This is a genomic window from Paenibacillus sp. TCA20 (assembly GCF_000732325.1).
In the GTDB taxonomy this organism is placed as follows: Bacteria; Bacillota; Bacilli; order Paenibacillales; family Paenibacillaceae; genus Paenibacillus; species Paenibacillus urinalis.
Window position 1 is genome coordinate 1 of sequence record NZ_BBIW01000002.1, and the last position, 57,671, is coordinate 57,671.

Consider the following 57,671-nt stretch of genomic DNA (forward strand, 5'->3'; position numbering starts at 1 on the left):
GTCCGNGCTTTTTTTGGGTCATACATTACTCACAACATCATCCTTCATCGGATTGGTCTTTAAGCGAAGTGTAAAAATGACACAGGATAAGGTGATTCCGGCGGCCAGGAAGTAGGTACCCATAAGATCTAAATGATTCACAATAAATCCAGAGGATGCACTTCCGAGCAGCATACCTCCCATCATGAGCGGAATCATAATGCCATTCGTTCTTCCAATATACTCTTCCTTGATTTCTTGGATCATCATCGCACTGAAGGTGACCTGAAAGAAAGCGGTCGCCACACCGGAGAGTATTCTCGCGCTTGCTGTAACCAGCGGCCATACAGAGAGGACTTCAACCACGGTAATGAAAGCCCATATAGCCATTGTGACGGATATAATGACTCTGCGGTGACGGCTGATTTTCGCTGCTAATACAGCTGCGATGGCTCCCCCGACCAGCATGCCCACACCTTCCGATGCTGCAAACCACTGGACGTTCTCTTTAGGCAGTCCCAAGCGCTCCATGGTTACGAACACATCCAGCGGCTGCGTTATCCCCCACCCAAGACCCGATATGAGGAACATAATTGCAATGAGCTTCAAATTTGTGTTGCTCATTACATACGCAAAACCTTCTTTGATATCTTTTAGCGGTGAGGTCTTACTCACTCGTTCGGTTCGGCTCGATGACGGCAGGAATAGTTGAATAATGGCCGCTATTGTAAAGATAATAATCAATGCAGTAATGGAAGACGTAATTCCCAGCTGCGTATACACAAACGTTCCAAGCATCGGTCCGAAAATGGTGAACATAGCCATAAGACTCTGATTAAATCCAACAGCTGTACCCACCAATTCATTCGGAATGTGCTTTTTAAATAATACGGCAGATGAAGGCTGTGAGAACTGACTGACAATCGCCGAGACAACGGTAGCTGCAAATACCGCCTGCCATACCCCGATGGAAACCAGATATAGGATGGCTAACATGGATAAAGCACTTAACGTGTCGCCTAATATTACTGTTTTCTTGGGATTCCAGCGATCTGCAAAGGTACCACCAATCAGGGAGAAAATGAAGATCGGTAAGTACTCTAAGGCAGTTAGCAGTGAAACCGCGGTCGGATTATTGTTCGTTTGGTCCATGATGTAAAAAAGTAGTGCCATATTGCGAATCCATATCCCCATCTGCTGTAGCAGATCCGCTGACAGCACGATAAGAAATACTCTGTTTTTCATTAAAGAATTCATACTCCACCTCTAACTACCTTCTCTTCTAAGTTGTGAAATCATCACACTATACTAAACCATAAACTATCGGGTAACCCTATAGTCAAGTGCCCTGCTGATCTTTATAATTAGAGATGAATAATTGTAAATCCAAAGGAGTTGCCCCGTTGTCAAAAATTCAGAATAAATATTTTACCACTAGTGAGATTGCTAAAATCTGCGGCGTCACCAAGCATACCTTGTTTCACTATGATGAAATTGGACTGTTGAAGCCTGAATACGTTCATACGAACGGGTACCGTTATTACTCCATTCTGCAATGCTATACCCTTGATATTATTGATGTATTAAAGAAGACAGGGAGTTCTCTGAAGGAGATCAAGACATTCTTGCACAATCAAAGTACAGATCAGTTCGTTCATCTTATACAGCAAAAACAGAAGGATCTCAAGATCGAGCTCCAAAGGATGCTGCAAATGGAAAATTTGTTGGAAGATGCTCTGCATATGACGGAAAAAGCGAAAAAGGGACTTAGAAACATACCGGTTGAAGAGTATTGTGAGGAAGAATATTATATTGCCACTAGTATAGAGGAAAATAGTGATACAGACTTCGCCTTAAAATTAAGCGAGCATCGTAAATATTGTGAAGATCATTATATTATTCATTCATTTTCAGCCTGGACCATTATGCAGAGAGAGACATTTATATCAGGGAACTATTATCCGAATTATGTTGCGAACAAGATCCAGGAGCCGATTCCAGGAGAGAAGACCATCATTAAACCGAAAGGCTTATATGCCGTTATGGATCATGTTGGGTCTTATGAAACCATGAATACGACATATTCGAGGTTAAAAGAGTTTATAACGAGTCAAAACAGGAGGATAACGGGACAGGTATATGAGGAGGATCTGTTAAACTATGTTACCGAAAAGGATCATAACAACTTCATCATTCGAATTTCAGTCGGTATTTCTTAATAAAATCGGGCAATTTAACAGTGGAACAGGTGAACCAGTACGAATCCTGGTTCACCTGTTCTTGTGAAATCAATTTGCGGCCTCTGCGGTTTGATGTTCGTGATCTTTTTGTACTTTCACTGCTCTTACTGCTGTAGCAAGTATCACTAGCATGCTTACGATTCCAATCCACACAAGGACCGATAGATCAGAATTCCAGCTGAGCCCTTGACCAAAGAATAGTATTGGTCGAAGTCCTTCTACCATAAAGCGCATCGGCAGCCAGGAGTAAATGTAATCGTGATAGAACGGAGACAGCATTTCAGGTGCGAGTGACAATAAAGGTGCCCCGAAGAACAGTAATAAGGCAAATATGGCAATTCCCTTAAACCCGACTAAAGACATGACAGCCAATATCATTAACAAGTAACTTAGGGCAGTAATGGATAAAAATATGGCGGTATCATAGAAATCTGGAATATTTAATCCAACCATACCATCAACAATCCAAGTTAGACCGAACCCAATCACCAGCGCTGCAACAACTCCAATTAAGATCTGTCCGATTTTTAGCATGAGACTTTCTTTCTTCGTACGCAGCAGCATTTTGCTAGAAGCCATAAAAATAATGGCAGCCGTAGCTAAACTTCCTATCCACAAGGGCTGAAAAAGAGATACGGGAGCATTACCATTCGCGCTGTATTGACCAACCTCATTTACATTGATCACATTCTTGACAATTGGCATTGCTAGTAGTGATGCCTGTTCTGGTGTCAATGTCTGACCTTGTGCTTCAAACCCTTCAAGTATTTGATTGCGAACATTTACGTTCATGTTGTCAATGATTCCATTCAATATTTGACTCGCTGCTGAGGATGCCGCCATATGCATTCCTTGATTGATATAAATCTGCACCTCAGGAGATGAAGGCTCGGGTGACTGTAAAGATACTTGTTTGGCACTAAAGTCCTGAGGAATGACTAAGGCTGCATAATATTGCTGCTGATCTAATCCCTGCTGAACCGCGTCTGCATCCGTTACTTCTATCCATTGAACTGGAGCATCCTCTTCTGTACTTGTCGATTTCTGAACATTGTCAACGATGGTTTGCCCCATATTCATCTGAGGTTGACCTGGAGCCTCCACTCCTTCGTCCTCATTAACAATGGCAATAGGTAAGTTTTTGGCTTGTGGCTGAACCGTCGGAAATAATGTCAGTGAAAAAATAAACACAACAACCAACGCAATGACTGGCGCCATGATAAGAAGTTTGTTCTTGAACATAGGATTGAAATCCTCTCACTTTCCGTATAATATAGCTTGAAATGAACAACATGTTGTTTATCTGGAGCTTATTATAGCTGGAGAATGATCTGAATCCAATAATCAGAATTAGAAGATGCGTCGCTTAAAGTACACATGATAGCAAAGTGTTGGGTAGGAGGAAGGAACTTGAGTAATCAGAACATGGATCTGCGTGTTATTCGTACAAAAGAATCTATTCGAGAAGCATTAATTGAGTTAATGGAGGATAAAGGCTTTGAATCCATTACTGTAAAAGATATAACCACAAAGGCAAGAATCAACCGAGGAACCTTCTATGCTCATTATCAGGATAAGTTTGACTTAATGAGAAAATGTCAGGAAGAGCTTATGCATGAATTGGGACATTTGGCGGAAGAGAAATTCCCGGATATCGTTACCGAAATGAAGACCACTCCACAATTGCCTCTTACGATCGCTGTTTCCATTTTTAAATGTTTGCATAGAAACAAGCGGTTTATGAGAGCTGTTTTAAGTCCAAAAGGAGATCTGACCTTCCAAACCACACTGAAGCAGTTTATGTGGAACAAAATATTCGGAAACCGTTCACACCCTCTAATCAAAGAAGAGAATCTACTTGTTCCAGCTCCCTATTTAGCTTCATACATCGCCTCTGCCCACATTGGAGTGATCCAGCAATGGCTGAATAGTGAAGGAGAAGAAACTCCTGAACAAATGGCTCAAATTATATCCACAATTACCATTAATGGGCCGTTTTATGCAGCCGGTTTAAAAAATAACGGTGTCGATTCAACATCAGCGCATAAATATTAGGCGCTTGAATCTTCGAACAAAAAAAGGAAAGTACACTAATAAAATAGGTACTTTCCTAATTGATGATATATGATATCTTATTACTACTTCTTCATTCTCTACATTACGCCAATGGCAACAAGGATCCAGGCGACGATAAAGGAAAGCCCGCCCAGTGGTGTAATGGGACCGAGAATTCGGATCTTTTTCAGACTGAGTATGTATAAGCTTCCGGAGAACAACAGAATTCCAACCGCCATCAACCACCCTGCTGTTATGAGCAGTCCTGCTTCCGGATACTGACCCGCCAGAATTCCCACTATGATGATCGCTAACGCATGAATTAAATGATACTGGACACCGGTTTCGTATACTTTCTGTTTCCCTTCTTCGAATTTACTCTTAAGTAGATGCGCACCAAATGCGCCCAGAGCTACGGCTATAACCATCAGTATACTTCCAAGTACAATCAATATTTGCACTTAAGTTCATCTCCTCTAATGATTTCAACAACAATGACCTGATTGTATCACACATGAGGCCAATTTAAGAAGGCTAGCGCAGGAGGAGGATGTCCTTCGTATCTCTCAACCGGATCACTTTCTCATCGTATCGCTGGAGCTTAGACTCAAAATGCTCCCGGTTCTGCTCGAATTCGCTCGTCCATATGTACATCCTTCTAAGCATCGACAAATCCGGCTTGTAGTGACATCGTTCGATCCCAAGCTTTTGTTTAACAAATCGCGTCATGATCCGAATTTTTCGCTTCCATAGGGGAGGATCCAGGAATATAATCTTGTCCGCGATCGCATATAGACTTTGATAAGAATCCCGGTCGGTTCCTTCAAATATCCATGTTCCTTTCGCGTCAATTTCCCGGATCACTTCCATTTGTTCTGCTGCCGTGCGTTTAGATCTGCCTGCAGGAGTCAGGTGATGGACAATAGAGTCGAGCTCATACCAAGGTATACCGAGTTGCTTGGCTAAGTTTTGGGCCAAGGTAGTCTTGCCACTCGCGACAATGCCGATAATAAGAATCTTACTTCCAACGATTTCGGCATTGGCAGGATTTGAAGCCTTACTGTTCATTGAACCATTCCTTTATATCCAATCGGATAGCATACTTATGAGGCACTTCATTTATTAGTATGGTCCTCGAATGTAATCAACGACGTTCTCCTGGTAAAACTGCTGTATTTTTTGATGCTCTTCTTCTGAAAATGACTGGGTCTCCCGTGCCGTGAGATTATCCTTCACCTGCTGGACATTTTTAAATCCAGGGATAATAGAAGTGATCTCCTTATGATCCAGAATCCAGCGCAGCGCAGCACTAGCCATAGATGGACGGCCTTCTCCAATCCACCGTAACTGATCTGCAAGCTCCACCCCTTTCTTGAATCCAAGTCCGGCAAAGGTCTCCCCTACATTAAAGGCTTCTCCGTTCTCATTGAATCGGCGGTGATCATCCGCTTCAAACGTATAGTCTGCAGTAAACTTACCTGTCAGCAGTCCACTGGCGAGAGGCAGCCTGACGAGAAGTCCGACGCCGTTCTGATAAGCTTCAGGAATCAGTTGTTCTAATGGCTTCTGCCGGAACATGTTAAATATAATTTGCAGACTCTTCATGTTAGGATACTTCAAGCATATGAGCCCTTCTTCTACCGATTCCACACTTACGCCATAGTGCCGGATCTTCCCTTGTTCCTTGAGACGATCGAGCACTTCAAATACATGTCCATCCTTCAGGATTTCTGTTGCCGGGCAGTGAATTTGAAATAAGTCGATCGCCTCTCTGTCTAGCCTGCGCAGACTATCTTCACAATACGCAGATACTTGCTCGTAGCTGTAATTCGCTGGATCTGCAATATCTCCTTGGCGGCAGAATTTGGTCGCAATATATATTTGATCCTCTTTGCCCTTAGTTGCCTTAGCTAATAACTGTTCGCTGTGACCATCTCCGTATACATCAGCTGTATCGAAGAAATTCACCCCTTGTTCCATTGCATATTCCAGAGATCTTAACGCTTCCGTATCACTTGTCTTTCCCCATGAGCCTCCAATTGCCCATGTTCCAAAGCTTACTTCACTGATCTTCATGCCGGTATTTCCTAATTCGCGATAAATCATATTATAACAATCCCCTCTCACAAAAAAATCATCTACATGAACTCGGTTTCACCTATTCATAACCGCTCTAAACCAGAATAATATAACGCTTACATTTATGACAAGTCATATCCTTCCAACAACCCTATTCTAGTCTGCAATAAAATACTGGTTGACCACATCCAATCTATATTGAACTGTCTCCGCCTTAGCTTCGGATGTACCAGCCGACGTTCCTGGAGTGACGATTAAATATCCATTCTTATTGAATGGAAAATGTTCCATGGCGTAGTTTAAAGTATCGGTTGTTGCTCCATGATTAACAAACTTAAGAGGTGCAGCCTCTCCATTATCCTTATTAACCACAAATGCATAAGCAGATAAACCGTGACCGCCTGTATACTGAGGGGTCAGGAAATAAACATCCGCCTCTTCAAAGTTCACTTTTTCAAAGCTAATAGATTCTTTGGATGTCTGAATAAAAGACAGTTCTTTTAGTTCAGTTACCACTTGGTCTTTCCCATTAATTTTGTTGATCAGCTTGTAATTCCCCTGAAAAGTGTAATCTCCTTCTACACCTGCCGTACTCGGTGTATTTAGATGTCCTTCCTCTTCCTGTCCACTTGCTATGACGACTAGTTCTCCTAATGCAGTACTGCTTCGTGCTCTAATGGTGCCCTCTGGGTTCACTGTGTCTACCGTAATGATATTGGCATACTCCGAATTCGGAAAGATCGTTTTAACCCCTCGCCCCTCGCTATCCGAATAACGATCAGACGGCACCTTAATGGGGTCGGATGGGTCATCCTTGTTACAAGCCATAAGAACACTTAATATTAGCAATGAAGTCAAGATCTTAGCTGCTTTATTCATTTTACTCACCACTCTCTAAGTTAATCAATGTCAGCAACTCGGTTAAACCGTTAGGATATAGGAACCTTTCTCCATTTATAAATTCCGATATGGATATCCACTTTGCGATAGTTATCTTATCTTGCTCAGTTACTTGAAATTGCTCCACCTCATACAGATCCGGATCAACAAATTGAACGGCGTATACTTGTGTAATCTCATGTCCGATATTCTCATCAATTGAGAAGATATTCTCTATGCATTTTAAATACTGCTTCACTTTGATCTCTGCACCGATTTCTTCAAGGAACTCTCTTACAACGGTATCTTGAGAATATTCGCCGAATTCAGTGGTTCCACCAATGGGACGATAGTAAGTACCTGTTCCTTGGGAATGCTTACCCCATTGCTCCTCAACAAGGATCTGTGTATTCCGAATTACAATACCAAGCGCATTAGCACGTGGATTCAAGGCCCTTCACCCCTTCGTTCTATCTTTTCATTTGTTGATAGCTCCAGCCAGTATAGGCTCCATATTTCTTACCATACATGCTCATAAGATGGGTTTGATAGTCAATAAGAGTGATCATTTCAACTTTGCTTACTTCAAACTTAGTCCTTTTATTCTCTTCAGAAATCTGACGAACTGTAAAACCAGTTAAAGAAACTTCTTCTGCAAACTTAGTTGCATGAGCCGTAGGAATCTCAAAATGATGAGATACATTTGAAGTGTTATCTATAGTAAGATCCATTTTGGAGTCAGCTACTTTCTCGTCATTCAGTTTCTGTCGAAGCTCTCTCTCTTCCTTTGTCTCAGTAATACCCGTTAGCCCTTCATTAAAAAGCTGATCGATGTCGTATCGGTCGTAATCCAAGATCCATTTTCGATGCAGGTGATAGAGCGGTAACAAGACATTTTGATCCAAACTGCAAACATCACATCCACGATCACCATACATATGAAACAGTATGCCGTTTCTCTTATTATAAAGATAGATTTGACCATCGGAAGTTGGTTTTCGCGCAAAATCTGAGTTGTAGATACATTCAATGACATAGGCAATACGGATATCTTTCATTTTGACATCCACAGCCCATTGTCGTATATACATTTGATCATCTGGTTCTTCATACCAGTGAGACGTGGTGTAAGACCGCAGCTGTTTTATTTGCGTTCTGAAGAATCGCTTTAAGCGAATCTTATCTGTTGGCTTGTCCTTTACATCATGGAATGTGCGATGTATGAAGGTCACATCATCCTCCGGGTTAAAAATCGAACACAATATCGTATGTGCACGATGAAGACACTCTGTACGATATTCCTCATCCTTTAAAGACTCCACTCCAAGTTCATATCGAATACTTGCACCCTTGGTAATCATCTCTTCAACAATATTCACTCGGTGTATTTCCCTTCATTTCTATCTATTTATTAATATGATTCAGCCTAGCTATTTCAAGTGTCTGCTCTGTCATGTATTGTGCGGAATACTTATAATTTGACTTTATCCAATAGGATAACAGCCCTAATAGCGTAAATGCATTCTGATTAATTACAATCTCACGATTGATATGGTCAGGTACGCCGGGAAATAGGAAATCGAATTCTTCATTATAAATAATCGATATGGCATCCATTAATTTCTCTTGGAAACCCATATTCTCTTTCTTATAAAACAAACTAAAGGCTTCTGTATTTTCGCTCACATAATTAAAAATCTTAACTGTTGAGTAGGTCAAGAAGCGTATGTCATACTGCTCTCTCTTCCCTTCATAAGGCTCTTTAAATGCGACTACAAAGCCATTGATCGTATCCATTATGATCTCATCTAACAGATCTTCTTTGTATTGATAATGCGCATAGAAAGTCCCTCTCGTATAACCAGCAGTCAATACAATCTCCTTAATGGTGATCTCTCTAAGCTGCTTCTCGTTGAGTAAGGATATTAACGCAAGCTTGAGCGCCTTTTTGGTCCGGATTACGCCATTATTGTCTTTCACAATTAATTCTCCTTGTTATGTACATTTTGATTATTATTCTGAACAAATTATAAACAAATGTCTAACTTCGAACAAATGCAGGTTTGTTGTCAATTGAAGAAAGCGTTATCTCAGCAGTAAAATAGGTTGTGTCCAAAATTTGAACATATACGATTTAATAAGGAGAGTAATATAAATGAAACTTCAAGACAAAGTAGCCATCGTCACAGGTGCCGGTTCTGGTATGGGAAAAGCAATAGCAAGTTTATATGCACAAGAAGGCGCTAAAGTTATTGTTGCTGATATTAACCAAGACAGTGTAAATGCAGTAGTTGCCGAGATTAAAGCAAACGGCGGGGAAGCATTAGGTGAAGTGGTAAACGTGGCTAAGAAAGAAGATGTTGAGAAAATGATCAACGCAGCGACTTCAGCATTCGGTTCTTTGGACATTCTCGTTAACAATGCCGGAATTATGGACAACTTCACGCCTGTTGGTGATGTATCCGACGAGCTGTGGGATCGACTTCTTGATATTAACCTGAAGGGTCCATTTATGGCATGCCGCGCAGCCATTAACATTATGAAGGATCAGCCAAACGGTGGAGTTATCGTCAATAACGCATCTGTCGGCGGCTTGTTTGGGACAAGAGGTGGAGCAGCTTATATCGCTTCCAAGCATGGTCTGGTCGGATTAACAAAGAATATTGCAGCCACTTACGGCCGTGAAGGTGGTAATATCCGAGCGAACTGCATTGCACCAGGCGGTGTAAAAACAAATATTCAATCCACAATTACTGCTCCACATCCGCTGGGCTCCGCTGCACTTGCTGATGCAGGTTCTGGTAAACTGGCTGACCCCATTGAGATTGCACGTGTAGCCCTATTCCTTGGTTCGGATGATTCTAGCTTTGTAAACGGAGATGTTATTAAAGCCGATGGTGGATGGACTGCAAGATAATTGTAAGAATAACTATAATAGTCAACACATAATATTATCAAAGTTAGGAGAATGATTATAGTGGGAAGATTATCTAACAAGGTCGCCATTATAACAGGCGCAGCAAGTGGTCAAGGCGCTGTGGAAGCACGATTATTTGCCCAAGAAGGAGCAAAAGTGGTTGCTACGGATATGCAGGAAGAATTACTGCAGAAGGTAGTCGACGAGATTAACCGTGAATATGGTGATGCCGCCATCGCGGTTAAACATAATGTTGCGGAAGAAAGCGACTGGATTCATGTGGTCCAAGCTGCAATTCAAAAATTTGGCAAGGTTAATATACTCATCAATAATGCCGGTATTACGGGTAAATCTTTAGAGCTTCAGGATATTACGATTGAAGAATGGAATAAAGTGATGAATGTAAATGCGCTCGGAAACCTTTGGGGCATTAAACACGTTGTTCCAGAAATGCAGAAGCTCGGACAAGGCTCCATTGTAAATATATCTTCCCTTGCCGGCATAAATGGACTGGGTGGTATTGGTGCATATGGGGCTTCCAAAGGTGCGACGCGTACTTTAACAAAAGGTGCTGCAAGAGATCTCGGACCAAGTCATATCCGTGTCAATTCGGTCCATCCAGGCTTTATCGAAACAGCGATGATTACTCAATTTACATCTAATGAAGAGGTGAAGAACCACCTTCTGTCCCAGATTCCATTAGGATACTTGGGGAATCCCATCGATGTTGCTCATGCAGCTCTCTTCTTAGCTTCAGATGAATCAAGATTCATCACAGGTGAAGAACTGATTATCGATGGAGGTCAATCGATTAAAGAATAACAATGTAACTTAGCTCAAACGAATATACTATTGTAAAAAAGGTGGAGCAGCTACTAATTTGGTAGTCTGCCCCACCTTTTTTAATAAATTCTTGTAACAGCTTCTAATCTTTACTTTCCTGTGGAATGAATAAATCTTTCTAAGACAGAAGGATCTGTAATGTTATGGTTACATGCTTCCCCATCCATACAAACGTACTGGCCTATCGATGAGAAATTGTCTTGCGATCCGCCTTTTTTTGTCTTGACATTGAAGAATCCAAGCTCATGCTGCCTGTTACAGAACACACAGTACCCCTTCTTGTTTATCGGTGTGATTGAACCTTCGAGACCGACTAATTGCCCTTTATAAGGATACACGATAAACAAGCGGTTCGTAGCGATATCAATCCATCTCAAGTACGTGATATGGTTGTAATCGATCATTTCCAGATCCGGTACTTTGAGCTTCTTCACTTTGGGGAACAACTTCTGTATCTGTTTCTGTGTCACATGTGGAAATGGCACAATATAGGCTTCCAGGCTATCCAAATAATTCTGCAGCTCATGTGGCACCTCGTGGTTAGACAATTGCTCCAAAAGATGACGCTCTTCAACGTTCAATTCGTTAAAAGCCGCAATTGCGTTGCTCACTGTCGTACTTCTGACCGTATCCAGCACCTTCCGATCGGCAATCGTACGTAACGTTTTCAACAGGAAGTTTGCTTGTTTCTTAATTTCATTATATTGATGATTCTGAATAAATGGTGTTTGCATCGTCTTGAGCCCCTTATTATAAAGTAGTAAATGAATAAGGTGCAAAGCCGAATGCGGGCAAGGCATATCGATAACAAGGGCGGTCTAGCTACGATTATGATTGCGCCCTACACAAAGCTCGCCCCATTCAGGCTTTGCGTAAGGCGTTCTAGCGAACGAGCAATCCAGCACTGCTGCCAACATTGCCACGGTATAACCCCCAATTCAAATAATGTAACAAAATTATAACCGGATAAACGCATGGGAGCAACAATTATGGTCAAGACAAGTATTAGTAGGAGCTATGCCGTACGATACTGGACTTAAGTCGAGCATACGAACCTGCTATGGTCTGTTTACGCTGCAGCGGATTATCCATTAAAATATAGGCAAGACTTTTAGAGGAGCGATCATGAATGAATTATGAGCTTAAACTTCAGAAAGAAGTGGAAGATTGGGAACGCCAGCTCTTTAAACCACCGGGATGGCTCGAAAAAACATCGAAAACGATCGGCACTCGAATTAACCACATCATCCCCCCGAAGGTGCACACCGTTATAACGACTACCATCAAATCCATTGTTCGTACAGCATTATTTGGTGCAGAATATACTCCGAGACGCTCGGTTCAGCATGGTTTGGATCTAGAGACTGCAGATGAGGAAGCCAAGGAGCTGTTTACGCTCTACCAAAAAATCGCGGTAGCTGAAGGTGCTGGAACCGGTGCAGGCGGAATCATGTTCAGTATGATGGATTTTCCAGCTCTTATCGGCATCAAAATGAAGTATTTGTTCGAAACCGCGCATGTGTACGGTTATGACACCAAGCAGTTCTCCGAGAGAATATTTATTCTCAAGGTATTTCAGATGACTTATTCGGGTGCTGAGAACCGTGCCAATCTGCTCGATTCCATCAAGCATTGGCATATCGAGAAGGAACAATGGGTCTCTGACGCTGACTATTCCAAGAACATGGACTGGGAGTCCTTTCAGAAGGAATACCGAGATGCGATTGATTTTCGAAAAATGCTGCAGATGGTGCCTGGAATCGGTGCTATTGCAGGGGCATGGGCGAACTATACGATCCTTGAGGAGCTGCGTGAATTCGCTATGAATGCTTACCGACTGCGCAGATTACATGATGATGCTGAGGATAAGGGTACTAGCTATTGAATGGACCCCATATAAAAAATGAGAAACAGCTCAAATCCGTTTAACTGCTTGAACCGCAGTGAACTGGAATTGAGCTGTTTTACGAATCTTTTTCTACGAATGGTTCTAATCGTTTACTCTAGGCAGAAATCTTGCAGCTGTGCTCGCAGCTCTGCTGTCATACCAAATTCTTGTTCCAGGAATGCCTCAATGGTGCCATAGCTATTCTTGATCGTTACAAATACAGCCTCCATAAATTCCCGGCGAAGCTCAAGATTGGCAATGACTTCATCGACTTCTTCTGGCGATAGGACGAAGGCAAGCTGTTCTCTCATCTTATTATTCATAGGAATAAGCGTGGTATTAGAGATCAGGTAGTCCTCGATAATCGTTTCTTCAGGGACACCTAGTGCCAGCAGGATGAGTGCTCCGCCCACACCGGTTCTGTCACGTCCACCTGCGCAGTGATGAAGAATACCCAGATTGTCTGTGTTCATGATCGTCGTCATCAGATTTCGGTAGGATTCATTCTTGATTGCCATCTGTATATACATCGCTTCCAGAGCTTCCGGTGTCATACTCTTTAGATAGCTTGCATGATACGTTTCTTTATCATCTACAGGAACCTCTTGTTCCAATACCGTAAACCGCAGATTAGATACTCCTGGAAACAAGGGATCGGGCTTCTGCTCTGCTTCCTTATCTGTTCGATAATCAAAAATCGTCTTGATACCAAGTGATGTAAACAGCTCTACATCCTTAGCAGTCATTCCGGTAAGCTCCGCCGATCTGAAAAACAGACCATATTTCACCTTCCTGCCGTCCATGCTCTCATATCCACCCATATCACGGAAGTTCAATACCCCTTCAAACGGAAGTACACGGTTATTCGGATAATGCTCTAATATCATCGACATGATCATACACCTCTTAAGTTTAATTTTGTATGCAACTTGTATGTAAGTGCTATGAATTCATCATAACGATGATTTGTATGTAGAATGTTTTATTAAACTACACTTATTGTAAAATCATTAAACACCTATCAAATCCAAAATAAAAAGAAACAGCCCAGACCCAATTGCCTGCAAGCAAGCAGACTTTGAGCTGAGCTGAGCTTATGTTGTACCTTACATATTCTCTATCTCATATTGTCCCTTGATGACAAAGAATGATCCGCGAATCGTGCCGGCTAGTTTCGATTTTTGCCTCGCGAACTTGAACTTCCCTTCCAGCTCCTCTGGCACTTCAATTCCTTCCGACAGCTTGAATCCAACCGCACGCTTCTTGGGATCATCGACTGCATACATTACATTGACCGAAAGACCGTTGTCGTAAAATACATAAGCAAACTTCATATTTTCCACCTGGAATCGCGAGGTTTCCAAAGGCTTAGCTGCAAAGCGAATGTCACGTTCTTCACGCAATATACGGTTCACATAATCCAGTGTTTCTTGGCTCTCGCTGGCAGGGATCACCGTAAACACGTGCTTATACTTGTTCATAAAATATCGAGCTTCATTGGCGCGCAGCCCGGCAAGCGCTTCAGCTGCGGTTGAAGACTCCAAGCCAGCTTTGGACACACGGGTATAGTCTACAATATAGGACATTTATTCTACCTCACTTTATCTATTTTCTAACGACAGGAATCCACATCTCTCCATAAACATGGCCATCTCGTTCTCCCATTTCAACCGTAGCATTAGGGCCTCCGACATAAGCAACTTCGTTCACTTCCGGCAATACTTGACCGAAGGCAATGCCTGTGAGCATGCTGCTGAGTTCTCCGGGTGTGTTCGCTTCTCCTCTGACAACCAGATATTCACCTTCAGGAAATTGGATGATTCGGGTCTGTTCTGGCAGCGTTGCCTCTGTCATTACGCCTGCATAGTACATCATTTTGTTATTTACGGCTTCGTTCACAGCGAATACATACTCATTCTCGGCCACTGATTTTAAACGTTCAAATCTGCCATCCTGCTCAATCGTGCTCCAGAATTCTGTCTTCTCTTTATGAATACCAGCATAATCCGTATAGTCACTCTTTAGCTCAGTGCCAATTCCCAATACGATAAAGCTTTCTTTTTCCTCGATTACATAGTTGCTCATGTTAAGCACCTTCCTCTTCTTTTTTTGTTATAATTTGAGTTTTCACTTGATGGGTTTATAATAAACTTTAATCATGTCAAAAAATGATACTGTTTAGAGGTGCCGGATGAAAAAAGTAGAAAGAATAAACATCATCATGCGATATATCAACAACCGAGCCCAATTTACGATTTCGGAAATCATGCGAGAATTTAATATTTCTCGTTCAACCGCGATTCGGGACATTAGAGAGATTGAAGCCATGGGCATGCCGCTTGTGGCGGAGGTTGGAAGAGACGGGGGTTATTTTGTAATGAATAACTCCGTGCTTCCTACGGTTCGCTTTACTGATAATGAGATCAAAGCTCTATTTATTGCATTTATGGCTACAAGAAACCAACAGCTTCCTTATCTAAAGAGCCGCCACTCTTTAACTGAAAAATTACTCGGACTCCTCTCTCAGAACCTGCAGGAGGATCTTGTTGTTCTGAATCAAATACTACGATTTGAAGGTACGAATCCGCACAATCCTGACCTGCTTGATCTGTCAGATCTGCCGCATCCTGTATTAGAGAAGCTGATTCAAATATTGCTGGCCGATTGTTATTTGCTGGTTACCGTTAAGGAAGCGACGGAAATAAGATCCTACCCTATTTATCTCTTGCATTTGTACCGTGAGAAAAGTGTGTGGCTAATCGAAGGGTTTAATTTAGAAGAAGAAAAAAGGCAGATCATCCCTGTCGATCATCTGCTCGACGTGGTCACCTACCCTGTGAAGAGAAGAGAAAGTAAGAAAAAAATCCTTGGAAAATTAAATAAGCAGGAGGAAGTCAATAATCTTGTTGTTGAGCTTGGTCCTAAGGCAATTACGCAGTATAAAAAATATCATCCGCTCCATGTCTCCATATCCTACACGAATCCATATCAAACCACGGCCTTGCTTAAGATGTTCGTAAATACTCATCATCCGGAAGAGCTCACTGAGATAACAGATTGGCTGCTCTTCTTAGGTAAGGATATTAAGCTGCGAGAAGTGCCTGCTGCAATTTCAATTGAGATAGAGAAAAGGCTAGGAATATACCGCATATAGATCATGTTCATTAATGCACAGCTTTCAAGCTAAGCTATAGTTATTGGGCCATCACCTATGTATATGAGTCATATATTCATATGCGGTTAAGCCATACACACTTTTGAAATGCCTGTTCAAATGGGTGAGATCAACGAATCCGCAGGCAGCTACGGCGAGATAAATATCTCTGCTCGCTTCAATGATCTGCTTCGCACGTTCTACTTTACAGTTCAGAAAATATTGATACGGTGAAATGCCAGTATGGGCTTTGAACATCCGAATAAACTGAAATTTGGAGCACTCCAGTTCCCTGCATATATCATCCAGCATGAGAACCTGATCTAGATTGGCACGAAGCATATCCTTTGCAATGGAGATGAACCTGTTGTCTTGTTTGGCATCAGCGATAGCGATAGAATCGACTTGAAATAGACGATCTGTAAGGGAGAGAAACAATTCAATACACAGTGCCTCATCCTTCTCATTTAACACGTGATAAGACAGGCTTAATATTTGCTGCTTTAGCATGCGATCATACACAATAGGCTGTGAGAACTGTACAACATCTTTTTGATGAGCGGCCTCCAAAAATAATTGGGGCTCCACATAGAGCATCACATATTCCAGTCCCGAATGATCATGAGCCATCCCGTCATGAGCCATCCCGTCATGAGCCTGTTCCGGATTAAATATCATGACCCCGTTCGGATAAGATAATTGTAAGCCTCCATCCAAAGTATAATGCTGTATACCTCGCAACGTAACACCAATGGCATACTCCTCATGTGCATGTTTTTTATATTTAAACTCGGTCATATTCGCTGATAACACTGTAATGCCTGCTGATTTTTTATATATAAACTGTTCCATTCGTCATACCTCCTCACTTGCTTATATCCATATCATGAATGCTGCATACATGAGGCAGATCCCCATGATCAAGTTAACGAGCCTCTGATGTTTCTGCAGAAATGCTTTAAACAAAGTTCCGAATATAACCCATGTCATAAATGCCGCAAATCCGACGAGTGTAATAACCATAATACCAAACATCATTACCGCTGCCGAGTTATTATAGGGCATGATAAAAGTCGGTATAACTGTCAGTGTGAACAGCACTACCTTAGGATTGAGAAATTGCATAAGTAAGCCGGACCAAAACGTAGCCAGTTGCCTGGGACCTGCGTCAGATGACTTCTTCATACAGATCAGATAAGCAAGATACACCATATACAAGCTTCCAATGATTTGCATGACAATCAATATTTTAGGCAGTATTGTTGTCAGCACTGAATTTAATATAGCAGATAAGAGCAGTAATAAGGCAAAACCTATCGTCGCTCCATACGTATATTGGATTGCTCTTTTGGTTCCGTATTGCTGTACCGTCGACATAATGACGATATTGGTAGGTCCCGGAGTAAATGTCGCGATGATGCAATAGATCAGAAAAGATGTCATATTCATAAGAACCTCTCTCCATATGTGGTCCTCATATCATACATCTTGGATTACTGAGCCTATAGTACATTATTGCAGCTTCGTGAGTAGACACATAGTAAATATTATGTAAACTTACGTACTTCGATGCAAAATTACAGTTGCATTTTATCTAGACCTTGTGCAATCCCTTTTTCAATTAATGGACGTAGATTCGTTGTCAGTGTGGTAACGTGCAAATGTTATAAATATATTAGATTTTATTGTTTTGAATTTTTCATATGTTGAAATAATTATATGTTGATTCGGTTTCTAGCCCTTCAAGCCCTAATAGATACAAAAATTAAGCGACCCAAGAACGGGCCGCTTCTAGATCAATATCTGAAATCGGGTCAGCTGACTAGCTTTAATCCAACTGCTGATCCCAGTACCATGGCAATGAACACAATTCTTAAAATATTCCTTGGCTCACCGTAAAAAATCATACCCAAAATGGCTCCACCCGATGCCCCTATTCCTGTCCATACCGCATATGCTGTTCCCATCGGCAGAGTTTTCATAGCAAGAGATAAGAACAAGAAGCTCAGTCCAAATCCAGCGACCAGCAGTAGAAATGAGACGACATTCCGATCTTTGTTCAGCTTGTTAATCATAAGAACACCGAACATTTCGAAGAGACCCGCTAATATAAGATAAAACCAATCCATGATTTACGCTGCCTCCTTCTTTTCTTTACTCAGCATTTTAAGTCCAATGACACCTAGCAGCAGCAATACAATCAGCGCCATCTTCTCCAGTTGCACAGGAGAGCCGAACAGTATAATTTCAGCCAGCACTGTACCTGCGGTGCCCAATCCAACGAATACGGCGTATACCGTACCTACTGGCAGGAAGCGGGAAGCTCTGATCATCAAGGTAAAACTTACGATGATGGCAATCACGGTAGCCCCCCATTCGAGGATCCCACTCGCATGCTTTAGACCAATAACCCAACCTACTTCGAACACTGCGGCGATAATAACAGACAACCACGTTTTGTTCATGTGTATCACACTCCTTTTTAAAATTACACTGCATGTATTATTTTTCAAATGCAGCTAAAATATGAAAAAGCCTGGGAAACAAACTGTCATTCAGACAGTTTATCTCCCAGGCTTTTATCCCTCCGTGACACAGCCTTACGGCTGTGAGTTATCTCTCGGACCAGCCGATACATCATCGCGGAACCCTAGATAACATTTCGTTATTAACGTATGGTTAGAATTATACACACTTTCTCATTAATTTCAATAAATATATATTTACAATTTATAACAATGAAGACGCATCAGTCGTAATAATCAATATGAAAATGGCCCATACTCATGAAAGAATCAGGAGTATGGACCATTATTATCAATACATCAGGTTAGTTATGAACGACAGCATTTCTCCAGCCACCGGAAGCCGTTATATTCAGTGCATGTTGAACTGCTGCTGATTCACATATGAATCCAGATACCCACCTCCCATCCTCGAGTTCAATCTTACTGATCCCAAGGGGTGAGGGAATAGAAGCTGTAAACCGACCGAACGAGGCCACAGGCATTTTCCACAGCTCAAGCTGAATTGCCGCTCCGTTATGATTCACTCGAACCAGACCCGGTTTCGGAGGTAATGTATCCAGCTTATACAGCTGATAATGTGAAGAGGTATAGGTCTCTTCAATAAACTCGGCACGAAGTGCGGTCATTTGTTTCTCTAGGGGCATACCTTTCATATGAAGTCCACACACGGCAATCGTAACGTGATCCTCTTGCTGCTGATACCATTTCGCTGCCTCGACCATGCTTGATTCCTCTTCGGGCAGTGAGAACAACGTAATTCCAAACGGTAAATCCTCCTCTGCCTTCCCTGCTGGAATAGCAACTGCACTCAGATCCAATAGGTTGCAATGATTCGTATAGAGTCCCATTTGACTATTGGTATGAATCGGATCGATACGAACCTGCTCACGTGTCCAGGTGCCTCCGCATGTAGGAAGAATCAAGACAGCATTTGTCATCAATCCTCTAATTATTTCTTTCATTTCAGCCAATCTATGCTGTGCACGGAACAAGGCGGCAGCAGTAAAATCTTCTCTGGCTCCAGACCTAAGAATTTGCTCTGTTACGGGGAAGGCGGAGTCTGGATTGGCTTCAATAAATGACTGAAGATCAGACCATCTCTCAGCGACCAATGGTCCTTCATAGAGCAGTGCTGCTGCTTCCTGCAAGATGGAAATATCGACTTCCTCCACTAGGTGCCCGGATGAAGTGATGCTGTGTCTTACTTCCTCCCATGCTTTCTTGTATGCAGCAGCAAAAGGGCCATAGAAGGTAAGCTCTCCTCGGGGAAGCAGCCATTTCTCAGGGAGCACAGCATTTCCCAGCGGAAGATCTCTGGAATACGCATCACCTTGTTTTTTTCCGCGAACCAAATGATCGATCTTCTCAGCATCTTCAACGCTATGCGCAAACACGGTAATGCAATCAATACTGCGGCAAGCCGGAATCAAGCCTGCAGACGGCCATGCACCTACAGCCGGTTTATAGCCTACCAATCCATTTAAAGCTGCTGGAACTCTACCCGATCCAGCCGTATCTGTTCCAAGTGAAAAGGCACATTGCCCCCGTGCAGCAGCTACAGCCGATCCTGAGCTGGAGCCGCCGCTAATCAATTCCATCCTCAGTGCGTTATGTGTTTCTCCATAGGGACTTCTTGTACCGACCAGACCGGTCGCAAATTGGTCTAGATTCGTCTTGCCGACGGGAACAGCCCCGGCTGCAATCAATCTCGCTACGACTTCGCTATGCTCAGCTGGAGTATAGGAGTAGTCCGGACACCCTGCCGTCACAGGCCAGCCGGCAACCTCGATATTGTCCTTTATGGCAAAGGGGATTCCCCATAAAGGGTACTCCGCCACATCTAAATCCTCCAGCTGCTGTATATATGAAGATATCCGTTCAATGGAAGGCGGCAATATCCATATATTTTTGTCTTTGTCTACTTCCGCTCTTTGAATAATGACCTCAATAACCTCAAGCGGTGTAAACTGCTGTTTCAAATACCCTGAACGTAAGGATTCCAAGGTCATGTTAAACGGTACGGCATTCCATGTCATGATGCTGTCGCCTCCTGTTCAACCGGTGTAATCGCAGCAATACAGTCGCCGGAGCGAACCTGATCACCGGAGGTTACGTAAATAGATGAGATGATACCGTCAAATGGAGCCGTCTGTGGGAACTCCATTTTCATACTTTCTTCTATTATAATGGTATCGCCTTTCTTAACCTGCTGCCCTTCTTCCACTAATACCTTCCATACACTTCCCGACATCGAGCTGTTAACTCCGAGACTCCCTTCTGGCAGATCCTCCTCTCCAAATGAGGCATGGACCTCAGGCTCAGCTAAATACTCAGCAATACCAAGCTCCTTCCAATAAGCTCTCTCTGCCTGGAAGGCCGATTGCTGCTGATGACGGAATTCACTTGATTCGTTCTCGATGCTCTCGAGCCAGTGCAAATATTCACCAAGCTTAAAGGTTGTTTCCTCGACCTCCACTTTGAACTCACCTCTCGGGAAATCCTCTCTCATCTGTAAGAGCTCGTCCTCGGATACGGGATAGAAGCGAAGCTGGTCAAAGAAACGAAGCAGCCAGGGCTTACCTTGTTCAAAATTGTCTGTTTCCCTGAACTTATTCCACATTTGAACAGTTCGTCCGACAAATTGATATCCTCCAGGGCCCTCCATACCGTATACACATAGGTAAGCTCCACCGATTCCTACCGCATTCTCCGGTGTCCATGTTCTCGCCGGATTATATTTGGTCGTGACTAGCCGGTGTCTTGGATCTAGCGGTACGGCAACAGGGGCTCCTAAGTAAACATCGCCAAGTCCCATCACCAGATAAGAAGCATTAAATACAATCTCCGCAACCTCCTCCAGGGAACCAAGTCCATTCATTCTACGAATGAATTCAAGATTGCTCGGACACCATGGTGCATCCGGTCTAACATTTTGCTGATAACGTTCAATGGCCAGCCTCGTAGCCGGATCATCCCAGGATAGAGGAAGCTTCACGATCCGAGAAGGCACTTCAATTGACTCTAATTCTGGAAGCTGCAGATCAATCTCCATGATTCGAGCTGCTGCTTCTTTGACCGTCATTCTTGAAGCATCCAGATGAACCTGCAAGGAACGAATGCCAGGTGTCATTTCAATATAAGGAATATCTCCGCTATCTTGCAGTGTTTGCATGAGCACATACACCTGGAAGCGGTAGAGAAGATTTAACTCACGCTCTCCATATTCAATCAAAATGTTCTCATCCCCGGAACAACGGACCGTAATGGGAAACCGTCTATGCTCCTCATCAAATGCCAGTACAGGCATGTATTCTCCCGTAGAATGCTCTGGCAGCAATGGCAATACGGAGTCTCGTGATAGAGAATTCAAGTACTGCTCCTGCTCATATCTTAGCTGCTCTGCTTCTTCTATCGTAATCAGCTGGAATCGCACCTTATCCCCTGGACTTAATTGGCCGATCTTCCACAGCTCAGCTGATGCCGTTGTTACCGGGCAGACGAATCCACCTAGACTTGGGCCATCCGGTCCGAGTAATATAGGCATATCACCCGTTAGATCCAGTGCACCAACCGCATAAGCATTGTCATGGATATTCGAAGGATGCAGACCTGCATCTCCCCCGTCCTCTCTCGCCCACAGCGGCGCAGGGCCTATCAATCTCACACCTGTTCTTGAGCTGTTAAAATGAACCTCCCACTCTGTTTCAGTGAGCTGGTCCAAATATGCAGGAAGCAGATACTCTGACGTACAATGCGGTCCCGGTATAACTCCAATGGTCCATTCTCTTGTGTATATCGGACGCGAACCTTCAGCAAGTGGCTGCAGCGTTCCTCCATCGGTCTGGCTGGATACACGAATAACAGCGCCGGCTCTCAGAGCGCTCCCCGTATGTCCTCCGAAGCCGCCTAGTGTAAAGGTCGATGCACTACCTAATGTGAGAGGCATATCAAGACCGCCTGCTACGAGCAGATAAGCTCGCATCCCCTGCTTAGCTTCACCAAACTTAAGGATGGCACCTGCAGGTGCTACCGTCGGTGTATACAATTCTATAGGCACACCATTTAGTTCTGCCCCCATATCTGCACCCGTGATACAGAATGTAATCTTCTCTCTGAACAGATATTCTCCACCTCGAAGGGTCAGTTCAAGACCTGGCGCTTCCTCCTTGTTACCAAGGAGCTTGTTGCCGATCCGAAAAGCAAGACGGTCCATCGGTCCTGAAGGCGGAACGCCGATATCCCAATATCCCGTTCTTCCCGGAACATCCTGTACCGTCGTCTGCACACCGCCGCCCAGCACTTCGATCGCACGTTCTTCAGGCATGAAACCTCCAAGCATACGGGTGTATACTTCACCTTTTTGAAAGAGCTCGGTTTGGAGGAATGCCTCAATATAAGATTGATTTGTAGTGATTCCATAAATACGAAGACGTTGTAAAGCCTCTATCATTCTCGCAATGGCTTCAGATCTGGTATCCGCATGGACGATCAACTTGGCCAGCATCGGATCATATAGGGTCGTGATCTCCACCCCTTTTTGAATCCAGGATTCCACACGTACACCCTCCGGCCAGTGAATCGCATCAATTCGGCCATCACTTGGACGAAAATCATGGACACAATCCTCGGCATATAAACGAACCTGAAGGCTGTGGCCCTTGGACTGAGGCATATCTGTATTTAATATATCAAGTTCATTCGCCGCCTCTTTTACCATCCATTCCACCAGATCTATACCCAGCACTTCTTCCGTGACGCCGTGTTCTACCTGAAGACGTGTGTTCACTTCGAGAAAATAATATTGTTCATGCTCTGGATCGTACAAAAATTCAACCGTACCCGCATTCCGATAACCTGCCGTCATAGCAAGCCTCCGTGAACTGTTCAGCATCGCTGACCGCACATGATCTGGAAGCTGAGGTGCCGGTGTTTCCTCAATAATTTTTTGATTCCGTCTCTGTACAGAGCAATCTCGTTCGCCAAGGGCAGCAGCTTCACCGTTCGAGCTGCCGAAGATCTGTACCTCCACATGACGTGCTCTTGCAATATACTTCTCGAGAAAAACGCCGCCATCATTAAAGTTGCTTATCGCGAGGCGAGTTACCGAATCAAAGGCCGCTCGGAGCACAGTCTCATCCTCACAGATCCGCATTCCGATTCCTCCACCGCCTGCAGTTGATTTCAGCATGACAGGATATCCGATCGCTGCTGCCTGCTGTATAGCTGCTTCAACGGTATCGATCAGCCCGGTTCCCGGAAGAAGCGGAACACCCGCTTTCTCTGCCATGGCACGTGCAGTATGCTTTAGACCAAAGAGCTCAATATGCTCTGCAGATGGCCCGATAAAGACAATTCCATGATCCGCACAGGCTTGCGCAAAGGACGCATTCTCACTCAGGAACCCATATCCCGGATGAATAGCATCCGCGCCTGACTCCAGAGCCGTTTTTAATATGAGCTCTGCATTCACATAACTCTCCTTAGCGGGTCCATCCCCGATAAGAACCGCTTCATCCGCGTGCTCGACATGAAGACTGTCTCGATCGGCCTTCGTATACACAGCCACAGATGAAATCCCCATCTTTTTCAATGTGCGAATAATTCGAACCGCGATAGCACCGCGATTGGCAACAAGTACTTTTTTAAACATCGAATTGCTCCCCTTTCGCTTCCCAGATCAGAACCTCTGCCGGAGTAGGATTATAGCCATTGCAAGGATTGTTCAGCTGCGGACAATTGCTGATCAGCACAGTCACCGGCACAAGAGCAATGAGCTCTACATATCGCCCTGGACCAGAGATTCCATCTGCAAAAGTCAGCTCACCTTCCGGTGTAACAGGTACGTTCATAAAGAAGTTTACGTTAGGAGCCAGATCCCGCTTGGTGTACTCATTACGCTCAGATAACATCAGCATGAAGGTGTCTCTGCAGTTATGCATCGGAAGCTTGTCGTGTGCGTAACGTACGGTATTGCTCTGCGCCGAACAAGCTCCTCCGATCGTATCATGTCTGCCGCAAGTATCAGCCGTAATGCGAAGCAGCTCCAGTCCGGATTCTGCCAGTAATGTGGAGCCTGTTGTTAGATAGATATTGCCCTGATTTGATATGGTGCGTACAGCACTATAATGATCGGTTGGATTCTCGCTTGAATAAAAAAGAGTGTCCACTGCCTGATTGCCTTCCACATCTACGATTCGCAGCACCTGCCCCTGCTTCAGATCATAGAGCCAGCCTTCGCCTGCCGGAATGATCTGTTTATACACAGCATCTTCTGCCTTGAGACCGCTTGTTACAGAATTCATTGTACTCATCATTCGTTCGCTCCCTTCATCAATGCGTAAGCATTCCAGGTATTCTCAAACGCTCGTCTGTTCTCATCACAATGCGTTACACATGGATCGGTTTCAGTAACAGGCGCCGCATCCGCGACATCCACTTGAACACTCGATGCAGGATACTCTGTCGTAGGATCTAATGGATTAGGCGTGTTAGACAAGACCAGCAGCACATCCATTTCCGTTCGAAGGGTCACCGATCTACCTGCCGTGGATTGAGAGACATACTTCATCGTTCCATCCAGCTCACAGATAACTTTCGAGAAGAAGTTGATGGGTGTACTCAAGTCCCGCGGAGACAGATGATGTCTGTACATTTCCACAATTAAATTCTCTTCCCCATTTCTCAGCCGCTGGTTCCAATCCTTCTGATAATTTGTGACACCATACTTGTCATCCGTCATTTGCTTTGTTGTATATCCGGAGAGCGGATCATGCCAACCAACCGAATCCGCAGTAATCGAGGCCAGTACTCTGCCCTGATCACTCATTAACACATGTCCTTGTGTCAAAAATGCAGTATGCTGAGCTTTCAGTGTATCTGGCATATTGTATCTTTCCGATGGATAAGGTGCGTGAAACAATAATGTAGTCAGATTGGCCCTGTCACTTTGCGCTGTAAAGGTAATGGATTTACCTCTGCCCACATAAGCTGACCATTTGCCGCCCGGCTCTACTGTAATTGAGAATAATGCTGTCATGATCTCATTCCTCCAATGTGCAAATAAATATAAAAAAGCCCGGGAGAAACATCAAAGAACACTTTGATGGATTCTCCCGGGCTTTTTTTCCCGCCGTGTACATCAGTGGATAACCACTGATGCGTTTTCTCTCGGACCAGCCAGCCGTGTATACGACCCGGAACCCTAGAAAACTTTGGTATGTAATTGTTGATGTCATAAATACTAACTCTAATTATCCGATAATGCAATATGTATTTCCAAATTATCACGGAATTCCACTAATTTATTTGCATTAAAGTACTTTTATTCATGTGTTTTTCAACAAAACAGAACTCATGATCCCATATGTATCAAAAATAATGCTTGATTTTTGAAAAAAACCCTGAAACAATGTGAGAAGAAATGACATGAACGAATCAACAGAGAAATGAGCAATTGGAGGAGGATGTATATGTCAGAAACCATAACACTTAAAAGAGATCTATCACTCGCTCATGTTGTGACCATGGGACTTGCCTGGATGTCCCCCATGATTTTCTTTACAAGCTTCGGCGTGCTTCATGAAGGTTCAGGAGGGATGCTTCTGGCAGCCTATGTTCTGGCCTTTGCAGCGATTTTATTTACAGCAGCAAGCTATGGTCAGATGGCAAGAGCATTTCCTGTATCCGGTTCTGCCTATACCTATGTAAGTAAAGCAATGAACCCTTTTATGGGCTTCATCGTCGGCTGGGTCATATTGCTGGATTACTTGTTCTCCTGTATTGTCGCCGTTCTCATGTTCGGCATTAATCTTCATGCCCAGTTCCCGACTGTACCCTCTTATGCATGGATCATCCTGCTGACGATTGTCGTCATGACCATTAATATAATCGGGATAAAGACCTCTGCCAACATAAACAAGATTTTTGTCATGATGCAAATTTTGTTTATCGCCAGCTTTTGCGCATTTCTTGCCTACAAAGCAGTAACTGAAGGATTTACTGCCGGATTAAATCCTTTGAGCAGCACGAGTGGAGTTTCTTTCTCCTCTATTTTGGCCGGTGCTTCCCTTGTCTGCTTTTCATTTCTTGGCTTCGATTCGATTACAACAATGGCGGAAGAAACCAAAGACCCCAAGAAGACCATTCCTCGTGCCATCATGATTATTGTGATCGCTGCAGGAATCATGTATTTTGTGACAGCATACCTCATTCAGCAGCTATATCCCTCCCTCACATTTAGTCATATCGACGCTGCCGGATTCGAACTCATGCAGATGATTGGCGGGGGTTTACTTGCATCGATTTTCACTTTTGTTATTATCTTTTCCATACTTGCGCAAGGAATGGCCTCCATGACTACGGTGTCACGTCTTCTCTTGGTCATGGGCAGATCCTCCCTGCTTCCGAGCAAATTCAGCTCCATTCATCCCAAATTCCGGACTCCGGTGTTTAACATCGTACTCGTCAGCACCATTTCCTTGTTCGCTATATTTATCCGTCTTGAAACTGCCATCATGTTTGTCAGCTTCGGAGCACTGACCGCATTTCTGTTCGTAAACTTATCTGTCATATTTCATTACATAATCCGGAATAAGCAGCGAGAACCTAAAGACCTCGTATTCCGCCTTGCATTCCCGCTTATTGGTGCTGGATTTGTATTCTATCTGATCACCTTGCTTGAGCTTTCGTCTCTCCTGCTCGGGACCAGCTGGATTGTGTTAGGACTCATATTGTATACCATCAACAGAGCGAGATCGGCAAAAGATGGCGTGGTCTTAGGTGAGATTGAAAAGGCAGTTTAACACATAGATCCAGATAGAAAGTAAAAACAGCAGCCAAAAAGCTGCTGTTTTGTTGCATTGCTCAATACAATAATCAACCCACTAGATATTCTTTAAAATGGGCTGTCGATCCATGTGCTTTAAATGATATAACACTTCTCAGCTACAGGTTATTTCTCTTAACCTCACTCTTGAATCTCTCCAACCTTCTCTGCGCTCGTCGGTACATTAAATAATCCATTACATTCGCCATACAAATGATGCCGAGCACAATCAGCAGGGTCGGGGTAAACTCTCCTCTGCTCTCTAGTTCGTCTCTGCTTAACACGTAAAAAGTAATCATTATGCATGCCGTCACCAGCAGTGCTATCAGATTGTTTATAAAGAAATAAGTTCGGGGGTTTGCAATTTGGATCGGAAGAAGAGCTGTAACCCATTCCGTAATGAACCCGATAATGAACCCAATACTTCCGCTTGCCAATACGATCATCGCTCTATAGGTGAACGCTGTATCTGATGTGTCTAGAAACTGGAGGATCACACCCATGAAGAGGCCTAGAAAAAATGACTTTATAATGTTTGCATAATGAATCTTTTCCATCGGGATTCTCCTATATTTTAAGTGTGTTCCTAAGCTTCTTCGAGAACATCTTTGATACTTCTAGTTCTGTATTATTGTCCATACGAATGACATATCTGGAGTTAAACCAAGGAATAATCTCTTTGACATGCAGCAGATTCACGAGCTGGGATTTATTAATTCGCACAAATCCTTTTACAGCCCAGAGGTTCTCATAATACTGCAAGGTCTCTTTGATACTATAATGATTTGTGCTCGTATGGGCCATAATCCCCTCCGATCCTGCTTCTACATAGAGGATATTTGTTGGATCGATGACCGCAAATTTATTGTCCATAAAACCGGTTAGTGTATTCCTGATCTGATGATCTTCACGAATACCGGACACTAGCAGTTTGATTACATCCATATAATCCAGCGCATCGAAGACAATACTAAGCTTCTCCTTGGGCAGATCATGACCTTGTTCTACGAGCGCAATGCTGCTATCCTGCGACACTTCGATCTGATACTTGATCAATTCTTGCCTTAATTTATCACGAACCTTATCTGAACATATCAATTGAACCATCCGAAGTCTCCTATTGACAGCATACAAAATTCGTTATTCTACAACCATCCTATCATAGATCATCCTGATTTTTACTAACTCCTCAATTCCTTTTTTCCTGTACTTCAGAGAACCGAAATTCGCAATAAAATACGTATCCTTTTGTTTATCATAGAGCATATAAGTCCCAGTAGCGCCGACACCGCCATACAGATCCGTCATTGAGCCCAGCAGAAAGGACAGCTCACTAAAGTCAAATAACATCATGCCTATACTGTAATGAATTCCTTTCTCATATTGCTGATCAAAGCTCGTCATCTGACGATACACCTCATCCGACAACCATTCTCCTCCTTCTAGTGCTCGCATGAACGTTAATAAATCATTCATCGTCGTGACCACTCCCCCGCCTGCCCAGTCAACCGATAGTGCATCTCTTCTGCTAAAGTCAATATCATTGATGTAGATTCCAAGTAATTCAGCCGCCGCCGGTCGCTCGGTAGTGAACAAATAGCTATGATCCATCCCTAATGGCTTGAATACTTTTTCCTCTAGAATCGTCGAGTAAGATTGACCTTCCACTGCTTCGAGGATAAGTCCGAGCAAAATATACCCCGTATCCGAATAATAAAATTGTTGTCCTGGAATTCCAATGGGTTCCTGATGATCTCTCGTAAACGAGATTAGCTCTTGGGGAGTGAAGGCAAGATCTGAATTGGATGAGATTCTAGCCAGCATTGTTCTCCGTGCAATACAGGTCCTTCAAAATAATCTGCAGCTCCTGACGTATGAGTCAAGAGATGTCTAATCGTTACTTGATCACTATAATCTATGCCGTCTATCACAAATAATCTCTCAAGTATATCCTGATCAAGCCAATTAATGATCTTGTCGTCATATTCAAGCTTGCCTTCATCGACCAGCAAACCAAAAATAGCAGCACACATCGTTTTACCGATACTGGCAGAATGATACGGATTGTCAGCATGAACAGCTTTTTCTGAAGAATGATTTACTTTTCCTACAGCAAATTGTTCATTGTATCCCGTTTGGTTGGAGTAAATCGTTAGTAAGACACTGGATAAATCAGGGTTGTTATTGACCGTTTTGGTTAAATGGCTGCGGATCTGTTCGCTGGCTTCTTCTTCTGACAACGGCCTGTTCATCACAGCTAATGTGACCCATCCTAAAACAATAATGATAACGATGCCTGCCAAAATGCTAATGACAATTCTCAATTGTGTGACCACCTTTCGATTCATGTATTTATATACATAATCTAATCCGTAGATTGGAAAATAGATGCCGTTCTACGGTAAGTGGTCATTTTTTAAGGCTAAGTCATCTTTTTTAAAGGCTCAACGCAGCTTCGGAGAGGAGCTGTTAATACTGTGTCGTTACATACAAATCTCCATCCAGTGATTGGATAAACGGCGTCCATTCTCCTGCTGAATAGATCAACAGCCGATGCATCGCACGTGTGCAGGCCGTATAGAAGAGCTTACGCTCGCTCTCCTGATGATACGTATCTGCAGACGCATCATAGATTAGGACAGCATCAAATTCCACACCCTTCGCTAAGTAGACAGGGATAATCGACACACCTGCTTCAAAAGTGAGCGTACGCTTTGTGATCAGCTTCACATCATGGCAGCCTTCTGCTGTAAGCAGCTCATATGCCTCTTTACTCTCGGCTGCCGTCTTTGTGATGATGCCAATTGAGGTGAGTCCTTCTTCCCTAAGAGAAGTGAGGTGCTCGGCCATACGAATGATCCGATTCTCTCCATTTTCAACGCTATACAGGTCAGGCTTCCTGCCACTTCGATCAAAAGGGATAACCTCTTTGGCTTCGGGCAGCAATGCTTTGGTAAATGTAACAATCTCTCTCGTCGAACGATAACTGCGTATCAGGTGAAATAAACTTGTGTCCGCTTCGCCATATAGCCGAATGAGCGGGGAGTCCACACCATAGAGCTCCGTTGCCTGCGTGTAAATAGCCTGGCTGAAATCTCCCAGAACTGTCATTCGAGCACGAGGAAACATTTTTTTGAGGTACTCATATTGAAACATCGAATAATCCTGCCCCTCGTCCACGAACACATGCCGCACCCCGGTATTTGTCCGAACGCCTTCAATGAGCTCTTTTAAGTACAAATAGGGGGTGGCATCTTCGTAGAACAGTTCTAGCCGGCAGAGCTTATCCTTCGTCTGCTGACAAATTTGCGCCCATAACGAGGGGACATCGGCTTGATTCGTCTTCAGCATAAACACACGTTCTTCCTCAAATAAACTTGAGTATACCTTCACCATATCAATGAAAGACAACCGCTTTACACTTTGTTTTACAGGTGAGAATTGTTCTTTCACAACCATTGCTCTTAGCAGCTCTTCCTCCCGATCGGCGAAGTCAAAATCCCCTTCATCCGCCCTGCGCCGGTTATTTAATCTCTCTCTGACCTCTTCATATTGCTCGGCAAAGTCAAAGACTGCCCTCTCGTTATGCAATTCATGATATACTTGGGCATATGCATCCTGATCAAGATAATCAAGCTCATCTCGTACCCAAGAAGCTTCCCGTTCTTTTTTCTCAAGAATACGAAGTTCACTTAACAACCACTCCTTCAGCAGTGCAATCCGATTGGCTAGACGAATGGAAGCATCATAGCTGTAGAATTTAGATTTTATTTGCTCTGCTGTGATTAGATCATGTCCACGAAACCGAATGGAACTAAATTGCATCCCCTCCCGCATAAGCCCATCTGCGTAGTTTTGTATAGCCATCAGGAATGCCTCAGAAGCTTTGTATTTTATACCGCTTAACCTTGCTGCGTACTCTTCTTCATTGGATGGTTGTGCTGTCAATATATATTCCATCTGATCAAACGGATCCTCGAGATGAAATGTGTCGCTAAGCGAATATTCAAGATATTCCTGAAAGGTCACCTGCTGCATATTCTCTTCGCCGAGCTCAGGCAGTACAGTCGACACGTAGCTATTGAACATCGGATTTGGTGAGAATAGAACGACTTGATCTGCAGTTAATCTATCCCGATGCTTGTAGAGAAGATATGCAACACGCTGAAGCGCTGCTGAAGTTTTGCCGCTGCCTGCTGCACCCTGAACGATCAGCATTCGACTGGTATCGTCTCGGATAATGGCGTTCTGTTCCTTCTGTATTGTAGCTACAATACTCTTCATCTGATGGTCAGCACCTTGACCAAGCACCTGTTGCAGTAATTCGTCTCCGATCGTCAGACTCGTGTCAAACACATTGTGCAGCTTGCCTTGCCGAATCTGGTACTGTCTCTTCAGCGTCATCGTACCTGTGATATGTCCACTTGGTGTATCATAGCCTGCCACTCCCGGCTCATCATCGTAATACATGCTTGCTATCGGGGTGCGCCAGTCATAAACTAAGAAATCCACACCTTCCGAATCTACAAAGGAAGAAACTCCGATATAGACCTTTTCCGTGAAGTTCATCCCTTTTTCCACAAAATCAATTCTGCCGAAATAAGGCGAGCCCAGCAATCGCTTCATATTCTTTAACTGCTGCAAACGAAGCTTGTGGCTTCTTTCCCGTTCAGATAATAGCACCTCCTGCTGCCTTATGCTGTAAAACGTTTCTTCAAAGTCCTCATGCGTATTGGTATTGACCGTCACTTCTTCCCAGAAACGACGGCGAATCCCTGTTACCTGATCATGTAGTCCTGTAACCTCCGGTTCCAAATTAATGATTCTCGCTTCCAGCTCACGTACAACCTGATCTAGCCGTTCCTGTTCTTGGGTCCATTCCTTCGCATTCATCACTTGTAGATCCGCTCCTTTATTCGAAATTTGACAATCCACTAAGCATATGATACGATTATAGTGTAAGATAAAAAATAGGATCATTATGCCTTGTGATAAAGCATTGAGACATTCGTTTCAACATAGTATCACATTGCTTTTTTGTGTGCAAATCATTTTTTATTCATAAACAGACTCAGCAGCCTGTCGGGGCTGTTTTTTTTGTATACTCCCATCTTCTGCCGTGTTTAACACGCTCCCTTTATAAAACATAAAGCCACCTTGTAAGGTGGCTCTAATTGATAGTATCTGTTTATTCATTCTTGATCCCTAAACGTAAACTTCATTAACCTTCCACAATATCTGCACGTAGATCTGACGCGACCTCCATCATCATAGGTACTACCTCTTCTTGAGAAATGGCTACATAAATATCCCCATCATAATGCCGGAACGGAATCCGCATCTCTCCCAGCTCCCACATGAAGAAATCACCCTTAATAGACATCGTACTCTCAGGTCCCTTTACAGTCAGTACGGTCTCATAAGTAAAATCAGTCTTCCCTGCAAAATATGCCTTGCACTCATCTAAAGAAATATCTTGAGCTGCTCCAGCATCTTGCATCGATCTTGTAATTCGAAATCGTTGATTCATGATATATCCTCCAGAAGTAAATTAAGCTGTTATTCTAACATACATCGTTCAATAACCGAAGAAAGCATCCTTTTTAATATTCTGCTTAGTAATCGCATTTTTTTGCAAGTGAGAAGATACTGATTCTACCAGAGATTTGGGCCCGGCAGCATAGTATTTGCCACGATTGTTATATTCATTTACGAATCGGCTGATTGCTTGATCTAGCTGCTCTCTTGAATCCAGATAAATAACCTGGATCCAAGGGCGGCGCCCAGCCATCTCATCGAGCTCGTCTTTAAATAAATAGGAGCTATGGCTGTCCAGATAGAGCACCTGAATAGGTCTCTCCACTACATCTTTCGCTGTCTCAAGCTCTGTCAGAATTGACCGGATTGGCGTTATCCCAATACCCCCTGCAACTAGCAGAGAAGGGCTGCTGTTATCAAGGTAAAATGCCCCAACCGGACCGCTTACCTTCATCTTCATCCCCTGCTTCAGCTCTAACATTGCCTGTTTATAGTCACTGGGTGTATTCCCGATCCGTGTCGTTATCTTGACAACCTTCTCGGACGGAGTAGAGGCGATGCTGAACGGTTTGGTCCCATTCTTTACTGCTCGATGTGTAATACTGAATAACCCGTATTGACCCGCTCTCCATATAAAATCTTGATCCTTCTCAAATACGAAAGTATACACATCATTCGTTTCTTTATAGCTTTCCAATAATGTAAGCTCTCTTTTCTTAAATATAGAGAACATATCTTTAAGAAAACTCATACCTCTACCACCCTTTACCTCAGGTATTTTCCGGTAATCGATGCTTCTGCTTGAAGGATCTGTGCAGGGGGACCTTCATACACGATTTGACCGCCCTTGCTTCCTCCATCAGGCCCCAGATCAATAATCCAATCCGCTTGGCTGATCACTTCAAGATTATGCTCAATGACAATGACCGTATTTCCGGTATCTACGAGACGATTCATGATAGCAAGCAAATGCCCAATATCAGACATATGGAGACCTGTTGTCGGCTCGTCCATTACATAGATGCTGCCCTTCTTGTGCAGCTCGCTTGCCAGCTTGATACGCTGACATTCTCCGCCAGACAACGTGCTGAGGGGCTGACCGAGTGTCACATAGGTTAATCCTACATCACTCATCGCCTGCAGCTTACGGACAACTTCCTTAAGCTCAAAGAATTCCAGGGCCTGCTCAACCGTCATTGCAAGTACATCTGCAATCGATTTGCCGTTCAGCTTGTACTCCAGCACCTCTTCCTTAAAGCGTTTGCCTCCACACACATCACACGGCAGCTTCACGCTATCTAGAAATGCCAGGTCCGTATATACAACCCCCAGCCCCTGGCAATTCTCACAAGCCCCTTTGGAGTTAAAGCTGAATAAGCCTTGGTTTACTTTGTTTGCGGAAGCAAACGCTTTGCGCACATCATCCATAATCCCCGTATAGGTAGCCGGATTCGAACGTGTTGAGACACCTACTGCAGATTGATCGATGACGATTGCATCGGGATGCTCGCTGAGAAATATATCATTAATCAGCGTACTTTTGCCCGAACCAGCAACTCCTGTAACAACGGTCAAAATGCCTGCTGGAATATCAACACTCACGTTCTTCAAATTATGCAGCGATGCATCCTTGATCGAGAGCTGCCCTGATGGGCGTCTCGATTCCTGTTTCAATTGAAGGGGAAGCTTCATATGGTTGCCCGTCAGCGTATTCGACTCAAGCAGACCTTGATAGCTGCCTTCATATACGATATTTCCGCCGCGACTTCCGGCATAAGGACCTACATCCACAATATGATCCGCGACCTTGATGACATCAGGATCATGCTCAACTACGATCACCGTATTGCCCTTATCGCGCAGCTTCTGTAGTAATTCATTCAGTCTATGTACGTCTCGTGGATGCAGACCTACGCTGGGCTCATCAAAAATATAAGTTACATCAACCAGACTTCCACTTAAATGCTTGACCATCTTGACCCGCTGAGACTCGCCCCCAGACAAGGTATCTGTCTCACGATCCAGCGTCAAATAGTCAAGTCCAATGTCGACGAGATGCTGAAGCCGCTCAGACAGCGATTTAATAATGGGAGCTGCAATCGGCTCGTCAATATTCTGAATTACATCAAGAAGCTCCCCTACTTCCATTGAGGACATATCCGCAATATTAAGCCCATTAATCTTGCAGCTTAAAGTGGCTTGGCTGAGTCTCGCACCGTGACAACTGGAGCAAGGACCTTCGGAGATATAAGGAGCGACTGCTTTTTGTGTCCGCTCGGATTTGGTCTTTACATCCTGCTTGATGTATTTGTTGGTAAACTTCTCAATGACACCTTCTACTGTCACATTCGTTGCTTTTCCGGCAAAATCCATCTTTACTTTCCGCGCTTTGGAATAGAGCAGCTGCTCCAGCTCTTCCTCCGAATAATCACTTAGCTTCTTATCTGGATCATAGTCTCCAGACTGCATCAGCATGTTCCATTCCCAGCCGTTCACCGAATAGTCAGGCAGCATAATGGCTCCTTCGGAGAGAGACTTGGATCTATCGATAGCCTTGTTCATGTTAACACCCAGCTTCCGTCCCAAGCCGCTGCACTCCGGGCACATCCCTTGTGGATCGTTAAAAGAGAACATATGAGCTGCTCCAACATGCGGCTGACCGACTCGAGAGAACAACAGGCGCAGGATCGGCGAAATATCGGTAATCGTACCCATCGTGGAATGCGACCCTCCACCTAGTCTTTTCTGATCCACAATAACGGCCATGCTTAAATTCTCAATCGCATCCGTATCCGGCTGCGGTACACGCGGGAGAAAATTACGCACAAACATACTGAAATTTTCATTCAGCAAGCGAGTAGATTCTGCTGCAATCGTGTCAAATACAATGGAGGACTTGCCCGAGCCCGACACGCCGGTGAAGATGGTAATCTTTCGCTTCGGGATGCGCAGGGACACATCATTCAAATTATTCTCCCTTGCCCCGGAGAGTACAATGTACTCTTGATTCCATTCTGTCATGCTTACACTCCTTTATAATCATTTGATATTTTCTTCTTCACTAAGCTGCACACTGACGAAACGATTATAAGACTCCAATCAGGTCATGTCAACGCGAAGCACCGATAACCAATTTACACGAAAAAAGCCGCCAGATCAGGCGACTTTCCGATTTCAAACTATAGACTTCATATCTATCACATGCTGTTACACACTTACCGTAACAATCGAGCCAACTCTTAATAGCAGCAACAATCCATTCTCTATACTTTGAATGAAATATTTCTGATCATTAAAGACAACGACGTCATTTTCTTTCAATTGAACGTCGCTCTTGAAATAGATCAAATTATCAACTCCTGGAAGGGCACCTTTATAATACATGTAAATACGATCCTTTCTACAAAGCGTATTACCTCATTATATTACTTGCTTACGTTTTGATAAATATATATAGAGAAAGATGCCTGTAATTGCACACAAAGCGGCACATAATCCGATGAATCCATAACCCGCCTGCAGCCCGCGGAATAGTCCAAGCTGAGTATCTGCGCCAAAAAAATTCTTCGTCCACTCCGTTATAGCTCCAATAAGATAATTCCCGATCACACTTCCTACCCCCATCAGGGTGACGGTAAACGTAATTGCGGTGTCACTTCCGTTCGGATAACGTCTAGCGATGAAGGCCATCACCGTCGGATAGATCATCGCAATGCCGATCCCGGATGCTGCAAATAGAAAAGCAAGCTGCTCTCCACCAAATATAGCAATAAATGTACAGATCGCAGATATGGCTGAGAAGATAATCAAAGACAGGGTAAATCCGATTCTGTCTGTAACAGGCCCCAAGATCAATCTCGCCAGGGCGAAGCATAGGAAGAAGGTTGATAACATACCTGAGGCCGACACGGTGTCCCAGCCGTAAGCCTTCTCAAGGAAGTTAACGAGCCACCCTCCGACAGCCAATTCAGATACAACTCCAAATGACAACACCAGAACCATAAGCCATAGCACGGGGTCCTTCAAGAGAACTTTTAGCGGCAAACGATCCTCCTGGGCGACATCATCACCAGGAAATGAACTGAATAGTGCAAAAATGATAGGAATCACGGATAGAAGCAGCATGACAAGGTACATTCCTCGCCAATCCAGCGTATAGCCGTTAATTGTAACCTCCATAAGTCCTGTTGCAATTAGAGGAGCAACTGTCGAGCTAAGACCATAGAATCCATGGGTCAAATTCATCATCGTCCCCGTGTTCTTCACAAATATACGAGCACCAAGGATGGCGAGCCCAATCTCCAGCATACCGTTACCGATATACATCAAGAAATAGGAGGCTGAGAATAAGGCATAATGCTGGGATAGGAAGATGAATATTCCCGAGATCGCCATAGCGGCAAAGGATAATACCGTTATGACCTTGATCCCCCATATTCTAGTTAAATAAGCCGTGAATGAGCAGGCAATTAAATAGCCAAGTGCATTTAGCGATAACAATGTACCGAGCTGAGATTCATCCAGCATGAAGTCATATTGAATGCGGGGAATGGCAGGACCTTTAATATTTTCAGATAAACCGAATATGATGAAGCCAATAAATATCGTTGCCAGCTGCATCGCATAAATTTTGTTGAATGTTCCTGTACGTTTATTCACTCTAAGAAGTCTCCTTATGTATTCACTTTGCGAATTTACACGAATTAGACAATACCCTTCGCTGCTATATATTAGCCCGAACCGCTCATGTTTTAAATATAAGATTAATACGGTTGCATATAAAAATAGGGAACTTATGATATCACACCAGCCCAAAAAGGAGCGTCCACACAAACGGCAGCTGCTCCTTTTTCAACCCATGCTATTAAAGTCTATAAATGAATAGATTACAGCATACCGGGTTGCTGCTGCTTCGTCCAGGTACTCATGGCAGGAATTTTTGAATGATCGGCACGCTTGCCATATTTCCTCGCGATCTCCGTGATTTCCGATAACAGACCCTCATTGAGCGTAATCGGAACCAGTCCCTTGGATAGAAAAAGACCGTTCTCGACATGGAGATCATTCTCAGCCGCCTCTTGTCTTGGATTCGGAACATAAGCAATTCTACTTCCGGTCAACCGACTCACCATCTGGGCCAGATCAATAACTCGATGTGTCTCCGTCATTTGGTTCATGATGAGTACTCGATCACCTGTTGCAGGAGGATGTTCTACAGCAAGCTGTATACATCGCACAGTATCTTGAATATGAATGAATGCCCTTGTTTGACCTCCGGTCCCATGCACGGTAATCGGATGTCCGATCGCAGCCTGCATAAGGAACCGATTGAGGACCGTACCATAATCTCCGTCATAATCGAATCGATTGATCAGTCTTTCGTCTAATTGAGTCTCTTGAGTATGCGTTCCCCATACAATTCCCTGGTGAAGGTCGGTAATGCGAAGCCTGTCATTCTTACTGTAAAATGCAAACAACAGCTGATCTTGAGATTTGGTCATATGGTAGATGGAACCCGGATTCGTAGGATACAGAATTTGCTGCTGCACTCGATCGCCAGCTTCAGTAACCACCTCAATATCGAGATACCCCTCAGGAATTGCAATCCCTGCCGTACCATATCCGTAGACACCCATCGTTCCTAAATGAATCAAGTGAATATCTAAGCCGCTCTCCACAATTGCACTGAGTATGTTATGCGTAGCATTAATATTGTTATTCACCGTATAGCGCTTCAAACGAGAGGATTTCATAGAATACGGCGCAGATCGCTGCTCAGCAAAATGGATCATTACATCCGGTTTTTCCTCCATAATAACATTTAGCAGATCATCATAATCCTCGGCAACATTTAGAAGGTAATGCTGGATGCGCTTGCCTGATACTTCCTTCCAGGCTTTAAGACGATCTTCCATGGACTGAATTGGTGTGAGAGAATTGGTCTGGCACTCTTCATCAATTCTTCTTCTGGATAGGTTATCAATAATAATCACTTCATGTCCTAAGCTGGACAAATGAAGGCTGGTCGGCCAACCACAGAAGCCATCGCCGCCAAATACGATAATTTTTTTATGTACATCCATGTTTGTCATCTTTAACCCATCCTTTACGCATTCAATCTGTTCTTATTTTGTGAATTAAACAAAAATCGAAAAAGCGCATCCTTCTGCTGCTCTGTTTCACGGTAGCCCTGCCAATATAGCTGCATAAGCACACGCTTATTACGCTCCGCTCTCCCTGCAATTAAAGGCTGTTCAGGCTGAATGATAAATACCTCGTCATCCCTTTCCATTCCGATCAAGCGCTTCGTGGTTTGATTATAATAGTGATGCCTTTCCTTCAGCTGATGCTGGAGATGCGGGAATTGCCTGAATAGTCCATAATACATCCAGCCGTATGGCTCGGGCTTTTTGATATACCCCTTATTTCGGGTTAGAACGACCAGATGACGTTTGTAACCTCGGTCAATGGAAGGCTGAATCGGGATTGGATCTGCTACGCCGCCGTCAAGAAGACGTCTGCCCTGGAATAATACACTTGGAGAGAGCACAGGTAGACTGCTTGAAGCACGAACCAGGGTGAACAGATTTTCCACAGTATCATAATGATCATGATATAATGCAGAACCGGATGCCATATCCGTCGTGGTGATCAGAAACAATGCATTGGACTCAGAAAAGCGATTAAAATCAAAAGGTGCCAGCTGTGTCGGCAGAATACTGAACATCAGATCCATATGAAACAGCTCCTGATGGGTCAGCATACGCTTCAGCGATACAAGACTTCGACCATCGAGCAGTTGGTTAAAGGCCTCGTAAATCTTCCCTTTCTGTTTCGAAATATAATAGCTTCCAATCAGTGCGCTGGAGGATGAAGATACAACAATCGGAAAGTGGATGCCCCAATCGCTTAAGCAATCCAACACGCCTGCTGTGTATAACCCCCTCATTCCCCCGCCTTCCAGAATAAGTCCGACATCATTCACCGCTGAATTCAAGCCGACATCTCTCCTTCTAATTGGAATTCAAGATTTCTTCGTTATGCTTGAGCTTCCTTTCTAAGATCGTCTGTTTGTAATAGCCAAGCACCTGCTCTGCTGCCTCTGACCAACCTTCGCCTATACTTTCTTGATATGCAGCCTCAGCCATCCTATGTCTTACAGCTTCATCTTCAAACCGACAGACAGCAGAGATAAAATCGCTGTGATCATCAGCATCATACAATAATCCCGAATGCCCGTGTCTGATCTGTTCGCTTGTCGGACCGCTTCTTGCGGCAACGACGGGAAGACCGGAAGCCATGGCTTCAAGGAGGACAAGACCCAGCGTTTCTGTGGTTGATGGAAAAATAAAAACATCGGAGGAAGCAAAGGCCTGTGCCAGCTCTTGACCATATAGGAAGCCCGTAAAGAGTGTAGGAGTACCCTTAAAATGAGCCTCCAGCGCCTGTCGATGCGGTCCATCTCCGATAATGGCCAGAACAAATTGATCAGAAGCATCAAACAGATCTCGAAGCTTCTCTATTTCTTTCTCTACTGCCAATCTGCCTACATAGAGCAATACCTTCTTACCCTCTTGTCCTTGAGACAGCCGCTCACGCATGACTAAACTGTATTGCTTCGGGCTGAACAATTCGGTATCAACACCTCGTTTCCAGAGCATGACATTCCGAAACTGCCTAGAGGTTAATTCTTCCTTCACAGTAAGAGAAGTACACAGATTGACAGCTGCCCGGTTGTGAAGTGATCGAATATAGGACCACATCAAACCTTTTAAATAAGAAAGCTTATAATAATCAAGATACTGTGACAGGTTGGTATGATACGATGCCAGCAACGGGTACCCATACTTTCGCGAATAGTAGATTCCTGCAGCTCCAAGCAAAGCCGGATTGACGACATGTACGACATCAGGGTCATACTCTTTCAGCAGCTTTCCAACTCTGGGACTTGGCATTGCAAATTTCTTCGTTCGATATAACGGAAGTGGACGTGCTGGAATTCCATATACCCTGGCCTCACCATAGCTTGTGATTCCCAAATCCGGCGCGATAATGATCACCTCGTGACCCTCGGCTAAAAAATGGCGAATTGAAGCTGTTAAACGGGTAACGATTCCGTCAGTTGAGGGAAGGAATGTTTCTGTAATGATCGCAATTTTCATAGTACACTTCCTCCATAGTTAATCCAATTCTAATGATACTTAATTTCTATTAAGGCTGAGTTAATTTCACAATACTGAAGAAAGAAATAAATGAACGGAATCATAGAGTAACCTATTTACTATGTATATTATCAAATCACCCACACATATGGTAAGAATTCGCAGATATAAAATACAAAAAGAGCCGCGTCATGCGCAGCTCCTGAAATTCCATACTCAAATTGTCAACGACAAGTTATATTTCGCTGCTCACAGCAGCTTGATCTTATACAATATCTTCTGCTGTCTGCTTCTTGTTTGATGGAGCAAACCAGCCCCACAGCGCAATGGCAACCAGCACACCATAGAATACAAGCGTCCAGCCTGTGCTGTGTGGAAAGTGATGATCCAGCACTCCAATGTCCTCGTGAGCGAGGGTAATTACTGCCAGCTTCACACCAACCCATGCAACGATCGCATAGGCTGTTGTTTCCAGTGCCGGGCGGTCAACAAGCAGCTTAACAAACCATGTGGCAGCAAACTTAATGAGTACCAGTCCAGCAATTCCACCGAGCACTACAACGATAAACTGACCTCCGTCCATCCCTCCGAAATTGCCAAGCGGTGAATCCGGAAGTCCAAGTGCAAGGGCGACTGCAGCCAGTATAGAGTCGATCGCAAAGGCGATATCGGCAAGCGCGATTTTACCAACTGTGACCCAGTAGCTTTTTCCCGCCGCTTTTTCCTTGACGTCCTCACGAATTTTCTCGTTTTTCTTCCCGAATTTTGCTTTAATGACATGCTTTAATCCGAGGTATAGAAGATACGCTGCACCAATGGCTTGTATTTGCCAAACGTTTGCTATAAACGAGATGGCGAATAAAGCACCAAAACGAAACACAAAGGCCATAATAATTCCATAATTGATCGCTTTCTTCTTCTGTTCTTCCGGCAAGTGCTTCGCAATTACCGCCAGAACAAGGGCATTATCCGCGGATAATAATCCTTCCAATCCAATAAGAATCAGCAGTGCCCATGCATACTCCAGCCAAATAGACTCCAATCGTGTTACCCTCTCTCCTGTTAGAATGTCCTTGCAACAGTCTCTGTTTCACAGCTCATGACCTTCACCATGATCGGAAATGAAAGCTTACATAGTTTTACCTTATTTCCTTTTTTTAATTACGACATCAGGCTCAATCTCGTTTCGTTAGCAGAAGAAATTTTACAAACTTCGTTATATTGAGACTGCCTAGCTTGATATATACGAATGAAATTTGCCGTGCAATGACACCCTATAGAAGTAGTATACATCTCATTTTACCTAAGGAGGATTACTGTTATGGCCGACCAGAAAAGAAGGAAAGAAGCTGCCTGGAAGTCACGTAAGCAAGATCAGCATCCGCATGGTAAAGTAAAATCGCTAAAGGAATTATCAAGCGAGTAAGAGATGGATTTACTGCGAGGATTAAAGATGACTGCTGGCATATATAGCCCGCAGTCTTTTTTTAGCTGCAGGCGCTACCGTATCAGCTTATTTAACCGCTCCTGAAGCAAGGATCCGAAGATTCACATCTACATCAAATTGAGCTCGAGATAGCTCCTCACCCCAGTCATTTTGTACTTCTTTAAAGAATGGATATTGATATGCTCTCGAATAGATTCCAAACCCTACCGGATCGACTTTGAGCTGCTGAAATTTCTTAATGAGCTGTTCCATGCTGTTCTCCATTTCCTCGCTTAATTCATAAGCCATATCTTCGGAGTTCTCAAGAAGCTCATACTCAAGAAACTTCTCCGTCACACTAACCACGGCATCCACTTTAATCTTGTACTGAAATTTACCGTCTTCATGATCAGATTTAATCTTCACTGAAACATCACCTACACTAAAGCTAACCTTTTCTGTGTTAAAGGGGAGTTCTTCCTCTGTTCCATCAACGGAAAATGTAAGACTTATACCTGGTTCAGCTTCTTTCTTCAAAATTTGCAGCATTGAGGTTTCCTGATAAGTTAAGGAGCCGCGATATTGCCCTTCTTGAGACAGCAGAGCCGAGCCCTTGAGCAATATTTTGCCATTCTCAATCATGATCTCAGATATCGTTGGCGTGATTCCCCGATCGTTTAATTGTCTATGCAATTCCTGGGCTGTAGTCTTTACTGTCGTCGATCTTTCACTGCCCGAGTCGATCAATGCTCTCAAGAATATTGAGGTTGGCGGCTGATCCTTTGCTTGAAAATGAATAATATCTGCAACCGGTCCATCAAATGCTATGACGCGATCTGTGATCGTATTACGCGGGTCGCGGAACGTTACATCCAGAACATTAGTCCAATTCTTATATTGCAGCAGCTCTTTACCCACCACAATCACCTGATAGTTTCTCCCTGATACCGAACCTGGAAACTGGGCATCCTGCTGATTCCTTGACTGTCTTAGACCTTCTGCAATTCCTTCTCCCTCCCGGCTCTTCTTCTGGATTTCCTTGCTGAAGACTGGAGCGGAAATATAATAATGCAGCTTCTCATCTACTACATCGAGACCCAAGGATAATGGAACCGTCGCTTCATCAATATTTGTCTTGTCATTACTGCATCCAATCAGCGAGAATATGAACAAGCAGCACATTGCAGCAACGAACAGCTTATACTTCATTTTCAATTCAGCTTCCCCCTCCTAAACTTCTCACGGATGAACAAATATAGAAGGAGACAACAAGGCATCGCAAATTCGATAGTGAAACCTATATAGTTCAGAGAGTCATTTATAATAGCAGCATCAAAAAAGCTTGGTCTGTATAAGAAAAAACCGATTAACATCAGCATCGACCACACTGCCAAATGAGTCCGGTCGCTCCCTTTTCCGAGCAGCCACGCCGAATTTGACGATACTATATACATGGACGGGATCCAAATACAAGAAAAAACAAATAAATAAACAGCAATAAAAGGCACCTCGACCCGTTCGATAAACTCAAATTCAACCGACTTCATGATGCTGATCACCGGATCATTAAATTTGCCAATTTCATCAGGACTAAAATATACGTAACAAATAATTGTGATCCCGAGATACACGAGACAACTAAGTGTGTTGGATAGGATGACAGCTGGCAGAGCTTTATCTTTGTTTACCAGATGAGGATATAGAAAAAAGATGAGTCCAATGCCAAGCATTGGATATATCATGGTTTTTACACTTGAGAGGACAGGAATCCAGCCTTCCTTCAATATAGGGAGTAAGTAAAGCCAGTGTGCGTGCCGAAGTGTTGATAAATAAACAAACGGAATCCATATGGAGATCATCGCTACAATTTCACTGTAACGTCCAATGGCTTGAAATCCATGCTGTGCGATTTGAAAGGTAGGAATGAGCATTAGGAGGACTAACACATAGATATAGGTGCTTGGTAATAACCACAGCTTGATTACTAGAGAAGCAATCATATATCCATCGTAAGCAAGCAGCAAATAGTAGGCGATAAACACAATGGCAGCAATTCTTGCCCCCCATACTCCCATGTACCTTTGCATAAGTTCAAGAATAGAGCTATTCGGACTATATTTCATAACTTTAACAATAGCAACAGCCGCAGCAGATGCCAGCCCCCAGCCAAAAAAAATCGCAATCCATCCATCTGAGCCTGCCAGTCTCGCCAGCTCCCGAGGTATGGATAGAAATGCAACACTAATTTGAAACGTTGATATAATCAGTATAAATTGAAGCATGGATACCTGCCGAATCCCTCTCATCAATCACTCTTTCTCCTTCCAGCCTCGATTCCTTCCCTGCCTTCTTGACTGAGCAGCCCTTGTACTTGTAGGACGATTGTTCATCAGCCACAGCGGTACCCTGATCAATGTATCCTTCCAGTCTGTCAATCTAAATGGAGCCATCGGTGTACTGTAGGAGTTGCCTAGTGAGTTTAAGGTGATCAATCGCCCAATAAACGTCATCATACCGACCACGAGTCCAACAAATCCGAACCATGACGCAAGTATCATCATCATAAACCGCATAAGTCGAACGGCGGCCATCATATCCTGATTTGGAATAATAAAGGAAGCAATCGCTGTAAACGCGACAACAATGACCATAACGTTACTGATCAGCCCCGCTTGTACGACCGCTTGTCCGATAACGATACCGCCAACAATACCAACCGTTTGACCAATGGGTGCCGGCAGCCGAACTCCCGCTTCTCTAAGCATTTCAAGAGTAAGCTCCATAATGATGGCCTCTACGAAAGGAGGAAATGGAACCTGACCTCTGGACTCTCCTAGTGTCAGCAGCAGCTTCATCGGTATAATTTCAAAGTGAAAGGAAATGACCGCAATATAAAAACCAGGTAATAGAACAGCGACAAAAAAAGCGAAAATACGCAACATACGCAGAAAAGATGATATCGACCAGCGCGAGCTGTAGTCATCTACCGTTTGGAAGAAGGACATAAAGGTAATAGGCGCAATCAGCACACTTGGTGAACCATCTACGACAACAGCGCACCGCCCCTGCAATATTTGTGAAGCAGCGGTATCCGGTCTTTCGGTGGTAATGACTTGTGGAAGCAGAGCAAGGGGCTGATCCTCGATGAATTCCACGAGCTCTCCAGTATTTATGATGGCATCTACATCAATCGATTGAATACGTTCTTCAAGCGCCTTTACAAAATCGGGTTGTACGACATCATCCAAATAAACCAGAGATACCGTCGTCTGTCCTCTTCGGCCTACAACATACTGTCTAATCTTGAGCTCTTTATCAGGAATAATGCGCCGAATCATGGCAATGTTCTGTGAACCGATCTCAATAAAGCCTTGATGGGCTCCTTTTAATGAAGGCTCCTGCTGCGGATCTTCGATGGCTCTCTGCGGTAATCCTTTTGTGTCCAATACATAAGCAGAGCCTCTGCCCTGGATGAATAATAGACTATAACCCTGCATTATATTCAATTTGAGCTTTTCCCACTCGGATTCAGGCTTCATGTAACCGACATGAGTTATAAAATCTCCAGATGGATTACCCGACTCAAGCTGAAGCGGAGCAAGCACATCATGGTTCAGGCATGTCTTATCCGTTAATTCATCCAGATATACAATTACAGCTTCTTCTCCGGTCTGCTTAATATGTAATCGGCGCAGAATCAAGTCTGGAGTATCCGTGAATATCGTATTAATGGTAATTATGGAGTCATCTAAGCTGGTAGTGAGCTGCTCTCCTTGCCCATTATTCTCATACAATGGATTCACGTCATCCTGTCTCCTTCGCCCGTAGTTTTCCTTATTATGACGATTATGGAGTGTACTATGCATGACGATCTTTCATAAAGGTTCTTCAGCTGATAAAATGAAGCAGACCTCTAAGAACTGGTTAATCATACATATAAAGGAGGGTGAATCGTTTGAAGAATAATGTCAACCGTGTTGTACTTGTTGGCACAGGAGCAGTCGGATGCAGCTACGCCTATTCCATGATCAATCAAGGCTTAGCTGAAGAGCTCGTGCTAATAGATGTTAACGAGAGCAGAGCAGAAGGCGAAGCCATGGATCTGAATCATGGAATGGCCTTTACATTAACACCAACCCGAGTGTGGAGCGGTACTTACGCAGATTGTAACACGGCAGATCTTGTCGTTATTGCGGCAGGACTTCCTCAAAAGCCAGGCGAGACCAGACTCGATCTCATTGACAAGAATACGAAAGTATTTCGGAGCATTATACGCGAGATTATGGACAGTGGATTTGACGGAATTTTTCTCGTAGCTACCAATCCCGTAGATATCCTCACTTATGTAACCTGGAAGGAATCCGGTCTGCCGAAGGAGCGAGTCATCGGTTCCGGCACAACACTGGATTCTGCACGCTTCCGCTACATGATCGGTGATTACCTGCAGGTTGACCCTCGTAATGTACATGCGGCGATTATCGGGGAGCATGGTGATACCGAATTTGCAGTATGGAGTCAGGCTTCTATTGGAATTGAAAGCTTGTCTAAAGTACTGGAGCGCCGGAATAATCCACAAGACCGATCCAAGCTTGATGAGATCTTCGTCAATGTACGGGATGCCGCCTATCATATTATTGAGCGAAAGGGGGCCACCTATTACGGAATCGGAATGTGTCTCGTTCGGATCACTAAGGCCATTCTCGGAAACGAGAACAGCATTCTTACCGTATCCTGTCTTCTGGAAGGCCAATATGGCCAAGAAGATGTATATATCGGAGTACCGGCAATAGTCAACCGCGGTGGTATTCGAGAAGTTATCGAAATTGGACTGGACAAGACAGAAACCGAGAAATTCAATCACTCTGCCTCTGTTCTCAAAGAAATGATTGGCACAATATATAATAAGTAGATTGAATGTCCCTCCCCATGGAGGGATTTTTCATGTTCATATATTGAATTTATGGCTAACTTATAGGCGATCTTTTGTATATCATAGAAATTTGATTCGCCATATGCTCTGAGCTAAAGTGAATTCCGTCACGAATCCACCACATAATAACCCCTATAATTGAAGCTGTCAGGATCTCAATCGATACTAACTGTTCGGGTAATCCTCTCGTTGTCAGTGCTTTATCTCTTCTCGTTTCAATCAAATTCTTGAAGAGAGTAAACAGCCTCGATTCATAACTTTTGTGCTCAAACAATACAGCAAAGAGCTTCCTGTTATCGTATATATAATCCAAGAATCGCGTAAGATCCACTTCGTTATCCAGTATTTCTGATTGGACAAGCGGCTCTATCTTCATCGACAGCTCGTCAAAGATTTCATTCGTCACCTTGGTGATCAGATCATGTATATCCTCATAATGCAAATAAAATGTGGCTCTATTTAATTCTGCGCGTTCGGCTACCTTCTGTACCGTGACCTGTGTAATGGATGGTTCCTCGATCAGAAGCGAAAGCGCAGCTTGTTTAAACATATTTTTAGAGCGAATCGCTCGTGGATCTTCCTTTTTCCTCATAGACAATTCTTTCTCCTTTGTCGATTAAATCGATGTTTATATTCGAATTCTCCTTCCCTGTTGATTAAACAACGCTTTGAAAAATATTGCAAATAGTCAATCCATTTTCATTGTGGTACCATCTATTTTATTGATACGGTGTTGATAAAGCAATGCTTGGAAGGAGTATCTTAATGGAACAAGAGAAACCAGATGTAAAAAAAGGAATCCTATTATTTATTTTAATTTTAGGTTGTTTTTTATCGACCTTGAATCAAACCTTGCTCAATGTAGCTCTAAATGATCTGATGGACGTATTCAAAGTATCGGCTACAACCATACAGTGGCTTGCAACCGGCTTTATGCTGGTGAACGGTGTGTTGATTCCCGCCACAGCTTACCTCATGAAGCGTTTCACCACCAGACAGTTATTTGTGAGCTCCATGCTGCTGCTGTTAATCGGAAGTGTCATTTGTGCAATATCCCCTAATTTCAGTATTTTACTTACAGGGAGAATGATCCAGGCTGCAGGAACAGGAATTATTACACCACTCATGATGAGTGTCATCCTCATTGTCTTTCCCATTGAAAAAAGAGGCAGCGTCATGGGCTTAATCGGCTTTGCCATTATTTTTGCACCTGCAATCGCCCCTACACTGGCGGGTTTTATTATTGAATATGTATCCTGGAGATGGCTCTTCATTGGGCTGGTGCCTTTTGCAGCCATTGTCATTCTACTATCATTAAAATACTTGGCTAACGTTTCTCAGACTGTCAAATCCAAACTTGATGTCGTGAGTGTTGTGTTGTCTACAATCGGCTTCGGCTTTATATTGTATGGATTTAGTACCGCTGGGAGTAAGGGCTGGGATTCCTTAAGTGTGATCCTGTCTTTAATTATCGGACTGGTATTTACCTCTCTATTCTGTGTACGGCAAATCAAGTCCCCGGATCCTTTATTGAACCTGGATGTATTTAAGAATAAGATGTTTACCTTTACTTCTCTCATCAACGTACTCGTTACGATGCTCATGTATGCGGATTTGATCCTGCTGCCAATGTATCTGCAGAGCGGCAAAGGCTTTACCGCCTTTGAAGCTGGGCTGTTACTATTGCCTGGTGCAGTGATTAATGCGCTGTTATCTCCGGTCACAGGCAAGCTGTATGACAAATTCGGTGCAAAACCACTGTTTGTTACTGGTCTGCTGTTCATTATCCCTTCCATGTGGGCGGTGACTGACTTATCCGGTGACACATCTTATATGTATTTAATGATCAGAACCATATGCTTGCGAATTGGCCTAAGCTTTATCACGATGCCGCTAAACACGGCCGGCCTAAATGCCTTGCCAAGACATCTGGGCACACATGGCTCTGCAGTTAACAATACTGTTCGGCAAATTGCAGGAGCGATCGGAACAGCCGTTGTCATTACGATCTATACTGCTCAAGCAGCAAGTCATTCGATCGAGGTTCAAAGTCAAAATCCAACGGCTTCATCCGAGTTTATCGCGACCTTGTCCTCCATATTAGGCTCAGGCGACGCATACTATTTCATGACGATTATAGGGATCATTGCACTTGTACTGACGCTGCTTATGCCTGGTAAAAAAGCGCAAAGACAGGTCACGGAGCAAGCAGTTGAGAAGAAAGAGACTGTACTATCTAAATAGCATTTTAACTGAGTATAATGTAATTGAGGAAGATGCGATCAGCCGTTGCTGCTGTCCATCTTCTTCTTTTTTTGTTGAACTGAATATCCAATCGTTTGCGGCATTAATTATGACATGATATCAACCACACATCAATTTTTTTCATGAAATCAGAGCTAAATAGTAGCACGTATGATAGAATAAGTAACACGAATACGAATTATGAGAATGACAACCGGTTTGCATTTGAATTAAAGGGAGGCAATATATATGGTGGATGTAATTATCATTGGCGGAGGACCTTGCGGGTTAGCAGCGGGTTTAGCATTGCAGGAAAAAGGGATTTCCTATATCATTCTCGAAAAAGAAGCGATTGTTAACTCCATTGTCAATTGCCCAGCCGATATGCGGTTCTACAGTACTTCGGATCGTTTGGAAATCGGCAGAACTCCATTTCTTACACAGGAAGCACGTCCAACCCGATCGGAGCTGCTGAAATATTACCGACTTGTAACAGAGCGAGAGGAGCTAAACGTACACTGTTATCAGAATGTGGTCGGTATAACTTCAAGCCCTGACTTATTCACTGTACAATCGGTGGATGATAAAGGAAACCAGCATACATACCATAGTAAATTTCTTGTCGTTGCCACAGGCATCTATGATAATCCAAGAAAGCTGCATATACCAGGTGAGGATCTGAACAAAGTAAAATACTACTATACGGAAGGGCATTCATATTACCGACGACAGGTTACGGTGATTGGTGGTAAGAATTCAGCTATTGAAGCCGCTATTGATCTCTATCGCTCTGGAGCCCATGTTACACTCGTTCATCGAGGAGAATCCGCACATGTCGGCATAAAGCCTTATCTAATTCCTGACATTCGCAATCTTGTAGAGAAGGAAAAAATTAAATTTTATCCCTTGTCCCATGTGGAAGAAATCACCCACAGTACAGTCTCTATACGCACTCCAGAAGAGCTGGTCAGCATACCCAATGACATCGTATTTTCATTAATAGGCTATCGGCCAGACTTTAGTCTGCTCAGTCAAGCCGGTGTTCAAGTGGATGCGTTGACCTCTGTGCCCTCCTATCGAGCTGATACGTATGAGTCCAACGTTCCCAACTTGTTTCTGGCTGGGGTTGTTACAGGTGGAACGACGAATCGTGTATATATCGAGGACGGCAGATTTCATGGGGGAAAGATTGCGGACGAGGTACAAAAGAGACTGCTTGTATCCGTGTAACAGCTATTTGGATGAATACAACAGAAGACAGCCGAGCATCAACATTCGGCTGTCTTCTTCGTTCCCGTTATAAATATCCTTCAAGGATGTGATATTTACTACACATCTTTACCTGTCCATAATTTAATACGCTCTTTAAGCCATTCTGTGTATTGCTGCTCCATCTCAACCGCACCTGCTTTATCAATCTCCGCCAGCATGCTGTCATAGATTTGATCAAATTGATCCGGAGATGAGACAATCGCTTCTGGAATTCGCTTGCGAATAATATCTTGGGTTTTCTGGAAAATCACGTTGTAATCTGTGTCCGATGGAACCGGCATGTTGTATGCTGCGCCCCACTCTTTCACAGGGAAATCTTCTTCCGTTGGGAACAAGCCTTTCCAAGTATCTACCCCATACGCTTCAAGTGTTTCTTTCTCAACGGGGTTATAGTTCTTAATAATTTCCTCAGGGAAGTTCGTTGTATAATAATTGCCTGTCGAATCTTTCACTCCATCACCATAATGCGCACTGAAGATGTTATACAGACCGACACCGGATTCCTTCGTAAAGTTTGCATTGTCGTTATTTTTCTTCTCCTGAACCTCTGTCGGGATCTTACGAACACCATCTTCTACAACATAATGCTCTCCTTCAACTCCCCAATTACGAAGCACCTGGCCTTCGTCAGAAGCGAGCCAGTCAAGGAATTTAATGGCGCGAACCGGATCTTCACAGCTCGTTGTGATTCCGATACCGTATGCATCCAGACCGATGCTTTGGAAATCGGCACGTTTATATGTTTCGTCCAAAGATACAGGGTAGTGACCATAGGTCTGTTCATACTTTCCTGCAGATTTCAAAGCATTCTCTGCATCACTGTATCCCCATCCTTGGTCAAGCAACCCAAGTACGCGTCCACTTGCAATCTTAGCCTTGTACTGATCATCCTTTTGAATGAAGCTCTCTTTATCCAGCAGACCTTCGTTGTATATTTTGTTCAACCAGCGGAAAAACTCTTTCTCCTCTGGACGCTTGTAATGTAACATCGCTTCGTAAGTTTCAGGATTAATGTAATATTCACCATCATCCGGTGCTCCAGTTACACCGAAAGCTGGATTTGTAACCGTTATCATAATTCTCCATCCATCTGCACTAAGCGAGATTGGAATGGTTGGCTGTCCATCTTCTGTTGTTGGATGCTTTTCATAATATGCACGAATCGCATTCTCAAAATCTTCAAGGGTTTTGATCTCTGGATAACCCAGCTCCTTCACCACTTGATGCTGTATTGAGAAACCGCCTCCTGCATCGAACAAGGTCTCTCCGACACCCGCATTCGTTGGCAGCCAGTATATGGATTGATCTTCATTACTGTATTTAAGGCGGTTCATTTGATCTCCGTAAACCTTCTTCAGATTCGGTGCATGCTCTTCAATGAGATCGGTAAGATCAATCATCGCACCTGCATCAACCAGTTTGGACAAGTTGCCTTTAGGATAGATGAGATCAGGATAATCACCGCTTGCTGCCATCAGAGGGATCTTCTCATCTCCGCCCCCGCTGGATACATCAAACTCGGCATTGATCGTTACACCCGTCTCTTCAATTATCTTCTGGCCTATTGCGTCCTGCATCTTGTTCCAATTCGGACTTGCGTCCGCTCCGAAGAAAGTAAAGGTGATCGGTTCTGTCGAATTCGATTCCGATGAAGCCCCTTCATTTCCGGTACTAGCTCCATCATTCGTATTTCCACAGGCAGCAGTAAACAACATTGTGCTTGCAAGTAGAAGCATGGCCACCGTTTTTGGCGCTTTGTGTTTCATTTGCTGTAATCCCCCTTAGATAGCTTTTTATATTGTATAACAGGCATCCCTGCATATACCGAATTGAAAAGCGAGGAAACATACATACCATTGTAAGCCTTGAAATAAAGCGCTTTAGGAACAAAATGAGATTGATAAATAGAGCATTTGCTGATTATAGTGCAGTGTGCTAGCGAAAAAGAGGAAGCATATCGGAAAAACTAATGAGGTAACGTTTTCGTATCCAAAATGTAAGTGCTTTCATTGGATTCAGTGTATGAAATATCATGGAATAAGTCAATCCTATTTTTTAAAAATATTCCTCATTCACATTTACCTGGATCAATTACACAACTTATCCTCTTGTTTGCAGAAGCCAAAGTTAGAAGGTAATAAATTCACTGCAAAATAAATAAAACGGTAAGCTTCCTGAAACACAGGAAGTCTACCGTTTTATAACTTAAATATCATGATTAATGCATAGGACCTTGCCCACTCTGTTGTCCAGTAACCTGCACCCGCTTAACGAAGAAGGAGATGACAAGCCCGATGACAGCCAAGATTAATGCGAACATAAACGCATTTTGGACACCCGTTGTGAATCCCATGAGTTGATTCTCCGGACTTTCCGGATTCGTCACTCCGCTCAAGAAGCTTGACTGACCTGCACTCAGAATACTTACCGCAACGGCTGTACCAATTGCTCCAGACACCTGCTGAAGTGTATTCATAATAGCCGTTCCGTGCGGATAATACTCCGGCGGAAGCTGGTTCAGACCATTCGTCTGAGCAGGCATCATGATCATGGAAATACCGATCATCATGAATAGATGCAGTGTAATAATCAAGCCCAGTGGAGTCGTAGGTTCAATTCCAGTATACATAAACAGAACGGCAGCCACGACCACTAATCCAATACGAACCAGCCATTTAGGGCCAAATTTATCAAACAAACGACCCATAACTGGAGACAAGAATCCGTTCAACAAGCTGCCCGGCAATAGTACCAATCCGGCTGTCAGGGCAGTAACCGCAAGACCTTGCTGCAAATACATCGGCAATATTAGCATGGACGATAACATCATCATCATACAGAAGAAGATGAGAATGAGCCCAATTGTAAACATTGGATATTTGAATGCACGAAGATCCAGCATCGGCTGCTTCATTCTGAGCTGACGGATGCTGAAGATGAGCAGGGACAAGACACCGATCACCAGGGTGACGATAACTACAGGGCTGCTCCATCCACTGCCGGTTTCACCGTGTCCGCCTGCACTACTAAATCCGTATACGATCCCCCCAAAACCAAGTGTGGATAGGATAATGGAAGGTACATCAATTTTGGGCTTCGTCAATTTCGAGATGTTCGGCAGGAACATTAAACCGCACACCAGCGAAATAATAAAGAACGGCAGCGAAATCCAGAAGATCCAATGCCAGGTCAAGTTAGCTAGAATCAATCCAGAAATACTCGGGCCGCTCGCTGGCGCAAACATAATTACCAGTCCGATCAGGCCCATCGCGGATCCCCGCTTCTCAATCGGGAATATAATCAATATCGTATTAAACATCAGTGGCAGCAATAATGCGGTACCCACCGCTTGAAGCACCCTTGCAATTAATAGCATTTCAAAGGTTGGTGCCAGCGCAGCTACCACAGTACCTGCAATTGAAAAAATTAATGAAGTTGTAAACAATTGTCTTGTCGTAAACCATTGCAGCAGCAATCCAGACACAGGTACTAGAATACCCAGTACCAGCAAATAACCAGTAGTCAGCCATTGAATGGTTGTAGGTCCTACTTCCAGCAGATCCATCAGCGGAGTCATTGCTACGTTAAGTGCCGTCTCCCCAAACAGACCGATAAATCCGCTAAGCAGCATAGCGAACAAAATGGGCAGCACTTTATATTGTTTTTGCTCCTGCCCCTCTTGTACAGTATCAGCTTCAGCTTTCATGGTAACCTCCACGGTTCCATCCTCCTCTTTAATCCATAATAATGATCTCTCTCTAAATCTACCTTGCGTTCTTTGCAACAACCGACAAATAATCTGCAGCCGTCAGCATCGGCTGTTTGTCTTGATTGGTGAGGCTTATAATGAGTGCTCCCTCCAGCAAGGAAATGACCAATAAACCCGTTTCTCGTGCCTTCTGTTCACTAATGCCATCTTTAATGAGATTCTTGGCAATCACTTGCTGCCAATCTGCAAATACGCCCTGACAGGCTTCTCGCAGCTGATGACTTATGCACGATGTCTCGACAGCTGCCCAGAAGCTAAATGGCAAAAACCCAGTAAAACCAGCTGCTTCAGTCTCATCAGCAAGCTTATGAACGAAGAGTTGTATGGCGTCTCCCGTATTGTCGCTGGCTGCAAAGCAAGCTTCAAATTTCTGCAAAATATCCTCGTTTGCTTTTTGAATACATACATGGGCGAGCTCTTCCTTACCATGAGGGAAGTAGTGATACAACGAGCCTTTGGGTGTATTGCTTTCCTTAATAATCTGATTCAGCCCGGTCGCGTGATATCCCTGTGAAAAAAACAGTCTGGCTGCTGTATTAACGATGCATTCCTTCGCATTAGACTTCTCACTCAAGCAGAGTCACATCCTTAAGCATTATAACGATTGGTCTATATAATTAAAACCATATCATTGCTTACTGTCAAGCATTATTTTGAGAAGGGTGCTGCACATCGTTATAGTGCGGATAACATCAGCTTATGGCTCGACATGCATCATCTTACACTTCCTATATTTATCTGATACATGATCATAATTAAATACGTGTTAAATCTATTGAATACAATCAAAGCTTTATTGACCTCTCAATTCTTCTCCTGTAATATATAGTAAATATTATGAAAATTATGGCGAGGAGAGGAATAAATGAGTGTACATTTTCCTTACGATGAGCCTCTGGATTTGGACTCTCTAGTAAATTTGATCCAATCCAACTATACGATCGAGAATTGGGAAGAGGTTCTATCCTTATCCGATCAGCTCATGCAGCTAGCCAAGGAAGTTCATCAGGAGCTAATTGAGACAGACTCCACGTCACATGTTTATAAGGACCATATCATCTATTACTTTGGATACAGTCATCTAATGAATGGTCTCTCCTATCAGAAGCTGGGTGATTTCACCAAATCCAGAGAGTACATCTCCTTCTATGCCAATCTGGACTGGCTTGATGATTCTACTGAAACCGGCAAATATCTGATCGAACACTTCAAATTCTTCTCTTCTGCCAATGAACTGCAGCTGGATATTCTGGATGGTAAGAAGGATCGGCTTCCCGAATATGTTCAATTCCTGGATGCAAACCCCGATCAAGTACTTCAAGGCCTAATCAACATCCTTCGTTCTGCGAATCAATTTAATTATGATGTGGACTCGATCATCACTCACCTATCAGCTTACGTAGAAGATTACACTCATTACAATGATAAAGTAAAAGCAGCACATTACTTGTCCTACCAATATCAGCTCGCACTGTACCGAAATATGAATGAGGAACATTCTACCGCTATTGATATTACACTTCATATTTTGGATGCCGCCGATGAAATGAGGAATGACAAGTATTTCAAAAAGGCAATATCCTTGTTTGAAATTCTTAGGAAATTTGGTACTGTTTCTCAGCTCAAAACGTGTTATGATATACTCAATAAAATTCTTATGAGAGGAGATCTCCCCAATGAAAAAAGGTATTCTAGCCGCTCTGACAGTGTTGGGTCTGTTCATCTTCGTAATTTATCCTGACTTTGTACCGAATTCAATCCAGCTTCTTGATCACGGTTCTGAATTTAGACCTAAATAATCAATGATCTCCTTGCCAGCGATGAACTACATAATGTAAGGCTATTCACACATTTATTTCATGTGCTGTGGATAGTCTTTTTTCGTTCATATTATAGAATAAATGATCGTCTGTTCTTAATGGAAAAAGATCACTTGGGATCGGTATTCTCTCACCTCCCCAGTGATCTTTTTCTTTCAGAGCAACGAGAAATGCTTTGGATTATTTTCCTGGTGTAAATTTAATCTTTAGCGCTTCTGCCATTAATACAGGCAAATCTGTATTCTCATGAAGTCCGATGAATAGATCTGCACCCGGCCCATATGCATACAGCGGTACGTCTACACCTGTATGGTTCAGACTTGTCCATCCAATATTGGCCCGGGCAGAGACAACTTCATTAATTGTGATCGCCGGTTGCTCCGAGGACTTAATCAATTGAACCTCTTCATCTGTAAGCTCAAGTGTAGTATATTTCTTCACAACCTCTTTGACATTACTGCGTGTGGAATTCAGCTGGGTAACCATATAATCACCTGTAGCCGTTACGTTACGAATGACCTCAAGATCGACATCCCCTGGACCGTTTCCGCCAACGGACATTCCTCCCGTATCATGATCCCCAGCTACGACAACCAGTGTGTTCTTGTCCTTCTTGGCAAATTCCAATACAGACTCCAGAGCCTTCTCAAATGCTTCTGAATCCTTCATAGCCCAGGCTGCATCATGATCATGGCCTGCCCAATCAATTTGACTTCCCTCTACCATAAGGAAGAATCCATCTTTGTCTTTGTTGAGGACCTTCAATGCCGTCTCGGTCATTTCTTGCAGGCTAGGCTCATTCGTCGTTTCACGGTCCAATTCCGGAGCCATTCCAGATTCTGCAAATAAACCAATCAGCTTGTCCGATCTTTCAGCACGCTTCAAATCACCTTTGCTTGAGATGTACTGATATCCATCCTTTTTTGCTTCATTGATTAGCGAGTCGGGGAAATATTTTTTGCCGCCGCCCATAATCACATCTACGTCGTTATCGATAAGTTGTGGAGCAATAGCGGACTCATCTGATCGGCTGGCTACGTGTGAGGCAAATACAGCCGGTGTTGCGTGTGTAATGGTAGAAGTCGCAACTAAACCAGAAGACTTGCCCTTTTCCTCCATTGCTT

The 57,671-nt window shown here is 43.6% G+C and carries 55 protein-coding genes and 2 riboswitches (1 of these 57 running past the window's edge); of the genes, 12 read left to right on the top strand and 43 right to left on the bottom strand.

What is annotated here, in order from left to right:
* Positions 1–18: 18 nt before the first annotated feature.
* Positions 19–1,224: an MFS transporter gene (locus TCA2_RS03770; protein ID WP_338000031.1), complete on the bottom strand. Its 1,206-nt coding sequence runs from the start codon at positions 1,222–1,224 to the stop codon at positions 19–21.
* A gap of 158 nt (positions 1,225–1,382) precedes the next feature.
* Between TCA2_RS03770 and TCA2_RS03775 the strand changes: the two genes are divergently transcribed.
* Entirely contained in the window at positions 1,383–2,198 is an 816-nt protein-coding gene (locus tag TCA2_RS03775; protein ID WP_047910262.1) for a MerR family transcriptional regulator, read from the top strand.
* A 69-nt stretch (positions 2,199–2,267) separates the two neighbouring features.
* Here TCA2_RS03775 and TCA2_RS03780 read toward each other — a convergent pair whose 3' ends face one another.
* The gene (locus TCA2_RS03780) at positions 2,268–3,461 is read right to left on the bottom strand and encodes a YhgE/Pip domain-containing protein (RefSeq protein ID WP_047910263.1); all 1,194 of its coding nucleotides are present in this window, start codon (positions 3,459–3,461) and stop codon (positions 2,268–2,270) included.
* A 183-nt stretch (positions 3,462–3,644) separates the two neighbouring features.
* Between TCA2_RS03780 and TCA2_RS03785 the strand changes: the two genes are divergently transcribed.
* A complete protein-coding gene (locus tag TCA2_RS03785; protein ID WP_370510318.1) occupies positions 3,645–4,274 on the top strand; it encodes a TetR/AcrR family transcriptional regulator in 630 nt (209 codons plus the stop codon).
* A gap of 98 nt (positions 4,275–4,372) precedes the next feature.
* On the opposite strand, the gene TCA2_RS03790 is transcribed toward TCA2_RS03785, so the two are convergent.
* The 7 genes from TCA2_RS03790 to TCA2_RS03820 all read right to left on the bottom strand — a co-directional run bounded on the left by TCA2_RS03790 (position 4,373) and on the right by TCA2_RS03820 (position 9,212).
* A complete protein-coding gene (locus tag TCA2_RS03790) occupies positions 4,373–4,735 on the bottom strand; it encodes a DUF423 domain-containing protein (RefSeq protein ID WP_152557636.1) in 363 nt (120 codons plus the stop codon).
* Positions 4,736–4,808: 73 nt separating this feature from the next.
* Entirely contained in the window at positions 4,809–5,342 is a 534-nt protein-coding gene (locus TCA2_RS03795) for a hypothetical protein (protein WP_047910265.1), read from the bottom strand.
* A gap of 54 nt (positions 5,343–5,396) precedes the next feature.
* On the bottom strand, positions 5,397–6,380 hold the full coding sequence (locus tag TCA2_RS03800; protein ID WP_047910266.1) for an aldo/keto reductase: 984 nt from the start codon (positions 6,378–6,380) through the stop codon (positions 5,397–5,399).
* Positions 6,381–6,509: 129 nt separating this feature from the next.
* The gene (locus tag TCA2_RS26030) at positions 6,510–7,232 is read right to left on the bottom strand and encodes a hypothetical protein (RefSeq protein WP_052511722.1); all 723 of its coding nucleotides are present in this window, start codon (positions 7,230–7,232) and stop codon (positions 6,510–6,512) included.
* Position 7,233: 1 nt separating this feature from the next.
* Positions 7,234–7,683, bottom strand: a complete 450-nt coding sequence (locus tag TCA2_RS03810; RefSeq protein ID WP_047910267.1) for an NUDIX hydrolase — start codon at positions 7,681–7,683, stop codon at positions 7,234–7,236.
* 19 nt (positions 7,684–7,702) lie between these two features.
* On the bottom strand, positions 7,703–8,611 hold the full coding sequence (locus TCA2_RS03815; protein ID WP_047910268.1) for a DUF3885 domain-containing protein: 909 nt from the start codon (positions 8,609–8,611) through the stop codon (positions 7,703–7,705).
* A gap of 25 nt (positions 8,612–8,636) precedes the next feature.
* Positions 8,637–9,212, bottom strand: a complete 576-nt coding sequence (locus TCA2_RS03820; protein WP_047910269.1) for a TetR/AcrR family transcriptional regulator — start codon at positions 9,210–9,212, stop codon at positions 8,637–8,639.
* 175 nt (positions 9,213–9,387) lie between these two features.
* On the opposite strand from TCA2_RS03820, the gene TCA2_RS03825 reads away from it, so the two are divergent.
* Positions 9,388–10,149 (top strand): glucose 1-dehydrogenase, encoded by a 762-nt coding sequence (locus TCA2_RS03825; protein WP_047910270.1) that lies wholly within the window; start codon positions 9,388–9,390, stop codon positions 10,147–10,149.
* A gap of 60 nt (positions 10,150–10,209) precedes the next feature.
* Positions 10,210–10,971: an SDR family NAD(P)-dependent oxidoreductase gene (locus TCA2_RS03830; protein ID WP_047910271.1), complete on the top strand. Its 762-nt coding sequence runs from the start codon at positions 10,210–10,212 to the stop codon at positions 10,969–10,971.
* A gap of 110 nt (positions 10,972–11,081) precedes the next feature.
* Here TCA2_RS03830 and TCA2_RS03835 read toward each other — a convergent pair whose 3' ends face one another.
* A complete protein-coding gene (locus tag TCA2_RS03835; protein ID WP_047910272.1) occupies positions 11,082–11,726 on the bottom strand; it encodes a FusB/FusC family EF-G-binding protein in 645 nt (214 codons plus the stop codon).
* A gap of 395 nt (positions 11,727–12,121) precedes the next feature.
* Here TCA2_RS03835 and TCA2_RS03840 point away from each other — a divergent pair, with 395 nt between their 5' ends.
* Entirely contained in the window at positions 12,122–12,877 is a 756-nt protein-coding gene (locus tag TCA2_RS03840; RefSeq protein WP_047910273.1) for an EcsC family protein, read from the top strand.
* 113 nt (positions 12,878–12,990) lie between these two features.
* Here the strand turns inward: TCA2_RS03840 and TCA2_RS03845 are convergent, their stop codons facing one another.
* The 3 genes from TCA2_RS03845 to TCA2_RS03855 all read right to left on the bottom strand — a co-directional run bounded on the left by TCA2_RS03845 (position 12,991) and on the right by TCA2_RS03855 (position 14,965).
* Positions 12,991–13,773: a tyrosine-protein phosphatase gene (locus TCA2_RS03845; RefSeq protein WP_193745981.1), complete on the bottom strand. Its 783-nt coding sequence runs from the start codon at positions 13,771–13,773 to the stop codon at positions 12,991–12,993.
* 213 nt (positions 13,774–13,986) lie between these two features.
* On the bottom strand, positions 13,987–14,466 hold the full coding sequence (locus TCA2_RS03850; RefSeq protein ID WP_047910274.1) for a hypothetical protein: 480 nt from the start codon (positions 14,464–14,466) through the stop codon (positions 13,987–13,989).
* A 19-nt stretch (positions 14,467–14,485) separates the two neighbouring features.
* On the bottom strand, positions 14,486–14,965 hold the full coding sequence (locus TCA2_RS03855) for a GyrI-like domain-containing protein (protein WP_047910275.1): 480 nt from the start codon (positions 14,963–14,965) through the stop codon (positions 14,486–14,488).
* Positions 14,966–15,071: 106 nt separating this feature from the next.
* Between TCA2_RS03855 and TCA2_RS03860 the strand changes: the two genes are divergently transcribed.
* Positions 15,072–16,034 carry a YafY family protein gene (locus TCA2_RS03860; RefSeq protein WP_047910276.1) on the top strand — a complete coding sequence of 321 codons (963 nt, stop codon included), beginning with the start codon at positions 15,072–15,074 and terminating at the stop codon, positions 16,032–16,034.
* Between the two features lie 51 nt (positions 16,035–16,085).
* Here TCA2_RS03860 and TCA2_RS03865 read toward each other — a convergent pair whose 3' ends face one another.
* From TCA2_RS03865 to TCA2_RS03900, 8 genes are all read right to left on the bottom strand, one after another.
* Positions 16,086–16,886: a helix-turn-helix domain-containing protein gene (locus tag TCA2_RS03865; RefSeq protein WP_047910277.1), complete on the bottom strand. Its 801-nt coding sequence runs from the start codon at positions 16,884–16,886 to the stop codon at positions 16,086–16,088.
* A gap of 21 nt (positions 16,887–16,907) precedes the next feature.
* On the bottom strand, positions 16,908–17,483 hold the full coding sequence (locus tag TCA2_RS03870; RefSeq protein WP_047910278.1) for a LysE family translocator: 576 nt from the start codon (positions 17,481–17,483) through the stop codon (positions 16,908–16,910).
* Between the two features lie 365 nt (positions 17,484–17,848).
* Entirely contained in the window at positions 17,849–18,163 is a 315-nt protein-coding gene (locus TCA2_RS03875; RefSeq protein WP_047910279.1) for a multidrug efflux SMR transporter, read from the bottom strand.
* Positions 18,164–18,166: 3 nt separating this feature from the next.
* Complete coding sequence (locus TCA2_RS03880) at positions 18,167–18,499, bottom strand: multidrug efflux SMR transporter (protein WP_047910280.1); 333 nt, start codon at positions 18,497–18,499, stop codon at positions 18,167–18,169.
* 101 nt (positions 18,500–18,600) lie between these two features.
* Positions 18,601–18,699, bottom strand: a riboswitch (guanidine-I (ykkC/yxkD leader).
* A 165-nt stretch (positions 18,700–18,864) separates the two neighbouring features.
* The gene (gene atzF / locus TCA2_RS03885; protein WP_047910281.1) at positions 18,865–20,598 is read right to left on the bottom strand and encodes an allophanate hydrolase; all 1,734 of its coding nucleotides are present in this window, start codon (positions 20,596–20,598) and stop codon (positions 18,865–18,867) included.
* Entirely contained in the window at positions 20,595–24,212 is a 3,618-nt protein-coding gene (gene uca, locus TCA2_RS03890; RefSeq protein WP_047910282.1) for an urea carboxylase, read from the bottom strand. Before uca ends, atzF begins: the two co-directional genes overlap by 4 nt.
* Positions 24,205–24,873 (bottom strand): urea amidolyase associated protein UAAP2, encoded by a 669-nt coding sequence (locus TCA2_RS03895; protein WP_047910283.1) that lies wholly within the window; start codon positions 24,871–24,873, stop codon positions 24,205–24,207. Before TCA2_RS03895 ends, uca begins: the two co-directional genes overlap by 8 nt.
* On the bottom strand, positions 24,873–25,598 hold the full coding sequence (locus TCA2_RS03900; protein ID WP_047910284.1) for an urea amidolyase associated protein UAAP1: 726 nt from the start codon (positions 25,596–25,598) through the stop codon (positions 24,873–24,875). The genes TCA2_RS03895 and TCA2_RS03900 overlap by 1 nt, the downstream gene beginning before the upstream one ends.
* A gap of 71 nt (positions 25,599–25,669) precedes the next feature.
* A riboswitch (guanidine-I (ykkC/yxkD leader) is annotated at positions 25,670–25,778 on the bottom strand.
* Between the two features lie 253 nt (positions 25,779–26,031).
* Between TCA2_RS03900 and TCA2_RS03905 the strand changes: the two genes are divergently transcribed.
* Positions 26,032–27,363, top strand: coding sequence for an APC family permease (locus TCA2_RS03905; RefSeq protein WP_047910285.1), 1,332 nt, complete (start codon positions 26,032–26,034; stop codon positions 27,361–27,363).
* Between the two features lie 142 nt (positions 27,364–27,505).
* Here TCA2_RS03905 and TCA2_RS03910 read toward each other — a convergent pair whose 3' ends face one another.
* The 14 genes from TCA2_RS03910 to TCA2_RS03965 form a co-directional block, all read right to left on the bottom strand.
* On the bottom strand, positions 27,506–27,943 hold the full coding sequence (locus TCA2_RS03910) for a hypothetical protein (protein ID WP_047910286.1): 438 nt from the start codon (positions 27,941–27,943) through the stop codon (positions 27,506–27,508).
* Positions 27,944–27,953: 10 nt separating this feature from the next.
* Positions 27,954–28,493: a LytTR family DNA-binding domain-containing protein gene (locus tag TCA2_RS03915; protein WP_047910287.1), complete on the bottom strand. Its 540-nt coding sequence runs from the start codon at positions 28,491–28,493 to the stop codon at positions 27,954–27,956.
* 33 nt (positions 28,494–28,526) lie between these two features.
* The gene (locus TCA2_RS27805) at positions 28,527–29,210 is read right to left on the bottom strand and encodes a serine hydrolase (protein ID WP_274520929.1); all 684 of its coding nucleotides are present in this window, start codon (positions 29,208–29,210) and stop codon (positions 28,527–28,529) included.
* Positions 29,156–29,710: a serine hydrolase gene (locus TCA2_RS27810; RefSeq protein WP_274520930.1), complete on the bottom strand. Its 555-nt coding sequence runs from the start codon at positions 29,708–29,710 to the stop codon at positions 29,156–29,158. The genes TCA2_RS27805 and TCA2_RS27810 overlap by 55 nt, the downstream gene beginning before the upstream one ends.
* Positions 29,711–29,855: 145 nt before the next feature.
* Positions 29,856–32,279, bottom strand: coding sequence for an RNA polymerase recycling motor HelD (helD, locus tag TCA2_RS03925; RefSeq protein WP_047910694.1), 2,424 nt, complete (start codon positions 32,277–32,279; stop codon positions 29,856–29,858).
* A gap of 328 nt (positions 32,280–32,607) precedes the next feature.
* On the bottom strand, positions 32,608–32,916 hold the full coding sequence (locus TCA2_RS03930) for a hypothetical protein (RefSeq protein WP_047910288.1): 309 nt from the start codon (positions 32,914–32,916) through the stop codon (positions 32,608–32,610).
* Positions 32,917–32,964: 48 nt separating this feature from the next.
* On the bottom strand, positions 32,965–33,675 hold the full coding sequence (locus TCA2_RS03935; RefSeq protein WP_047910289.1) for a ferredoxin--NADP reductase: 711 nt from the start codon (positions 33,673–33,675) through the stop codon (positions 32,965–32,967).
* Between the two features lie 14 nt (positions 33,676–33,689).
* Positions 33,690–35,945 (bottom strand): excinuclease ABC subunit UvrA, encoded by a 2,256-nt coding sequence (locus tag TCA2_RS03940; protein WP_047910290.1) that lies wholly within the window; start codon positions 35,943–35,945, stop codon positions 33,690–33,692.
* Positions 35,946–36,131: 186 nt separating this feature from the next.
* Positions 36,132–36,308, bottom strand: a complete 177-nt coding sequence (locus tag TCA2_RS27080; RefSeq protein WP_193745982.1) for a hypothetical protein — start codon at positions 36,306–36,308, stop codon at positions 36,132–36,134.
* 36 nt (positions 36,309–36,344) lie between these two features.
* Entirely contained in the window at positions 36,345–37,544 is a 1,200-nt protein-coding gene (locus TCA2_RS03945) for a sugar MFS transporter (protein ID WP_152557664.1), read from the bottom strand.
* Between the two features lie 266 nt (positions 37,545–37,810).
* Entirely contained in the window at positions 37,811–39,016 is a 1,206-nt protein-coding gene (locus TCA2_RS03950) for an NAD-dependent epimerase/dehydratase family protein (RefSeq protein ID WP_081872220.1), read from the bottom strand.
* A gap of 14 nt (positions 39,017–39,030) precedes the next feature.
* On the bottom strand, positions 39,031–39,921 hold the full coding sequence (locus TCA2_RS03955) for a patatin family protein (protein WP_052511724.1): 891 nt from the start codon (positions 39,919–39,921) through the stop codon (positions 39,031–39,033).
* Positions 39,922–39,937: 16 nt separating this feature from the next.
* The gene (locus TCA2_RS03960; RefSeq protein ID WP_047910292.1) at positions 39,938–41,086 is read right to left on the bottom strand and encodes a glycosyltransferase family 1 protein; all 1,149 of its coding nucleotides are present in this window, start codon (positions 41,084–41,086) and stop codon (positions 39,938–39,940) included.
* A 265-nt stretch (positions 41,087–41,351) separates the two neighbouring features.
* Positions 41,352–42,128: a TerC family protein gene (locus TCA2_RS03965; protein ID WP_047910293.1), complete on the bottom strand. Its 777-nt coding sequence runs from the start codon at positions 42,126–42,128 to the stop codon at positions 41,352–41,354.
* 279 nt (positions 42,129–42,407) lie between these two features.
* On the opposite strand from TCA2_RS03965, the gene TCA2_RS27430 reads away from it, so the two are divergent.
* Entirely contained in the window at positions 42,408–42,512 is a 105-nt protein-coding gene (locus TCA2_RS27430) for a DUF6254 family protein (RefSeq protein ID WP_238546281.1), read from the top strand.
* 87 nt (positions 42,513–42,599) lie between these two features.
* On the opposite strand, the gene TCA2_RS03970 is transcribed toward TCA2_RS27430, so the two are convergent.
* Genes TCA2_RS03970 through TCA2_RS03980 form a run of 3 tightly spaced genes read right to left on the bottom strand, consistent with a single transcriptional unit; the run spans position 42,600 to position 46,378 of the window.
* On the bottom strand, positions 42,600–43,721 hold the full coding sequence (locus tag TCA2_RS03970; protein ID WP_152557665.1) for a Ger(x)C family spore germination protein: 1,122 nt from the start codon (positions 43,719–43,721) through the stop codon (positions 42,600–42,602).
* Positions 43,722–43,723: 2 nt separating this feature from the next.
* A complete protein-coding gene (locus TCA2_RS03975) occupies positions 43,724–44,818 on the bottom strand; it encodes an endospore germination permease (protein ID WP_047910697.1) in 1,095 nt (364 codons plus the stop codon).
* A 3-nt stretch (positions 44,819–44,821) separates the two neighbouring features.
* Positions 44,822–46,378, bottom strand: coding sequence for a spore germination protein (locus TCA2_RS03980; protein ID WP_081872222.1), 1,557 nt, complete (start codon positions 46,376–46,378; stop codon positions 44,822–44,824).
* A gap of 89 nt (positions 46,379–46,467) precedes the next feature.
* Between TCA2_RS03980 and TCA2_RS03985 the strand changes: the two genes are divergently transcribed.
* On the top strand, positions 46,468–47,421 hold the full coding sequence (locus TCA2_RS03985) for an L-lactate dehydrogenase (protein ID WP_047910296.1): 954 nt from the start codon (positions 46,468–46,470) through the stop codon (positions 47,419–47,421).
* A 55-nt stretch (positions 47,422–47,476) separates the two neighbouring features.
* Here the strand turns inward: TCA2_RS03985 and TCA2_RS03990 are convergent, their stop codons facing one another.
* Complete coding sequence (locus TCA2_RS03990) at positions 47,477–48,040, bottom strand: TetR/AcrR family transcriptional regulator (RefSeq protein WP_047910297.1); 564 nt, start codon at positions 48,038–48,040, stop codon at positions 47,477–47,479.
* Between the two features lie 167 nt (positions 48,041–48,207).
* Here TCA2_RS03990 and TCA2_RS03995 point away from each other — a divergent pair, with 167 nt between their 5' ends.
* Together TCA2_RS03995 and TCA2_RS04000 are read left to right on the top strand one after the other, a co-directional pair.
* Positions 48,208–49,686 (top strand): DHA2 family efflux MFS transporter permease subunit, encoded by a 1,479-nt coding sequence (locus tag TCA2_RS03995; RefSeq protein ID WP_047910298.1) that lies wholly within the window; start codon positions 48,208–48,210, stop codon positions 49,684–49,686.
* Between the two features lie 249 nt (positions 49,687–49,935).
* The gene (locus TCA2_RS04000; protein WP_047910299.1) at positions 49,936–50,916 is read left to right on the top strand and encodes a YpdA family putative bacillithiol disulfide reductase; all 981 of its coding nucleotides are present in this window, start codon (positions 49,936–49,938) and stop codon (positions 50,914–50,916) included.
* 98 nt (positions 50,917–51,014) lie between these two features.
* Here the strand turns inward: TCA2_RS04000 and TCA2_RS04005 are convergent, their stop codons facing one another.
* The 3 genes from TCA2_RS04005 to TCA2_RS04015 all read right to left on the bottom strand — a co-directional run bounded on the left by TCA2_RS04005 (position 51,015) and on the right by TCA2_RS04015 (position 55,301).
* Positions 51,015–52,724, bottom strand: coding sequence for an ABC transporter substrate-binding protein (locus TCA2_RS04005; RefSeq protein ID WP_047910300.1), 1,710 nt, complete (start codon positions 52,722–52,724; stop codon positions 51,015–51,017).
* Positions 52,725–53,176: 452 nt separating this feature from the next.
* Positions 53,177–54,664 carry a DHA2 family efflux MFS transporter permease subunit gene (locus TCA2_RS04010; protein ID WP_047910698.1) on the bottom strand — a complete coding sequence of 496 codons (1,488 nt, stop codon included), beginning with the start codon at positions 54,662–54,664 and terminating at the stop codon, positions 53,177–53,179.
* Between the two features lie 58 nt (positions 54,665–54,722).
* Positions 54,723–55,301 carry a TetR/AcrR family transcriptional regulator gene (locus TCA2_RS04015; protein ID WP_047910301.1) on the bottom strand — a complete coding sequence of 193 codons (579 nt, stop codon included), beginning with the start codon at positions 55,299–55,301 and terminating at the stop codon, positions 54,723–54,725.
* Positions 55,302–55,592: 291 nt separating this feature from the next.
* On the opposite strand from TCA2_RS04015, the gene TCA2_RS04020 reads away from it, so the two are divergent.
* Entirely contained in the window at positions 55,593–56,468 is an 876-nt protein-coding gene (locus TCA2_RS04020; RefSeq protein WP_047910302.1) for a hypothetical protein, read from the top strand.
* Positions 56,469–56,727: 259 nt separating this feature from the next.
* Here the strand turns inward: TCA2_RS04020 and TCA2_RS04025 are convergent, their stop codons facing one another.
* On the bottom strand, positions 56,728–57,671 hold the 3' portion of the coding sequence (locus TCA2_RS04025; protein ID WP_238546282.1) for an alkaline phosphatase. It continues 370 nt past the right edge of the window; the window shows 944 of its 1,314 coding nt (coding positions 371–1,314); its start codon lies beyond the right edge, outside the window; it ends in the stop codon at positions 56,728–56,730.

Coding starts and splice junctions, on each gene's coding strand:
- atzF (WP_047910281.1), bottom strand. CDS start 20,598: ATGACATGGAATGCCGTACCGTTTAACATGACCTTGGAATCCTTACGT.
- TCA2_RS03835 (WP_047910272.1), bottom strand. CDS start 11,726: ATGCAAACACCATTTATTCAGAATCATCAATATAATGAAATTAAGAAA.
- TCA2_RS03940 (WP_047910290.1), bottom strand. CDS start 35,945: ATGACAGAATGGAATCAAGAGTACATTGTACTCTCCGGGGCAAGGGAG.
- TCA2_RS03795 (WP_047910265.1), bottom strand. CDS start 5,342: ATGAACAGTAAGGCTTCAAATCCTGCCAATGCCGAAATCGTTGGAAGT.
- TCA2_RS03895 (WP_047910283.1), bottom strand. CDS start 24,873: ATGAGTACAATGAATTCTGTAACAAGCGGTCTCAAGGCAGAAGATGCT.
- TCA2_RS03770 (WP_338000031.1), bottom strand. CDS start 1,224: ATGAAAAACAGAGTATTTCTTATCGTGCTGTCAGCGGATCTGCTACAG.
- TCA2_RS27430 (WP_238546281.1), top strand. CDS start 42,408: ATGGCCGACCAGAAAAGAAGGAAAGAAGCTGCCTGGAAGTCACGTAAG.
- TCA2_RS04020 (WP_047910302.1), top strand. CDS start 55,593: ATGAGTGTACATTTTCCTTACGATGAGCCTCTGGATTTGGACTCTCTA.
- TCA2_RS03865 (WP_047910277.1), bottom strand. CDS start 16,886: ATGGAACAGTTTATATATAAAAAATCAGCAGGCATTACAGTGTTATCA.
- TCA2_RS03960 (WP_047910292.1), bottom strand. CDS start 41,086: ATGAAAATTGCGATCATTACAGAAACATTCCTTCCCTCAACTGACGGA.
- TCA2_RS04000 (WP_047910299.1), top strand. CDS start 49,936: ATGGTGGATGTAATTATCATTGGCGGAGGACCTTGCGGGTTAGCAGCG.
- TCA2_RS03900 (WP_047910284.1), bottom strand. CDS start 25,598: ATGACAGCATTATTCTCAATTACAGTAGAGCCGGGCGGCAAATGGTCA.
- TCA2_RS03930 (WP_047910288.1), bottom strand. CDS start 32,916: ATGAATCAACGATTTCGAATTACAAGATCGATGCAAGATGCTGGAGCA.
- TCA2_RS04005 (WP_047910300.1), bottom strand. CDS start 52,724: ATGAAACACAAAGCGCCAAAAACGGTGGCCATGCTTCTACTTGCAAGC.
- uca (WP_047910282.1), bottom strand. CDS start 24,212: ATGTTTAAAAAAGTACTTGTTGCCAATCGCGGTGCTATCGCGGTTCGA.
- TCA2_RS03800 (WP_047910266.1), bottom strand. CDS start 6,380: ATGATTTATCGCGAATTAGGAAATACCGGCATGAAGATCAGTGAAGTA.
- TCA2_RS03880 (WP_047910280.1), bottom strand. CDS start 18,499: ATGAACAAAACGTGGTTGTCTGTTATTATCGCCGCAGTGTTCGAAGTA.
- TCA2_RS03875 (WP_047910279.1), bottom strand. CDS start 18,163: ATGGATTGGTTTTATCTTATATTAGCGGGTCTCTTCGAAATGTTCGGT.
- TCA2_RS03840 (WP_047910273.1), top strand. CDS start 12,122: ATGAATTATGAGCTTAAACTTCAGAAAGAAGTGGAAGATTGGGAACGC.
- TCA2_RS03850 (WP_047910274.1), bottom strand. CDS start 14,466: ATGTCCTATATTGTAGACTATACCCGTGTGTCCAAAGCTGGCTTGGAG.
- TCA2_RS03825 (WP_047910270.1), top strand. CDS start 9,388: ATGAAACTTCAAGACAAAGTAGCCATCGTCACAGGTGCCGGTTCTGGT.
- TCA2_RS04010 (WP_047910698.1), bottom strand. CDS start 54,664: ATGAAAGCTGAAGCTGATACTGTACAAGAGGGGCAGGAGCAAAAACAA.
- TCA2_RS03975 (WP_047910697.1), bottom strand. CDS start 44,818: ATGAGAGGGATTCGGCAGGTATCCATGCTTCAATTTATACTGATTATA.
- helD (WP_047910694.1), bottom strand. CDS start 32,279: ATGAATGCGAAGGAATGGACCCAAGAACAGGAACGGCTAGATCAGGTT.
- TCA2_RS03915 (WP_047910287.1), bottom strand. CDS start 28,493: ATGGTTCAATTGATATGTTCAGATAAGGTTCGTGATAAATTAAGGCAA.
- TCA2_RS26030 (WP_052511722.1), bottom strand. CDS start 7,232: ATGAATAAAGCAGCTAAGATCTTGACTTCATTGCTAATATTAAGTGTT.
- TCA2_RS03905 (WP_047910285.1), top strand. CDS start 26,032: ATGTCAGAAACCATAACACTTAAAAGAGATCTATCACTCGCTCATGTT.
- TCA2_RS03855 (WP_047910275.1), bottom strand. CDS start 14,965: ATGAGCAACTATGTAATCGAGGAAAAAGAAAGCTTTATCGTATTGGGA.
- TCA2_RS27805 (WP_274520929.1), bottom strand. CDS start 29,210: ATGCTGGCTAGAATCTCATCCAATTCAGATCTTGCCTTCACTCCCCAA.
- TCA2_RS03970 (WP_152557665.1), bottom strand. CDS start 43,721: ATGAAGTATAAGCTGTTCGTTGCTGCAATGTGCTGCTTGTTCATATTC.
- TCA2_RS03780 (WP_047910263.1), bottom strand. CDS start 3,461: ATGTTCAAGAACAAACTTCTTATCATGGCGCCAGTCATTGCGTTGGTT.
- TCA2_RS27080 (WP_193745982.1), bottom strand. CDS start 36,308: ATGTATTATAAAGGTGCCCTTCCAGGAGTTGATAATTTGATCTATTTC.
- TCA2_RS03845 (WP_193745981.1), bottom strand. CDS start 13,773: ATGTCGATGATATTAGAGCATTATCCGAATAACCGTGTACTTCCGTTT.
- TCA2_RS03910 (WP_047910286.1), bottom strand. CDS start 27,943: ATGGAAAAGATTCATTATGCAAACATTATAAAGTCATTTTTTCTAGGC.
- TCA2_RS03870 (WP_047910278.1), bottom strand. CDS start 17,483: ATGAATATGACATCTTTTCTGATCTATTGCATCATCGCGACATTTACT.
- TCA2_RS03950 (WP_081872220.1), bottom strand. CDS start 39,016: ATGACAAACATGGATGTACATAAAAAAATTATCGTATTTGGCGGCGAT.
- TCA2_RS03785 (WP_370510318.1), top strand. CDS start 3,645: ATGGATCTGCGTGTTATTCGTACAAAAGAATCTATTCGAGAAGCATTA.
- TCA2_RS03935 (WP_047910289.1), bottom strand. CDS start 33,675: ATGAGTTTTCTTAAAGATATGTTCTCTATATTTAAGAAAAGAGAGCTT.
- TCA2_RS03995 (WP_047910298.1), top strand. CDS start 48,208: ATGGAACAAGAGAAACCAGATGTAAAAAAAGGAATCCTATTATTTATT.
- TCA2_RS03945 (WP_152557664.1), bottom strand. CDS start 37,544: ATGCAGCTGGCAACGATATTTATTGGCTTCATCATATTCGGTTTATCT.
- TCA2_RS03860 (WP_047910276.1), top strand. CDS start 15,072: ATGAAAAAAGTAGAAAGAATAAACATCATCATGCGATATATCAACAAC.
- TCA2_RS03980 (WP_081872222.1), bottom strand. CDS start 46,378: ATGCATAGTACACTCCATAATCGTCATAATAAGGAAAACTACGGGCGA.